The following is a 55,067-nucleotide window of genomic DNA, read 5'->3' on the forward strand; positions in this document are numbered from 1 at the left end:
GCCTCACACCCGTTTCCGGGGTGCGGCCCTCCGTCGTGCCCGGGCCCGGGACCGCCGTCCCGGGCCCCACCGCCGGGGCGGTTTACGGCTCGAACTTGTAGCCCAGGCCACGGACCGTGACCAGGTAGCGCGGGGCGCCCGGGTCCGGCTCGATCTTGGCCCGCAGGCGCTTCACGTGCACGTCCAGGGTCTTGGTGTCGCCGACGTAGTCCGCGCCCCAGACCCGGTCGATCAGCTGCATCCGGGTCAGCACCCGGCCGGCGTTGCGCAGCAGCATCTCCAGCAGGTCGAACTCCTTGAGCGGCAGGTCGACCTTGGCGCCGTCCACCGTCACCACGTGCCGGTCCACGTCCATCCGGACCGGGCCCGCCTCCAGCGCGCCGGGGCCGCTGCCGTCGGTGCCGGCCCCGCCGTCCTCACCGCGGCGGCGCAGCACCGCGCGGATCCGGGCGACCAGCTCACGGGTCGAGTAGGGCTTGGTGACGTAGTCGTCCGCGCCTATCTCCAGGCCGACCACCTTGTCGATCTCGCTGTCCTTGGCGGTCACCATGATGACCGGGACGTTGGAGCGCACCCGCAGCTGACGGCAGACCTCGGTACCGGGGAGCCCGGGCAGCATCAGGTCGAGCAGCACCAGGTCGGCGCCGTTGCGTTCGAACTGCTCCAGCGCGTCCGGGCCGGTGGCGGCGACCGCCACCTCGAAGCCCTCCTTGCGAAGCATGTACGACAGGGCGTCGCTGAACGACTCCTCGTCCTCGACCACCAGTACTCGGGTCACGATCGGGCCTCCGGGGCAGGAAGGGGGGGTGTGGTTGCGGTTTCGACGGGCGCCGGTCCGCTGCTCGGCGCCGGGTGCTGACCGGCGGGCAGCCGGACGGTGAAGGTGGAGCCCTGGCCCTCGACGCTCCAGACGGAGACGGTCCCGCCGTGCGAGGCCGCCACGTGCTTGACGATGGACAGGCCGAGGCCGGTGCCACCGGTGGCGCGGGAGCGGGCCGGGTCCACCCGGTAGAAGCGTTCGAAGATCCGCTCGCGGTCCTTCTCCGAGATACCGATGCCCTGGTCGGTCACCGAGATCTCGATCAGTTCGCCGTCCGCCTCACCGATGGCGGCGGCGCTGGCTATCCGGCGGGTGGCGATCGCCACCCGGGTCCGCGGCGGACTGTAGTTGACGGCGTTCTCGACCAGGTTGCCGAGCGCGGCGGCCAGCTGGCCGCGGTCGCCGTGGATGTAGAGGCCGGCGATGCCGCCGGCCGCGATGTGGATCTGCTTGGCCGCGGCCTGCTGGCGGCAGCGGTCCATCGCCTCGGCGATCAGCTCGTCCACCGGCACCGGCTCGGGGTCCATCAGCAGCCGGTCGTCCTGCACCCGGGAGAGGTCGATGATCTCCTGGACCAGGCTGGCCAGCCGGGTGGCCTCGATCTGCATCCGGCCGGCGAAGCGCTGCACCGCCTCCGGGTCGTCGGACGCGTCCGCGACCGCCTCGGAGAGCAGCGACAGCGCGCCGACCGGGGTCTTGAGCTCGTGGCTGACGTTGGCCACGAAGTCGCGCCGGACCGCCTCGATCCGGCGGCGCTCGGTGAGGTCCTCGACCAGCACCAGGACCAGCCGGGAACCGAGCGGGGCCACCCGGACCGAGACCGACAGCGGCTCGCCGGAGCGCTGCACGCCGGGGCGCGGCACGTCCAGCTCGACCTGGCGGATCTCGCCGTCCCGGCGGGTCGCCCGGGCCAGCGCCAGCATCGGCTCGACCGCCACCGCGCCACCGCGGACCAGGCCCATCGAGTAGGCGGCGGAGCTGGCCTTGACCACCTCGTCGCCGTCGCCGAGCACGATCGCGCAGGAGCGCAGCACCGAGAGCACGGTGTCCACGCCCGGGGGCAGTGCCGGTTCCTGGAGCGGCGAGCTGAGCACCGCCGCGTTGCCGTTCCGTCTGCTGCTGCCGCCACCGGCGGCGCGGTTCTGCTCGCGTTCGCTCCAGCGGAAGGCGATGGAGGCGGTGAGGCCGACACCGAGCCCGGCGATGGCGCAGGCGGCGGCAGCGGCCACATTCACGTCCATGCCGACCAGCGTAAGCGCATCCACCGGGCGCTTTGTAAGCGTCAGATCAAGGCATCGGCCGCGCGTTGCCGAGAATTCACCTTCAGGTAGCTGCCGGTTCACCGCGCTGGCCGGGAGCGGTCGCCCGGGCGGCCCAGTCTGGCGAGGGCAGCCCGTGTGGGTCCCGGCACGCGTACGATGCGCGCCACCAGCAGTGGCCCCTCGCCGGTCGAACACCGGCGCGGCGGCCGGTCGGCACCGCCACCGACACAGCTACTGAGGAGAAGAGAAGAGCATGCGCGACGCGTACCACGAGGAACTCGACTCGATCGGCGACAGCCTGGTCGAGATGGCCCGGCTGGTCGGCTCGGCCATGGGCCGCGCCACCACCGCACTGCTCGACGCGGACCTGGAGCTGGCCGAGTCGGTGATCGCTGCCGACGCCAAGGTCAACGACCTGCACCACGCGCTGGAGGACCGCGCGATCGCCCTGCTGGCCCGCCAGCAGCCGGTCGCCACCGACCTGCGGATCGTGGTCACCAGCCTGCGGATGAGCGCCGACCTGGAGCGCTGCGGCGACCTGGCCCGGCACGTGGCCAAGGTGGCCCGGCTGCGCTACCCGCAGTCGGCGGTGCCGGGCGACCTGCACCCGACCGTGCTGGAGATGGGACAGCTCGCCCAGCGCCTGGTGGCCAAGGCCGGCCAGGTCATCGCCACCAAGGACGTGGACGCCGCGCTGCAGCTGGAGCGCGACGACGACGCGATGGACCAGCTGCACCGCGAGCTGTTCCAGCACCTGATCGACGACCGCTGGCAGCACGGCATCGAGACCGGCGTGGACGTCACCCTGATCGGCCGCTACTACGAGCGGTTCGCCGACCACGCGGTCTCGGTCGCCAAGCGGGTCGTCTACCTGGTCACCGGCGAGCACGCGGGCGACTACGTGCCCGAGGAGCCGCTGCCGGCCGAGTGACCGGTCGGCCCGGTCGCCGCGGTAAACCCGAACAGCCCGGGGTGGGGGAGCACGGAACCACCGCTCCCCCACACCCGCGCGCCCGTTGACGCCCCGTCAGCGGGCGGGCTTCACTCGATGGGCAGGCAGCTGTCTGCCGTCTTCGAGGAGGGCACCGCACCATGACCACCACCCCCGCCCGGCCCGTCCCGGCCCCCGCCGAGTCGGCCACCTGCTGCGCCCCGGCCCGGAAGCTGGTCCTGCTCGGCGCCTGCGGCTGCGGTCCGGGCTGCGGCTGCGGCTGCCAGTCCGGAGCGCCCTGCCAGTGCGGCGGCGCCAGCGGCGGCTGCTGCGGCGGCCACTGACCCCCGGGAACGACGACGGCCCCCGACCCGCGCCATTCGCGCAGGTCGGGGGCCGTATCGGCAAGCGGGTTACTTCTTGCCCTGGTTCTTCACGGCCTCGATGGCGGCCGCGGCCGCCTCCGGGTCCAGGTAGCGGCCGCCCGGGGTGAGCGGCTTGAAGTCCGCGTCCAGCTCGTAGAGGAGCGGGATGCCGGTGGGGATGTTCAGGCCGGCGATCGCCTCGTCGGAGATCCCGTCCAGGTGCTTGACCAGCGCGCGCAGGCTGTTGCCGTGCGCGGTGACCAGCACGGTCCGGCCGGCGGCCAGGTCCGGCACGATCGCGTCGTACCAGTACGGCAGCATCCGGTCGACGACGTCCTTGAGGCACTCGGTGCGCGGACGCAGCTCGCTCGGGATCTCCCCGTAGCGGGCGTCGCCGGACTGGGAGAACTCGGTGCCGTCCTCGAGCGCCGGCGGCGGGGTGTCGTAGGAGCGGCGCCACAGCTGGAACTGCTCCTCGCCGAACTCGGCCAGGGTCTGCGCCTTGTCCTTGCCCTGCAGCGCGCCGTAGTGGCGCTCGTTCAGCCGCCAGCTGCGGTTGACCGGGATCCAGTGCCGGTCGGCCTTGTCCAGCGCGATCTGCGAGGTGCGGATGGCGCGGCGCAGCAGCGAGGTGTGCACCACGTCCGGGAACAGGCCCTCGGAGGCCAGCAGCTCGCCACCGCGCGCGGCCTCCTTCTCACCCTTCTCGTTGAGGTCGACGTCGACCCAGCCGGTGAAGAGGTTCTTCTGGTTCCACTCGCTCTCGCCGTGGCGGAGCAGGATCAGTCGGTAGGTCGTGTCAGCCATGGCGCACAGCTTAGTGCGTCGAAAATAACCGCTGGCTGGCGCACCAGCCCGATCAGTAATGTGTGCTAGTCCACTGAGCCACTTACTGACTCGGTGAGCGGTCACCCCACTCCGCTCACCGGTCCCTGCCGCCCGGGAGCCCCCATGCCCGCACCCGCCACGCTGCTGCCCGCCCGGGTGCGCAGCGCCGCCGCCGAGTCGGTGGGCGGTCTGCCCTCCGCCTTCTGGTGGCTGTGGACCTCGACCCTGGTGAACAAGCTGGGCGCCTTCGTGGTCACGTTCATGGCGCTGTACCTGACCACCGAGCGCGGCTACTCGGCCTCCTACGCGGGCCTGGTGGCCGCGCTCTTCGGTCTCGGGTCGGCGGTCTCCTCGCTGGTGGGCGGGGTGCTGGCGGACCGGATCGGGCGGCGGCCCACCCTGCTGGCCGCCCAGACGCTGACCGCGCTGTGCACCGCGGCGCTGGGCTTCGCCCACGGGCAGCTGATGATCGCCGCCGTGGCCTTCCTCACCGGCTTCAGCGGCAACGCCTCCCGGCCGGCCACCTCGGCGATCATCGCGGACGTGGTTCCGGCCAAGGACCGGGTGCGGGCCTTCTCGCTCAACTACTGGGCGATCAACATCGGCTTCGGCGTCTCCTCGGCGGTGGCCGGGCTGATCGCGGTCCACGGCTACCTGCCGCTCTTCCTCGCCGACGCGGCCACCACGCTGCTCTGCGCGCTGGTGGTCTTCGTCAAGGTGCCGGAGTCCAAGCCGCAGCCGTCCGGGGCCGGCGCGGTGCGGGCCGGGGCGGCGGGGCCGCAGGTCAGCCTGGGGACCGTCTTCCGCGACCGGCGGTTCATCGCGCTGGTCGGCATGACCTTCCTGTTCGCGGTGGTCATGCAGCAGGGCAGCACCACGCTGGCGGTGGTGATGGGCGAGGCCGGGCTGAGCGCCACCCAGTACGGCCTGGTGATCGGACTGAACGGGCTGCTGATCGTGGTGCTGCAGATCCCGGTGACCCGGCTGATCCAGGGCCGCGACCGGGCCCGGCTGCTGATGCTGGGGGCGCTGCTGGCCGGCTGGGGCGCCGCGCTGGCCGCCTTCGCGGGGCACTCCGCACTGTTCTTCGCGCTGAGCGTGGCGATCTGGACCATCGGCGAGATCGTCCAGGTGCCGACCAACATGAGCCTGGTCGCCGAGCTCTCGCCGACCCACGCCCGCGGGCGCTACCAGGGCGTCTCCTCGCTGGCCTGGTCGGCGGCCTCGTTCGCCGGACCGGCCGCCGGCGGCCTGCTGCTGGACCACGCCGGACCGGGCGCGGTCTGGGGCGGCTGCGCGGTGCTGGGCACGGTGGCCGGCGCCGGCTACCTGCTGGTCGGCCGCCGCGCCGACGCGACGGCGACCGCCCGGGCCGCGGCCCGGGCGGCGGCGTAGCGGCTCAGCCGGACCGCTCCGGGCCGGCCAGGTGGGCGAAGGCGGCCAGGTTGCGGGTGGACTCCCCGCGCTTGGTCCGCCACTCCCACTCGCGGCGGATCGCGGTGGCGAAGCCGAGTTCGAGCAGGGTGTTGAACGGCTCGTCGGCGTTCTCCAGCACGGTGCCGAGCAGCCGGTCCACCGTGTCGGCGTCGAGCGCGGAGAGCGGCAGCCGGCCGGTCAGGTAGACGTCGCCGAGCGGGTCCAGGGCGTAGGCGACCCCGTAGAGCCGGGTGTTGCGCTCCAGCAGCCAGCGGAACACGCCCTCGTGGTTCTCGTCCGGCCGGCGGATCACGAAGGCGTTCACCGACAGGGTGTGGTCGCCGACCCGCAGCGCGCAGGTGGTGCTCAGCTTGCGGGTGCCGGGCAGCGTGGCGACCAGCGTGTACGGATCGGCGACGGCGGGCTCCCAGCCGACGCCGGCCTCGTCCAGTGCGGCGGCGAGCAGCGCGAGAGCCTCGTCCTTGGTACGGATAGCCATGGGGCGACGCTACCGGCTGGTACCGCCCGACCGGTACGCCGCGCGCTCAGGCCGGTAGCACCGCAGCGCTCAGGCCGGGGTGCGGCGGCGGCCCGCCGAGCCGGCCAGGGCCCCCGCGTAGACCTCGGCGGTGGCGGCGGCCGCCGCGCCCCAGCCGAAGCCGGCCGCGTGCCGGGCCGCGGCCGCGCCCTGCCGGGCCACCAGCTCGGGCCGGGTCACGTAGGGCTCCAGCTCGCGCGCCCAGTCCGCCGGATCGTGCCCGAGGACCAGCCGGCCCGTCTCCCCGTCGCGCACCGCGACCGGCAGGCCGCCGACCGCGGCCGCCACCACCGGGGTGCCGCAGGCCTGCGCCTCCAGCGCCACCAGGCCGAAGGACTCGCTGTACGAGGGCATCACCAGCACCGTCGCCGCGCGGTACCACTCGGCCAGCTCGGTCTGGCCGACCGGCGGGTGGAACCGGACCACGTCGCCGATGCCCAGCTGGGCGGCGAGCTTCTGCAGGCTCTTCGGCTCCGCCAGCCCGCTGCCGGAGGGCCCGCCGACCACCGGGACCACCAGGTGCTCGCGCAGCTCCGGGCGGCGCGCGAGCAGCACCGAGACCGCCTTGAGCAGCACGTCCGGCGCCTTGAGCGGCTGTATCCGGCCGGCGAACAGCAGCACCGCGGCGTCGGCCGGCAGCCCGAGGCGGGCCCGGGCGGCCCGCCGGGCGGCACCGGGGTCCGGCTCACCGGGCCGGAAGACGTCCAGGTTGACGCCCGGGTGCACCACCTCCAGCTGGTCCGGCCGGGCGCCGTAGTGGCCGGCCAGCTCGCCGGCCTCGTCGGCGGTGTTGGCGATCAGCCGGTCGGCGGCCTCCACCACCTGGGTCTCGCCGATCACCCGGGCGGCCGGCTCGGGGGTGTCGCCCGCGGCCAGCGCGGCGTTCTTCACCTTCGCCATGGTGTGCATGGTGTGCACCAGCGGGACGCCCCAGCGCTCCGCGGCCAGCCAGCCGACCTGGCCGGACAGCCAGTAGTGCGAGTGGACCAGGTCGTAGTGGCCGGGGCGGTGGCCGGCCTCGGTGCGCAGCACGCCGTGGGTGAAGGCGCAGAGCTGGGCCGGCAGGTCCTCCTTGACCAGCCCCTCGTACGGGCCGGCGGTGACGTGCCGGACCAGCACGCCGGGGGCCAGCTCGACGCTGGGCGCCAGGTCGGAGGAGGTGGCCCGGGTGAAGACCTCCACCTCGATGTCGAGCGCGGCCAGCCGCTTGGCCAGCTCGACGATGTAGACGTTCATGCCGCCCGCGTCGCCGGTGCCGGGCTGGTGCAGCGGGGAGGTGTGCACGCTGAGCATCGCGATCCGGCGCGGGGAGCCGGCACGGCCACCGGTCAGCGCATGCAGGCGGGGGCGCGACGGGCTCTGCCGGTCGCGCCGAACCGTCGACACGGGGTGCTTGATCACCTGACTGGGGCCTCTCTGCTTCTGCCTCGCCTACCACTCTGCCGGGTCCAACAGCGAAACAACCGCGCGCCCACTTCGTGCATTCCCCGCAGCGGGAGTGATTCCGGCGCGACCCGGCCGCGCGCCCGGCGGCGCAGCCCCCGCACGGGCGGCGCGCAAGGGCGGCGCACGCGCCGTGCCGGGCGGCGCGGCCGTCCACGTACCCTGCCGTCATGGCTGCTTCCTTCGACCCCGGCGCGTTCGGGCACCCGGCGGGCCGCGGGGACCAGGGCCGCGGCGGGTCGCGCGGGGCGGCCCGGCCGGTCGGCACCGTGACCCGCGGCACCACCAACACCAACCGGCTGCGGCGGATGGACCGCTGGATCGTGCACGCGCTGGCGGCCCGGCTGCGGGCCGCGGCGGCCGCGCCGGTGGCGGTGGACCTGGGCTACGGCGCGGCGCCCTGGACGGCGGTGGAGCTGCACCGGCGGCTCACCGCGGTCCGCCCCGACCTGCGGGTGGTCGGGATCGAGATCGAGCCGGCCCGGGTCGCGGCGGCGCTGCCGTACGCGCGCCCGCCGGGGCTGACCTTCCGGCGCGGCGGCTTCGAGGTGCCGCTGGACGGCGCCCGGGCCCAGCTGATCCGGGCCGCCAACGTACTGCGGCAGTACGAGGAGGAGGCGGTCGAGGCGGTCTGGGCGCGGCTGTGCGACCGGCTGACGCCCGACGGCCTGCTGGTCGAGGGGACCTGCGACGAGGTCGGGCGGCGGCACGTCTGGGTGGCGCTGGGGCCCGAGGGGCCGCGCACGGTCACCTTCGCGGCCCGGCTGGCCTCGCTGGAGCGCCCGTCGGACCTGGCCGAGCGGCTGCCGAAGGCGCTGATCCACCACAACGTGCCGGGGCGGCCGGTGCACGCCTTCCTGACCGAGTTCGACCGGGCCTGGGCGGCGGCCGCGCCGTACGGGGCGTTCGGGGTGCGGCAGCGCTGGGTGGCCGCCTGCACGGCGCTGGCCGGCTCCTGGCCGCTGGTGGACGTGCGCGGGCGGTGGCGGCAGGGGGAGCTCACGCTGCCGTGGGCGGCGCTGGCGCCCTGACCGGGTGGGCGGTGCCGGTACCGGGGCCGCCGCCGGTACCTACGTCGGCGTCGGCACCGGCGCCGCTCGACCTGCCACCCATTTCACTCGAACGAGTTATCGATTTCCTCTGGCGTGTTGACGCGCCGTCAGGCCACTATGGAGCCCATCCGGTGACGCTCCTTGATTCGATCAGACTGCCGCACCTACCCCTCCCGCGACTCCCGCGGGTCGAGCCCCAACGCGTCCCTGACCTGCGCGAAGGTCTGGAACGCCGCTGCATCGAACAGCACGAACCGCACCTCCGCCAGTTCCGCCGCCGGCCCCCGGGCCAGCTCCGCCGCCACCGTCGACAGGGCGATCCGCGCCGCGTCCTCCATCGGCCAGCCGTACACCCCGGTCGACACCGCCGGGACCGCCACCACCCGATCACCCGCCTGCGCCGCCAGCCGCAGCGACTCGCGATAACAGGAGGCCAGCAACTCCGCCCCGCGCTCGTACGCGTGGCCCCCGTGGACGGGGCCGACCGTGTGCACCACGTGCCTGGCCGGCAGCTTCCCGGCCGTCGTCAGCACCGCCTGCCCGACCGGCAAGCCCTTGCCGTAGTGCGAAGCCCGCAGTTTCCGGCACTCGGCCAGGATCTCCGGCCCGCCCGCCCGATGGATCGCCCCGTCCACCCCGCCCCCGCCCAGCAGGGACGAATTGGCCGCGTTGACCACGGCATCAACCCGCTGCTTCGTGATATCACCCTGAACCAATGTGATCTGTGTCACCGTCAGCTCCTCGCCCCGGGCCGCACGCGTGCCCGACCGTCAGTCCCGCCCACCAGCCACCCGGCCCACCACCAGCGTGGCAATAACCACATCCACGCTCACCAGCCAAGGAAATCCTCGGAGATCACGTTATGGTCGCGGAAGGTTCCCTGACTCGTAGTGCCACGCGGGCACTGCGCGCGGATCGCAGCCGTTACCCCGTCAGGGAAGAGGAGGAATCGTCCGTGCCCGCAACGGGAGACGGGGCGGATACCGGCCAGAACCGGTCCGGCACCCCGGCCAAGGCTGGCCCGCGCCAGCGTGTGGCCGCCCCCTGCCCTGATCCGGCCAAGTCCCCGACCGCCGGCACCGGACTGAACGACATGAGCGGCCTGAGCTCCATGCACGGACTGGACTCCCTCGAAGGCCTCGGCCGGTTCGAGGGACTCGGCGCGGTCAGCCCCTTCGGCGACCTCGGCGGGCTGGGCGGCCTGGCCGCCGCGGCGCGTCAGCTGGCGGACCGGGCGGACGCCGCGGGCGCCGGCCCGCTGCCGCTGCCCGCACCGCGGGCCACCGGTCGGCCGGGGGGCGGCGAGCGCGCCGCCGACCCGGTGCGACTGCTGGTGATCGAGAGCGAGGCGGGCGACGCCCGGCTGATCGAGGAACTGATCGCCGCCGGCGGCGCGCCGATCGAGCTGCACCGGGCGCACGGCCTGGCCGAGGCCGCCGTACTGCTCACCCCGGTGCGCAGCGCCCCGGGCCGGCGCGCGCGGGTCGTCCCGGTCGACTACAGCTGCGTCCTGCTCGACCTGGCCACCGGCCCGGCCGGTGCCCCCGGGTCCGAGGGCGACCCGTTGGACGGGCTGCGCGAGGTGCTGCGGCTGGCCCCGAACGCCGCGGTCGTGGTGCTGACCGAGGCCGCCGACGCGCCGCTGGGCGCCGCCGCGGTGGCCGCTGGCGCCCAGGACTTCCTCACCCGGGACGAGACGGACGGTCCGCTGCTGGCCCGGGCGCTGCGGTACGCCGTGGAACGCAAGCGGGCCGACGAGTCGCAGCGCCGACTGGTCGAGGCCGAGCTGCGCGGACAGGAGAACGCCCGCCTGCAGCGCCACCTGCTGCCCACCCCGTTGCTGGACGGGGCCGAGCTGTCCTTCACCCGGCGCTACCGCCCGGGTCGGCGGCGGGCCCTGCTCGGCGGCGACTTCTACGACGCGGTCCGCACCGACGACGGCTCGGTGCACGTGGTGATCGGTGACGTCTGCGGCCACGGTCCGGACGAGGCCGCGCTCGGGGTCGCGCTGCGGATAGCGTGGCGCACCCTCGTCTTCGCGGGCCTGACCGGTCAGACCCTGCTCACCACCCTGCAGCACGTGCTGGAGCACGAGCGGCGCAGCGACGAGATCTTCGCGACCCTCTGCATGCTGGTGATCACCCCGGGCGCCCCGCCGGAGCCGGCTCCGCGCGGTCACCGCAGTGCCCGGGCTGCCGACCAGCTCGGTGCCGGGGCGGCCCAGTCGCGCCCGGCACCGGGGGTGGGCCAGCAGGCGCTGCCCTCCGAGCGACCGGGGCTGGAGTACGCCCAGCTCTACCTGGCCGGGCACCCGGCCCCGCTGCTGCTCTCCGCCGACCGGCGGCCGGTGGTGCTGCCGAGCGACCTGGCCGGTCCGGCCCTGGGGCTGCTCCCCTGCGACGACACCGAGTCGGCCTGGCCGGCCCAGCACGTCGAGCTGGAGCCGGGCTGGAGCCTGCTGCTCTACACGGACGGTCTGATCGAGGGTCGGGTCGGCGCCGGATCGCGCCGGCTGGGCCAAGACGGTCTGATCGGCCTGATCGGCGACCACCAGGCCAACGGGCTCAGCCGCGGCCGCCTGGTGGACGGTGCGCTGGCCGAGGTGGAGGAGCTCAACGGCGGCGCCCTGACCGACGACGTCGCGGTCCTGCTGCTGGAGCGCAACCAGCAGCCCGCGCTGATGGGCTGACGCCGCCGCCGCGGGGCTGACGCCCCGTTCGGCGGGGCGGACGCCCCACCCACAGGCCCCGCACGCCCGACTGACGGCAGCACCTGAGCCGCCGTCAGCCCTCCGGTCCCCTCAATAGCCGCTGACCGGTCGCCGCCGGCCGGTCGCCGGTCAGCGGTCGCTCACCAGCGCTGCCGGCCACCACCGCGCAGGCCCAGCGAGCGCAGCGCCCGGTTGATCGGGTCGTTGGCCCGGCCGCCTGTCAGCGACTGGATCGCCGGGCGGACGTCCACCATGTAGACGATCGCCGCCACCAGGCCGATCAGGGTGAGGAAGCTGCCGATGAAGTTGGCTCCGAACAGCAGGTCGAAGCCGAACGCCAGTCCCAGCACCACCAGCCAGAACGCCTTGCTCTTCTTGTCCGCCGCCCGGTACGCGTCGTCCCGTCGGAACGCCGCGTCCACCAAGGCGTACGCCTTGAAGAGCAGGATCCCGGCCGAGAGGTACCAGAAGGGGTTCAGCAGCTGGAACGACAGGAAGTACGTCACCCAGGTCTCCTCATCCGATCCTTGCCGCTGGTGTCACCCGTTGACTTCCCGCGGCACCGCCCCTCAACCCTGACACACCGGGGCCCCGTCGTGGGACGGGCGGCCGGGGCTCGCCGCCCGTGGCCTCGCGTGCGCCGTCACTGCTCCGTCGCGGCCGGGCGCTTCCGGGCCCGGGGCGACTTCTTGGCCGGCTGCTCGGCCGCGGGCGCCTCGTCCGGAACCGGCTCGGCCTCGACCTCCTCGGCGTCCACCGGCACGGTCTGGGTCCGCTCGACGGTCACGGCCGACTCCTCGACCCAGCCCGGCACGTTCTTGTCCACGACTCCCTTGCCGCGCACAGCCAGCTCGTCGTAGACCTCCTTGGCCTTGACCGCCAGGCCCGCGGCCCGGCCGACCTGCTGCAGCGCGAACTCCTGCGCCTTCTCCTGCAGGCCCTTGACGTCGGACGGCAGCGTGGTGACGGTGCCGATCACCTTGGCCTGGGCCTCCTGCAGCCGGGACACCGCGGCGTCCTGGGCGCCGCGGCGGTCGGCGGCCAGCGCCTCGACCCGGGCCGGCACCTCGCGCAGCATCTCGACCGCCAGGTCGCCCGCGCCCGCGAGCGCGTAGAGCGGCGTCGGGTCGCTCAGCGTCTTGCGGATCTCGTTCCTGATCTCCTCGGTACCGGGCATCAGCTCGTCCTTCCCTGGTTCGTGTTCTCCGCGACGAAAGCCTCGTAGACGGCCAGCAACGCGTGCTTCTGCTGTTCACTGATGGCCGCGTCCGCGAAGATCGCGGCCCGCAGGTCGGCACCGTCGGCCGGGCGTTCCTCCAGGATCCCGGCCTGCACGTAGAGCGTCTCGGCCGAGATCCGCAGCGCCTTCGCGATCTGCTGCAGGATCTCCGCACTCGGCTTGCGCAGCCCTCGCTCAATCTGGCTGAGGTACGGGTTGGACACACCCGCTGCCTCCGCCAACTGGCGCAACGAGTACTGCGCCGTGCGCCGCTGCTCGCGGATGTACTCACCCAGCGAGCTCACGTTCAGTGAAGCCATGGCCCCCATGCTAACTGGAGTGCTTGCAAATGCAAGCACAGCGGGGCGCGGGGCGGACACCTGGTCAGGTCGGGCCCGGCGGGGCCGGCGGCGATCCCGGGACCCGGGGTCAGTCCGCCTCGGACGCGGCGTGGTGGCGCCGGTAGTGGCGGGCGGCCCGGGCCCGGTTGCCGCAGGAGGCTTTGCAGAACTCCTGCCGGCCGTGCTCCTGGAGGAAGTAGCGCACGCACCGGGGCGCGGTGCAGGCGCGCAGCCGGGGCAGGTCGGGGCCGGCCAGGAAGTCGATCGCCGCCCGGGCCAGGGCCGCCGGCAAGCCGCCCGCCGCGTCGCCGACGACCCGCACCCGGACCACCGGCGCGGCACCGGCGGGCCAGTCCAGCACCGGGACCACCGGCCGGTCGGCCGCCGCCGCGTTGAGCAGCTCCAGCGCCCGCTCGGCGGGCAACAGGCGATCGGCATCGGCGGGGCTGGGCGGCGCCGGGCTGACCGCTCGGGCGAGCAGTGCGCGCAGCGCGCCGCGCACGGCCAGCACCCGCGCGTGCAGCGGTTCGGTCACCGGCCCCGCCTCCGTACAGCCGGCCGCGGCCAGCCGCTCCGCCCGGTCGCCCAGCCAGAGCGCCAGACCGGCCCGGTCCGACAGGTCGTCCGCCACCCCGCCGCTGCCGTCGTGGCGGATCGTGCCGGCCAGCTCCAGGGCCAGACAAGGGATCGGCACCAGGGTCACCTCGAGTTCTGCTCTTGATCACTGGGTCGACCGTAGTCTACCGTTCCTAACGGATAACCCGAAGTTTTCCGTTAGAGGGGGAATGCACCATGGTTCTGCTCGCCCAGATCAGCGACCTGCACCTGGACGGCAGCGATCGGGCCCGGGAGCGGGCCGAGCGCGTCATGGACTACCTGCGCGCGCTGCCCACCCCGGTCGACGCCCTGCTCGTCACCGGCGACATCGCGGACCACGGCACCGCGGCCGAGTACCGGGAGGCGGCCCGGATCCTCGCCGCCCCGTTCCCGGTCCTCACCTGTCCGGGCAACCACGACGCGCGGCGGCCGCTGCGCACGGCGCTGCTCGGCGAACCCGGCGCGGACGGACCGGTGAACCGCCTGCACCTGGTCGGCGGGGCCGCGGTGCTGATGTGCGACTCCAGCATCCCGGGCGAGGACGAGGGCCTGCTGGACCGGGAGACCCTCGCCTGGCTGGCCGACACGCTCGACGCGCTGCCCGTCGGCACGCCCGCCCTGATCGCCTGCCACCACCCGCCGGTGACGCTCCACCACCCGCTGCCCGACGCCTACACGCTGCAGAACGGCGACGCGCTCACCGCCCTGCTCGCGGCCCACCCCGAGGTCGTCGCCCTGATCACCGGCCACGCGCACACGGCGGCCGCCTCCACCTTCGCCGGCCGCCCGCTGCTGGTCGGCCCCTCGGTCACCTGGACGCTCGGGCTGCCCTGGGAGGGCCCGGAGCTGACCAACTGGGAGCAGCCGCCGGGGGTCGCCTTCCACGTGCTGGACGCGGAGCACCGGCTCACCACGCACTACCGGGTGGTCCCGCGGTGACGGCGGCGCTCGGCGCGTGGGGTCCGGTCCCCGGCTCCGCGGTGCTCGGCTTCCTCGCCGCCGTCTTCCCGCTGATCGCCACGCCGGGCGCCAGCTTCACCCTGCTGACCCAGCGGGTGACCACCGCCGGGCGCCGCGAGGGCCTGGCGGTGGTGCTGGGCACCGCCACCGGGCTCTACGTGCACGCCACCCTGGCCGGTCTGGGGCTCTCCGCGCTGGTGATGCGGTCCAGCCAGGCGTTCGCCGCGGTCCGGCTGGCCGGCGCGGCGTACCTGGTCGGGCTGGGACTGTGGACCTGGTGGCAGGCCGGCGGCCGGCGGCGGGCAGCCGACGCCGGCGGCGACCGTCCGCCCCGCCGGAGCCGGCTGCCCTGGACCGGCCGGTCCACCTACCTGCAGGCGCTGTTGGGGAACGTGCTCAACCCCAAGGCCGCCTCGGTCTTCTTGACCCTGGCCCCGCAGTTCCTCACGCCCCGTCAGCCGGTGCTCCCCCAGCTGCTCGCCCTGGCCACCGCCCAGGTGGTGCTGGTGGCGGTGTGGCTGCTCGGCTGGGCAGTGGTGATCGGCCGGGCCGCGGCCCTCGCCAGGTCCCACCGGTTCCGGACCGTGCTGACCCGGCTGACCAGCGGGGTCCTGATCACCCTCGGCCTGCGGACGGCCGTCGGCTGACCGGGACGGCGGCCGGGCCGGGCGGCGCTACGAGAGGCGCACCGGCATCAGCACCGAGTAGCTGCCCGCCGCCCCGTCGGCCGAGCGGATCGCCAGCGGGCTGATCGGCCCGCCCAGCTCCAGCAGCAGCTGGCCGTCGCCGCCGCCCGCGGTGAGCGCCTCCAGCAGGAACTCCCGGTTCACCGCCACCCGCAGCTCCTGCTCGGCGGCCGCCGCACCGTCCCCGCCGCCCGCCGCACCGTCGTCGGCGACCACCCGCAGCTCGCCGTCGGCGCCGAGCGCGAGCACGGTGAGGCTGACCGGTCCGCCGGCCGGCTCGCCCTGCTCCGGGACGTACGGACGGGTCGGCCCCTCGACCACCGCACGGCGGAGCACCTCGGCGCCGATCCGCGCCCGGTGAGTGGTCTCCAGCCGGAGCAGCCGCTGGTAGTCGGGGAAGTCCAGGTCCAGCCGCTCGCCCGCCACCGGCGGCTGCCCCGCCGCCTCGGCCAGCACCCGACCGCCCTCGACGGTCAGCGTGAGCTCGCCCTCCCCCGCCCCGGCCAGCGCCCCGATCTCGTCCGCCAGCGCCGCCGGGAGCAGGGCGGTGCACCGCTCGCCGTCAACGCGCCGCACCGCGGCCTGCCCCACCGCCATCCGGTACCGGTCGGTGGCGACCAGGCGCAGCGCCTCGCCGTCCAGGTCGAACAGGATCCCGCCGAGCACCGGCAGTCCGGGGTCGGCGCTCACCGCGAAGCGGACGGCGGACAGCGCCGCCGCGAGTTCGGCGCGGTCCACGGTGGTCTTGGTCATCGACAACTCCCTCAGGTCGATCAGGTCATGGACGAGGGAGAGCTCGCGACGGGCATCGGCCAGGCCGTCCTCCAGGCGCCGCAGGTGCCCGTCGAGCACCCGGTGCGCGGTGTCCGAGCCGGCCGGCGCGTCCAGCACCAGGCGGATCTCGGCCAGCGGCAGCCCGACCCGGCGCAGCCGGCAGAGCAGCCGGGCCCGGCCCAGCTGCTCCGGTGCGTACCAGCGGTAACCGGTCTGCGGGTCCACCCAGGCCGGTCCGAACACCCCGGCGCCGTCGTAGAACCGCAGCGCGCTGATGGTCAGTCCGCTGTCCCGGGCCAGTCGGCCGATGCTGCGCATCTCGCTCTCCACGTCCTGGACTCTGCGGCCTCGACCAGGTCGAGGGTCAAGCATCGAAGCCCTCCACGAGCAGCCGGTAGGTCGGAGCCAGCACGACGGCCAGCTCGCGGCCGCCGATCGTGATCCCCGACGCGGCCAGCCGCTCGACCGGCAGCGGCGCCGCCCCGTCCGACCGCACCGCACCCGGCCGCCCGCCCTCGCGCCAGCGCCGCTCGTCGTCGGTGCCCCCAGCGTCGTCGGTGCCCCCAGCGTCGTCCGCGTCCCGGTGGAGCGTGAACGCGCCCTGCCAGTAGTCGTCCAGCTCGCCCATCAGCGGGCCTCCTCCTGCTCCGACAACGCCTCCTGAGTGAGGCTCAGCAGCTCGCGCAGCTCCCCGGTGGACAGCTCGGTGAGCCACCGTTCGCCCGGGTCCACGGCGGTCTCGGCCAGGGCTCGCTTGCTCTCGATCATCTCCGCGATCCGCTCCTCCACGGTGCCGGCGCAGACGAACCGGCGGACCTGGACGGTGCGCCGCTGGCCGATCCGGTGCGCCCGGTCGGTGGCCTGCTCCTCGACCGCCGCGTTCCACCATCGGTCCAGGTGCACCACCTGGTTGGCGGCCGTGAGGTTGAGTCCGGTGCCGCCCGCCTTGAGCGACAGCAGGAAGACCCCGGGCCCGTCCGGCCGCTGGAACCGGCCGATCAGTTCGTCCCGCCGCCGGGCGGACAGTCCGCCGTGCAGGAAGAGCACCTCGGTGCCGAGCCGCTCGGCCAGGTGGTGCTGGAGCATCGCGCCGAACTCGGTGTACTGGGTGAAGACCAGGGTGCGGTCGCCTTCGGCGAGCGCCTCGGCCAGCAGTTCCTCCAGCCGGGCCACCTTGCCGGACCGGTCGGCCACCGGCGAGCCGTCGTGCAGCAGCTGGGCCGGGTGGTTGCAGACCTGCTTGAGCCGCCCGATGGCGCCCAGCACCGCCCCCTTGCGCTCCACCCCCTTGGCGCCGCGCAACCGGTGCAGCAGGTCGGCGACCACGGCCTGGTAGAGGCCGACCTGCTCCGCGGTCAGGGTGCACCAGACGGTCATCTCCTGCTTGGCCGGCAGGTCGGCCAGCACCCCGGGGTCGTCCTTGCGCCGCCGCAGCACGAACGGGCCGGTCCGACGGCGCAGTTCGGCCGCCCGCCGGAGACTGCCCCGCTGCTCCACCGGCGCTGCGTAGCGCTCCTTGAAGGCGGCGGCCGAGCCCAGCAGCCCGGGGTTGGCGAAGTCGAGCAGCGCGTGCAGCTCGGCGAGGCGGTTCTCCACCGGGGTACCGGTCAGCGCGATCCGGTGCTCGGCCGGGATCGAACGCAGCGCCCGGGACTGCGCGGTGGCGCTGTTCTTCACGGTCTGCGCCTCGTCGGCGATCACCCGGCGCCAGGGCAGCGCGCGCAGTTGCGGCGCGTCCCGCTGCAGCACCCCGTAGCTGGTGATCACCAGGTCGGCTCCGGCCACCGCGGCGCGCAGCTCCCGCTGCTGCGGGCGGTCGGCGCCGTGCTGCACGTGGACCCGCAGCATCGGGGCGAACCGGGCCGCCTCCCGGTGCCAGTTGGCGATCAGCGACATCGGGCAGACCAGCAGGGTCGGCCGGGCGTCCGGCCCGCCGGCCCGGCCCCGCCCGGTGCCGGCCCCGCCCGCGGCGCCCTGCTGCCGGGCGTGCTCGACCGCCAGCAGGGCCAGCGTCTGCACGGTCTTGCCCAGCCCCATGTCGTCGGCCAGCACCGCGCCCAGGCCGAGCCGGCTGAGCGCGTCCAACCAGGCCACCCCGCGCTGCTGGTAGGGGCGGAGCACCGCGCCGAAGCCGGCGGGCACCCGCACCTCGGGCACCGCGCCCGCCGCGCCGCCCTCACCGCCCGCGCCTCCAGAGCCGCCCGCGCCGCCCGACAGCAGGTCGCCGAGCACCCCGGTGGCCCGGACCGCGCCGACCGGCAGCCCGGCCACCAGGGCACCCGGGTCCAGCGCCAGCCGCAGCAGCGGCCCGGGCGGACTCTCGCCGCTGCCCAGCCGGTTCAGGAAGTCCACCGCCACACCCAGCTGACGGGCGTCCACCTCGATCCACTGGCCGCGGATCCGGACCAGTCCCCGCTTGGCGGCGGCCAGTTCGGCCAGCTCCTGCTCGGTGAGCGGCGCACCGTCCAGGGCCAGCTGCCAGCGGAAGGCGAGCAGCGCGTCCCGGTCCAGCCGCTCGTCCCGCCGGACGGCGGCGGTCGCCCCCGGCCGCACCGACAGCGCCATCCCCAGCCGTGGCCGGCGCTGCCACCAGGTGGGCAGCAGCACGCCGAAGCCGGCCCCGGCGAGCACCGGCGCACTCTCGCGCAGGAAGTCGAGCACGCCGTCGCGGTCCGGCATCAGCGCCTTGGGGCGCGGCGCGCGCAGGTCGGCGAGCAGGCCGGGACGGCAGCGGGCGGCCCGGTCCAGTTCGGCCAGGAGGCTCGCCCGTGGATCGGGGGTGTGCCGCTCGAAGGCGGCCACGGCCGCACCGCCGGCCCACAGCTCGGCGGCGGTGACCAGCAGCGAGGGCTCGTCGACCGCCTGGAGCAGGAAGTCGATGCGCCAGTGCTCGCCGACCGCCCGGCCCTCCGGGTCGGCCGGATCGGGTCCGAGCGGTTCGACCACCCGGAAGCAGAGCCGCACCGCTGGGTCGGCGGGGCCGCCGGAGGCGTGCCAGCGGGCGAGGCGTTCGGCGAGCCCGTCCAGCTCACCGGGAGCGGCGGTGAACCGCCCGTCCCCCGTGCCCAGCGCCGCGTACCAGTCCCCGGCCACCGCGGGTACCGCAGGCACCGCGGCTACTGCAGGCACCGCGGGCGCCCCGACGGCGGCGGCCGCCCCCGGCGCCGCCGACCGCTCCGCCAGCCGGGCCCTGACCTCGCGGTCGGTCAGCACCTCCAGCGCCTCCGCCAGCAGCTCGGCCCCGGTGCGCTCCGCCCGGAGCACCCCCGGGCACCCGGCCGCCAGCGCATCCGCCTCACGGCGCTGCGCCGCGTCCGGCACCGGCAGCCAGCGGGCCGCCCCGGCGCCGTCGCCGGTCCGCCGCAGCCCGGGCAGCACCCGGCCGGTGCCCGCCAGCCGCCAGGCCAGGTCGTGCACCCCGGTCAACCAGCGCAGCGAGGCCCCGTACGAGACGTCGACCCGGCCGGCGTCCGGCAGTTCGGAGCTGCTGAGCGCCCACCGCGGGTCGAAGAGCTCACCCAGCAGCTGCGCGCTCTCGGCCGGTCCGAACACCAGCACCGGCACCCGCCAGGGCCGCAGCACCAGGCCGCCCGGGGAGTGCCCGCCGAGCAGGTCGGGCGAGGCGGCCGGCGCGCCGGAGAGCGAGGGGAGGGCGAGCGTGGCCCAGCGTTCGGATGCCTGACCGGCCAGCCATTCGAGGCCGGGGCCGATCCCGGCGAGGACCTGCGCGAGCGTCCCGGCCGAGCAGGCGAACGGATGCGATCCCGTGCCTGCGCTGCCCACCGTCCCGCGGGCGCGCGCGTCCTCGGCCCAGAGCGCGACCCGGTCCCCGTTCCGCCACAGCGCGTGCACCGCGAACACCCTGGGCCACCTCCTCCCCAGCACCCTAACCAGCACGGGAGACACACCCACGCTTGGTGGTTGAACTTTGAACCATTCGGGGCTATGGTGGAGCCAAGAAGTTGAAGCCTAAACAATCACGTCCGAGGAGTTCGTCATGGGTCTGTTCAACCGCAAGGGCACCGAGACCGCGTCCGTCGCCACCCTGCCCGCCGCCGCACCGCTCGCCGACCTGGCGCACCTGAGCGGTGACTACAACGTCGACACCACGCACAGCCGGATCGGCTTCAGCGTCCGGCACGCCATGGTCACCAACGTGCGCGGCGAGTTCGCCGAGTGGGAGGGCAAGCTGCACCTGGACGGCAGCAACCCGGCCAACTCCACCGCCGAACTCACCATCCAGGTGGCCAGCGTCGACACCGGCAACGACCAGCGCGACGGCCACCTGCGCACCGGCGACTTCTTCGAGGTCGAGACCCACCCGCTGATCAGCTTCCGCAGCACCGGCACGGAGCAGTTGGACGCCGAGACCTACCGGATGACCGGCGACCTCACCATCAAGGGCACCACCCGCCCGGTCACCCTGGAGCTGGAGTTCACCGGCACCGCGACCGACCCGTACGGCCTGCAGCGCCTGGGCTTCGAGGGCCGCACCACGGTCGACCGCACCGACTTCGGCCTGACCTACAACGCGGCCCTGGAGACCGGCGGCGTGCTGATCGGCGAGAAGGTCAAGCTGAACTTCGACATCTCCGCCGTCCGCGCCTGACCGCGCACCCGTCCGACCTCCGTGTTCGACCAGCCGCGCCCGACCACCGCGCGCGGCCGACCCCGCACCGTCCCTCCGCGGCCCCCGGACCTGCCGGTACGGCAGGATGACCGGGGGTCAGGAGAGGGACGGGGAGGACCGGCGGGTGGAGCTACGCCAACTGCGCTACTTCGTGACGGTGGCCGAGGAACTGCACTTCGGCCGCGCCGCCGACCGCCTGCTCATCGGCCAACCCGCGGTCAGCCAGCAGATCCGGCGCCTGGAGCGGGAGCTGAAGGTCGAGCTGTTCGACCGCTCGCCCCGCACGGTGCGCCTGACCGCAGCCGGGGAGGCCTTCCTGCCCGCCGCCCGCACGGTGCTCGACGCCGCGGACTCGGCACGGGCGCTGGCCGGGGACCTGGCCGCCGGCCGGGTCGGCACCTTCCGCCTGGGCACCGTCACCGGCCTCGGCGACCGGCTGGACCGCATCCTCGACACCTTCGAACGCCGCGCCCCGGGCATCCGCGTGGAGTTGACCGCCCTTCCGGTGCGCGAGCGGCTGGCCCGCCTGACCGACGGCCGCCTCGACGCCGTCTTCGTCCGCGGCGCCCTGCCCGCGCACACCCCCGACCTGCGCCAGCTCCCGCTCTGGCAGGACGAGCTGGTGGCCGCTCTGCCGGCCCGCCACCCCTTGGCCGGGCGCCCCGCCGTGCGGCTGGCCGACCTCGCCGCGCTCCCCCTGCGACTGACCGAACGGCGCAACCACCCGGCCCTGGTCGACCTGGTCCTGAACGGCTGCCAGGCGGCCGGCTTCGAGCCGGTCCCCGGCCCGACCTCCAGCAACCTGCAGGACACCCTGGCCACCATCGGCACCGGCGCACCGATGTGGACCGTGGTCTACGCGGCCAACGCCCGGATCATGCGGGTCCCCCGGGTCGCCTTCGTCCCGTTCGCCGAACCGGGCCTGGCGCTGGACACCTCGCTGATGCTGCGCCGCGGACCGCGCTCGGCCGCCCTCGACCTGCTGCTCGCGGCCTGCCGCCCGACGGACGGCCCGACCCCGCCGACCGGTGCCCCCACCGGCCCACCGGCGACCGGCTCCTGACCGGCCACGGGCCACGAGCGACCGGCCCCCGGCCCACGACCGACGCAGGCCACACCCGACCGACCGCCGGCCACAACCGACCGACCACCGGCCACGGGCGACCGACCGCGGGCCACAACCGACCGGCCCACGAGCGACCGACCGCTCGCCCGGCCGTGCCCCACCTCCGACCAGCAACGATCAGGATCCGTGATCGCTGTCGGTGCGATTCGGGTCTGGGTCGGCGCGGCCCCGGCTGGTGGACTTGGTCCATCGGCGAAGCGCCCCGGAACCCCGGGGCGACGCCGCGAACCGAGGAGCAGACATGCCGATCGTCACCGTGCAGCAGGGCCCCCGCGACATCGCGCTCAAGCGCGAGCTGGTCGCCCGGATCACCGACGCCTTCGTCGACGCGTACCAGATCCCGGCCGAGACCGTGCAGGTCTGGATCCACGAGGTGCCCACCGACAGCTGGGGCGCCGCCGGCAAGCTGATCGCCGACAAGTAGCCGGCCGGTCGAGCGCCCGGGCGGTCACGCAGCGGCCGGGGCGAGCAGCCGCCCGGTCGGCCGGCCGTCCCGAGCAGCAGGCGCCCGGTCGACCGGTCACCCCGTCAAGCAGTGGGCCGGGCGGCCCCGTTGACCGCCGCCGCGTCCTCCGGCGCCAGCCAGGCGGCCGGTGGCGGGGTCAACCACCCCTCGCGCCGGCCCAGTTCGGCGGCCTCGGCGAGCAGCAGCGGGACCCCGTCCGGCGGCGGACCGGGTCGGCGGACCAGGCTCACCAGGGTGACCGGCACCGGCTCGACCAGCGGCCGGGTGACCACCCCGGGGATCTGCGGACCGCCCAGCGTGGTCAGCATCGGCGCCCCGTGCCGCGCCAGGTAGCGCCCGGTCTCCACCACCCCCACCGGCGGCGGCAGCGGCGGCGCGGCCGTCAACCCGTGGGCGGCCAGGAGCCGTTCGCCGAACGCCGTCCACTCCGAGGTGGCCGGATTGCCCGCGCACACGTCGACCGGGTGCCCGGCCAAGTCCGCCAGCCGGATCGCGGCCCGCCCGGCCAGCAGGTGCCGCTCGGGCAGCAGCAGGGCGACCGGCTCCAGCCGGATCGGGTGCCGCACCAACTGCTCCCGCAGCGCGGCCGGCAACCCGTCGAACCAGCCGAACGAGACGTCCACCCGCTCGGCCAACACCTCCCGGGCGCCGGCCGCCAGACCACCGTGGTAACGGGCCATCAGCTGCAGCTCCGGGTCGGCCGCCCGGACCGCCGCCAGCAGCCGTTCCACTGTCAGGTCCTCGCCGGTCACCGCGCTGTTCAGGTCCAGCAGCAGGGTGCGGTCGGTCACCGGGGCCAGCATCTCGGCCTGCAGCGCCAGCAGCCGGCGGGCCTGCGGCACCAGCCGCTCCCCCGCCGCGGTGAGCACCACGCTGCGGGTGGTGCGGGCGAACAGCTCGCGCCCGAGCAGCCGCTCCAGGGTGCGGATGTCCCGGCTCAGCGCCTGCTGGGCCTGGTGCAGGGCGGCCGCCGCCTGGCCGAAGTGCAGCGTCTCGGCCACCGCGACGAAGCCGCGCAGCAGGCGGGGGTGCAGGTCGACGGGCATGCGGGCCACGGTACCAGCGATTGACAACCAGAATGCGTCAATCCGGCCGAACAGGTGTTGGACCGGAGCCGGCGTCGGCCGCCAGGCTGGGGGCAATCCCGCAACCCTTCTCCGGTCTGGAGCTCCGTGACCGCGCCCACCCCTGCCCTGCCGCCGTTCGCCGCCTACCGCCGGGTGTTCGCCCCGCCCGGCGCCCTCGCCTTCACCCTGGCCGGCCTGACCGGCCGGCTCTCCTACTCGATGCTCGGCGTGGCGATGCTCACCGCGATCGTCAGCAGCGGCCACTCCTACGCGCTGGCGGGCGCGGTCTCGGCGGCCGGGCTCGCCGGCGTGGCCCTCGGCCTGCCGCTGCTCGGGCGGCTGGTCGACCGGTACGGGCAGCGCCGGGTCGCCGTGCCGGCCGCGCTCTGCTCCGCCGTGCCGCGCACCGCCGCACCGTTCCTGATCCACTGGTCGGCCCCGGGCTGGCTGCTCTGCCTGACCGCCTTCGCCGCCTCCGGCGCCCCCAACCTGGGCGGCATGGCCCGGGCCCGCTGGGCCCACCTGCACGGCACCGACCCGGGCCTGCTGCACAGCGCCAACTCGCTGGAGCAGGCGCTGGACGAGCTCTGCTTCACGGCCGGGCCGATCCTGGGCGCGCTCTGCTGCACCACCGGCCACCCGGCCGCCGGACTGCTGCTGATCTCGGTGCTCTCCACCGGGGGTGGACTGCTCTTCGCCGCCCAGCGCCGCACCGAGCCGCCGATCGCCCCGGCCCCGCCCGGCGGCTCCGGCTCCCCGCTGCGCACCCGCGGCACCGTGCTGCTGCTGGCGGTCTTCCTGGCCACCGGGGTCGTCTTCGGCGCCATGGAGATCACCACCCTCGCCTGGTCCCGCGCACACGGCGCACAGGCGGTCGGCGGTCTGCTGCTGGGCCTGCAGGCGGCCGGGTCCGGGCTCTCGGGCGTGCTGCTCGGCCTGCGCCCCGCCCGCAGCGCACCCGCCCGGCGGCTGCTGTTCGGGCTGTCCACGATGGCGGCCTGCCTGCTGCTCCCGCTCGCCGCCGCGCTGCTCGACGGCGGCCCGGTCCTGCTGGGCGTGGCGCTCTTCCTGGCCGGCACCGGTACGGCGCCCACCATGGTGACGGGGATGACGCTGCTCCAGCGGGTCCTGCCGACCGCCGCACTGAACGAGGGGATGGCGATCGCGGTCTGCGGCATCGTGGTCGGCATCTCGGCCGGCTCGGCGCTGGGCGGACTGGTCACCCAGCGCACCACGAGCGGCGCCGGGTTCGCCCTGCCGGCCGCGGCCGCCGCGCTGGCCCTGCTGCTCGCCGTGGCCGGCCGCCGACGGTTCGGGCGCTGAGCCCGGCGGCCACCCCACGCGCCGTCAGGAGGCCGCCCGCGGAAGCCGCCCGTGCACGGCGCCCGTGCACGGCACGCACGGGTCTCCCGCCCGCCGGAGGGCCCCGTACGGACCGTCAGTACCGGTCCGTACGGTGGTCGGCATGGGGAACGGGAGCGGGGACGGGAACGGGATCAGGTACGTGCGCGGCGACGCCAGCAGTCCGCAGGCCAAGGGTCCCAAGGTGATCGCGCACGTCTGCAACGACCTCGGGGGCTGGGGCAAGGGCTTCGTGCTGGCGCTGTCGCGCCGCTGGCCGGAGCCGGAGGCGGCGTACCGGCGCTGGCACCGCGAGCGGGCCGGCAACGACTTCGGACTGGGCGCCGTGCAGGTGGTCCAGGTGGCTCCGGACACCTGGGTGGCCAACCTGGTCGGCCAGCGGGGCATCCGCACCGGCCGGTCCACCGGCGTCCCGGTCCGCTACGAGGCGATCGACACCGCGCTGGCCCGACTGGCCGAGGTGGTGCAGCCGCTGCACGCCTCAGTCCACCTGCCCCGGATCGGCTGCGGCCTGGCCGGCGGCCGGTGGGAGAAGGTGGAACCGCTGATCACCGCCCGGCTCACGGACCGGGGGATCCCGGTCACGGTCTACGACCACGACTAGCGGCGGGGCGCACCGGACCGGCCCGGTGGTCGCCTACGGCCGGGCCCAGGTGTACTCGTACTCCGGGAGCTCGCCGCCGCCGGGGAAGTGGGCGGTGCGGGTGTCGGTGCGCACGCCGCCGGCACGCTCGTAGAACGCGATGGCCCGGTGGTTGTCGGCCAGCACCTCCAGGTAGAGCGGCGCGCCGGGGTGCCGGCGGGCGGTCTCGACGCGCAGCGCGTCGAGCAGCGCGGTGCCCAGCCCGGCGCCGGTGCGGCCGGGGCGCACGTGCAGGTTGTCCAGCAGCACCCGGCCGTCCGGCTGCGGCACCAGGTAGCCGAAGCCCAGCAGTTCGCCCGCACCGGACTCGGCCAGCAGCAGCACCGGTGCCTTCACCGGGTCGCCGTAGTCCGCGCTCAGCCGCAGCTCCCAGATCTCCTCGCGCTGTTCGGCCAGCCCGTCGCCCAGCGCCTCGGCCGGCACGATCCCGGCGTAGGCCGTGCGCCAGCTCAGCGCGTGCAGCCGGGCCACGGCGACCGCGTCGGCCCCGCCCCCGGTCCGTATCGACAGTTCGTTCCCGACCATGGCGCCCATCCTGGCACGCGGGGGCCGCGGGCCGGCCGGGCCGACGACGCGCAGTACGACTTGAACACGTTCAAGATCACCGCTACTGTCATCCCGCGAGGGGATTTGAACACGTTCGAAGAGGGGGAAGCCATGCCGTCCGGCAGCAGCACCGACAGCAGTTGGATCCGGTCCGTCCCCGCTCCGAACCGTTGACCACTCCCCGGGAGGTGGTCGGCACCGGATGCGGAGGGGGCTTCCGGTGCCACCGCCCCACCCGGGGCCGTCGCCCCACAGGCGCGCACCGCCCCAGCTGTACGCACCGCCCGACCTGTACGCACCGCCCGACCTGTACGCACCGCCCGACCTGTACGCACCGCCCGACCTGTACGCACCGCCCCACCTGCGCGCACCGCCCCGCCCGGGGCCGCCGCAACGGCCGTCGCCCGCCGCTCGGCTAGGCTCGGCACCCGTGGACGACCAGACCGGGATGGACGAGCAGACGGGCACCGGCCCGACGGGGACCGGCGCGCCCGACACCGACCGGCCGCCGCTGCCGCAGGCGGCCGAACTGCCCGGCGGGCGGGCCCGGCCGAAGACCGGCAAGAGCGAGCAGACCCGCGCCCTGATCATGGCCACCGCCATGCGGCTGTTCCAGGAGCGCGGCTACGAGAAGACCACGATGCGGGCGATCGCCACCGAGGCGGGCATCTCGGTCGGCAACGCGTACTACTACTTCGCGGCCAAGGAGTTCCTGATCCAGGGCTTCTACGACCAGATGACCCACGAGCACGCCGCCGACGCCCGGCAGCGGATGGCGCACACCCGGGACTTCGCCGAGCGGCTGCAGATCGCGCTGGAGTCCTGGCTCGACACCGCTGCGCCGTACCACGAGTTCGCGGCCCAGTTCTTCCGCACCGCGGCCGACCCGTCGAGTTCGCTGAGCCCGTTCTCGAACGAGTCGCACCCGGCCCGGGCCACCGCCGTGGCCCTGTTCCACGAGGTGCTCACCGGCTCCGAGCTGGCCCCGAAGCTGGACGCCGAACTGGCCGACCTGCTGCCCGAGGTGCTCTGGCTGCACCTGATGGTGGTGGTGCTCTACTGGGTGTTCGACCGCACCCCGGACACCGAGCGCACCCGCGAGTTCGTCCGCCGCTCCACCCCGATGGCCGCCCGGGTGATCAACCTCTCCCGGTACCGGGTGTTCCGCCCGATCGTGCGGGACGCGAAGGGCCTGATCCAGGACTTCATCCTGCCGACCATCGGCCGCACCGCGACCCCGCGGACCGACCCCGCGAAGTGACCCCGGCGCGCCGGCACCGGAAACCGGCTCCGGGAACCGACGCCCGACACCCGGCACCGCCACCGGGGACACCCGGCACCGCCACCGGAACGTGACGCCCCGTCGGGCCGCCCCTCCCGCGGTCGGCCCGACGACCACCCCTGCGACCACCCCTGCGACCGGCCCCGCGGCCGCCCGCGCGCCGTCAGAACACGTCCGGGTTCCAGGCCTTGAGCGCGGTGCCGAGCAACCGGTCCAGTGCGAAGGCCGCGCCCGGCCGCAGTTCCCGGACCAGTGCGGCGCCGGCGAGCCGGGCGGCCGACTCCGCACCCAGGTAGAGGGTCCCGAGCGCGCTCGCCGACAGCGCCAGGTCCGGCTCGTCCAGCGTCCGCTCCGCCCGCCCGGTACCGTCCGCGGCGACCTCCAGCGCCCAGCGCCCGGCCGCGTACCCGTCCGGGTCGGCCACCTCCAGCACCACCCGGCCCGGACCGGCGTAGCCGCGCGCCGCGAAGGCGGCCGGCACGTCCAGCACCCGCAGCCAGGTGAAGTCACCGGTCTCGGTGACGGTCGCGGCCCGCGGGTCGGTCAGCAGCAGCGGCAGCGGGTCGTCGGGCCCCACGTTCCCCACCACCACCTTGGTCGTCCAGTCCACCTCGGTCAGGTAGCGCCACAGGGTCACCGCCGTGGGCAGGTCCAGCGCCAGGAAGTCCTTCACCTGCACCGTGCAGTCCGGCAGCACCCCGTCCCAGTGGGCCTTGACCTGGTACACCGCCAGCCCGGTGACCTGCCCGGCCGCGTCCCGGTGCACCAGCGCGAACGGCTCGTTCCACCCGTCGCTCACCGGCGGCACCAGCGCGCCGGTGACCGCGTTCCAGTACTGCTCGTCACGGTTGATCGCCCCGGGCTGCTGCCGCCGCCAGCGCTCGTGCAGGTCGGGGCCGAGCGTGCCCAGCTCGGCCATCGACACCAGGTCCAGCCGGCCGCCGACCGCTCCGGCCAGGTCCGCCCGGATCCCGCCGGCCCGCTTCAGGTCGACCTCCAGACCCACCGCCCTGGTGGCCGGGCCGAAGCCGAACCGGCCGTAGATCGCGTACTCGGCGGCGATCAGGATGGACACCGCCTCGCCGCGCTCCTTGGCCGCGGCCAGGTCCTGACGCATCATCCGGGACAGCAGCCCGCGCCGCCGGTGGGTCTGCGTGGTGGTCACCGCGCTGACCCCGCTGACCGGCAGCAGCGCGCCGCCGGGCAGCGTCAGCTGCAGCGGGAAGCTGCGCAGCGTGGCCACCACCCGGTCGCCCTCGAAGGCCCCCAGGGTCCGCCCGGGGAAGAGCCGCTGACGGCGCACCTCCTCCCCCAGCGCGGCACCGGCTCGCAGGAACCCCACGTTGACCGCGTGGCACCAGGCGCCCAGCGTCTCCTCGGTGACCGCCCGGACCTCGATCGCAGCGTCTTCGCTCATCCGGCCAGCCTAGGGAGGCGCCCCACCCGGAGGCATCCGGTTATTCGAGCCGCGCCGCGAGCTCCGCGGTCGGCACCTCCAGCCAGTTCATGGTCCGTGCGGTCCGGTAGCCGAGCGCGAGGTTGATCCGGATCATGTGGGTGTTGGTGGTGTCCGTCGAGGTGGCGATCCGCTGCAGGTCCGGCCGCCGCTCGGCGAGCCGGCGCATCAGGGCGGCCTTGATCGCCCGGCCCAGGCCGTGGCCGCGGTGCGCGGCCAGCACCGAGGTCTCGTGCACGTAGCCGTACTCCCGGCGGTGCGAGAAGCAGTACAGGCCGTGCACGCCGACCACCTCCCCGGTGGCCTGGGCGACGGCGATCGACGCCCACTGCTCGGTGCCGGCCTGCGCCAGCTCGCGGTCGGCGGCGCGGACCAGCTCGGGGGTCCAGGGCGTCTGCTGGAAACTGGAGTCGCCCCACGGCGCGTCCTGGATCGCCCGCCGGGCCGTGGCGTAGGACTCGACCAGGTCCTCGGGGGTCGCCCCGGCCCACTGGACCAGCCGGTAGCCGGCCGGATCGGGCAGTTGCCACAGCTGCGCCGGCGTCGCCGCGGGGGCCAGGGTCTGGATCGCCACGCTGTGCGTCACCTCGAAGCCGAAGCCGGCCGCCCACGGGGCGCCGGGCGCCTCGGGCTTCACCGGCAGGCCGATGACGGTGCCGCGCCCGGCGGCCCGGACCGCGGGCAGCACCGTGCGCAGCAGCGCGCTGCCGACCCCGCGTCGCCGCAGCTCGGGATGGACCCAGACCTCGACGCTCGCGATCCCGCTGTTCGCCCCGTCGGGCAGCCCGAGCTTGACCGACCCGGCGAGCCGACCGTCCAGGTGGCCGGTCCAGAACGTGCAGGCACCGTCCTCGGGCAGCGGGACGAGCAGGCGGCCGACCGCGCCGTCGCGGGTCAGCGGCGGGTCCTCGGCGAAGTCGACGGCGGCCGCGGCCGCCCGCATCAGGTGGTACTCGTCCAGCAGCGCTTCGGTCGCGCGCTGCGGGACGAGCGGGCGTATCTCCAGGGTCACCGGGTCTCCGTCCTCCGTAGACTGACGACCCATCATCGCCGCTACGGTCTGGCGTAGAAGTCCGGGGTCCCCAGGAACCAGAGGCTGGACCGGGTGATGGTGGCGCCGGTGTGCGGGGCCTGGATGATCTGGTCGTCGCCGACGTACAGCGCGACGTGGTGGATGTCCGCGGGGCGGCCGGTGGTGGACCAGAAGACCAGGTCGCCCGGACGGAGCTGGCGGTAGCTCACGGGGGTGGACTCGGCGTACTGGTCGGCGGCGAAGTGGGTGATCCGCTTGCCGCCCGCGCGCCAGGCGAGCATGGTCAGCCCGGAGCAGTCGTAGCCGGTCGGCCCCTCGCCGCCCCAGATGTAGGGCAGGCCGAGCTGGTCCCGGGCGAAGGCGAGCGCCTGCTCGGCGCCGCCCGCGGCCCCCGGAGCCGGCGGCGGGGCGGCGTCGACCCGCGGAGGGGACTGCTGCGCGGCCTGCTGGGCGGCGGTCCGCGCCGCGGCCGCGGCCTGCTCGGCGGCGATCGCGTCCAGCGCCTGCTGCCGCCGGCGCTCCAGGTCGACGGTGGTCCGCCGCGCCGCCGCCAGCTCGCCGAGCAGCTGCTCCCGGCGCTCGGCCAGCTGCCCCACCAGGGTCTGCTGCGCCGCCACCCGCTGCTGGGCCTCGGCCTTGGCCCGGTCGACCGCCAGCACCGCCCGCTCGGCCGCGTCGGAGCAGTCCCGGGCGGTCCGGGCCGTGTCGGCCGCCTCGCGCGCGGTCCCGGTGGCGGTGTCCAGGATCTGCCGGGTGGTCCGGCCGGCCTCGCCGACCGCCACCGCCTGCTCGGTGGCGGCGCGCGGACCGCGTGCGCCCAGCAGTGCGTCGACGGCGGAGAGTTCGGGGGTGGTGCCGGCCCGGTAGGTGGCCGCGGCCAGGCCGGCCGCCTGCTCCGCGGCGTCCGCCCGCGCCGTCTCGGCCCGCGCCGCCCGGTCGTCGGCCGCGACCGAGGCCGCCCGGGCCGCGGCCAGTCGGACCCGCGCGCCGTCGTACGCCTCGACCGCCTGTTCGGCCAGCAGTGCGGCCCGGTCCAGCTCCGACCTGGCGCCCGCCAACTGCGCCTCGATGGCGCTCTCCGCGCCGGCCTGCCGGTCCGCCTCCGCCTTGGCCCGGGCCACCTCGTCGGCCGACGGGTAGGGCTGCCCGTCCGGAGCCGGACCGTCCGGCACGGGGTCGTCCGCCCGCACCAGCACGGGACGGCCCGGTGCCGGTCCCAGCGCGGCGGCGGTCGGCGCGCCGGGACCGGCGAGCAGTCCGGCCAGCGCCACCAGCGCGAGCAGCGGCGCCAGCCGGAGCCGGACCGCCCGGAGCCGGACCGCCCGCGCCCGGCCCTGGTCCGCCGCCCACCGGTCACGCCGATCATGCCGATCACGCTGCCGCCGGACCCCGGGTGCCACCCGCCCGCCTCGTGCCAAGGCAACCTCGCCTCCGTCGCGCGTCCCCGGCGCGGCGAGAAACCGTCCAAGGATCAACGAAATATCCCATCACGTGACTATTCAGTCACTCGACGCAATAGTCTCAAACCTGACGGCACGTCAGTGCCAGTCCGGTGCCGCCATGTGAGTGAGATCGTGAGCGAACAGCCCTGACGGCCCAGCGGTCGCCGACGACCCGTCAGCCCGGCACCTCGGTTTCGCGCCCGGTACCGCCGTCTCGCGCCCGACACTGCGGTGCCGCGCCCGGCGGTCGGCACGGAGCCGCACGGGGCCACGGGCGCCGCGCCCGGTGTCAGCCCCGGCGCCGCCCCGCCCGGGTGCGGTAGGAGCGCGCCCGGCCGGCCTGCACGGTCCGCCGGCGCTGGTCGGCCGCCCGCTCCGCGGGCTGGGCCGCGCGGTGCGCCGAGCGGGCCGGGTCCAGGTGCGCCGCGGCCCGCGCGGCCACCGCCTCGGCCATCCGGTGGGTCGCGGTGTGGTGCGCCGGGACCTTGTCCGGCGCCCCGGCGATCAGGTCGAAGAGCCAGGTGCGGGCCCGGTCCAGCCGGGCGTGCAGCAGCCGCTCGCGGCGCAGCGCCCGGGCCCGGCGGCGCGGCCGCTCGGCGTACCGCCAGCGCGCCCACGGGCTGGACGGGCGGGCCAGCCGGATCGCCCCGATCCAGGACAGGCCGGGCACCATGATCCCCAGCAGCCCGGTCCACAGCTTGCCCTTGAGCAGCGCGACCACCGACATCACCGCGTTGACCGAGATCACCGCGACCGGCCCCCACCGCCCGCCGCCGTCACTGCCCTGCCCCGGCACCACCCCGAGCGGCGCGTACCCGGTCAGCAGCAGCGCGGTGACCAGGATCCCGAGGATCACCGCGTCCACCGACTTGCGGCCCTGTTCGCTCCAGTACACGTCCTCCAGGTGCAGGATCAGCGCGAACTCGTCCAGCACCAGCCCGCAGCCGATCCCGAAGAGCAGCCCGAACCAGTCGAGCCACGGGTGGCCGCCGTCGGTGGCGAACACCCCGATGCCGGCCACCAGCAGGCAGCCCACCCCGAACACCATGTGGTGGATGTGCAGCCCGCCGGGCGTGATGTTCCCCGGCCACCAGCGCACCCGGGCCCGGATCATCCGCACGCTGAACCGGATGGAGAGGAAGGAGACGATGAAGCCGACCAGCAGCAGGAACAGCGGCTGCTTGTGCGCGGCCACGATGTGCGCGTGGTACGTGTCCACCAGCCCGGCCAGCAGCACGGTGCCCTCCTCCTTCCCGGTCTCCAACGACGGATCAGAAGCCGCGGGTACGCTTCGCCGCGCGCCGCGGACCGGTCAGGTAGGGCACCAGCCCGCCCAGCGCCTCCGGCCCGGGCACCTTCATGAAGAGCCGGGCCACCTCGCCGCCGAGGTTCACCCCGATCGCCAGCGCCATCGCGATCGCCGCCGCCCGGCTGACCGAGACCAGGCCGGCCGAGGGGTGGCCCTGGGCGAACGAGAGCATCCCGAGGTAGAGCGCGGAGCCGGGCATCAGCGGCCCCAGCGCGGCGGTCACGTAGGGCAGCGCCGAGGCGTACCGGTAACGCGCCATCAGCTGGCCGAACAGGCCGACCACCCCGGCGGCCAGGCCGGTGGCCACGATCGCGGAGATCTTCGCGTTGTAGGCCAGCACCCCGTAGACCGCCCAGCCGATCCCGCTGTTCAGCGTCACCATCGCCAGGGTCCGCCGGCTGGTCTGCAGCAGCATCGCGAAGGCCAGCGTGAGCAGCATCGCGGCCAGCAGCTGGACCGGTGGGTTGCGCACCCCGATCAGCGACTCGTCCGGTTTCAGCTGGGCGTCGAAGTTGACCCCGAGGTAGAGGATCAGCATCACCCCGATGACGATGCCCGCCACCAGGTAGACCACCTCCAGCAGGCGGGCGGCGGCGGTGATGTAGAAGCCGGTCAGGCCGTCCTGCACCGCGGCCACCAGGGCCCGCCCGGGCAGCAGCGCGAACAGCCCGCCGGTGATCACCACCGAGCCGCGCAGGCCCAGGTGGTTGAAGGAGAGCAGGATCCCGGAGAAGGCGGCCGGCATCGCCGCCACCACGAACTGGTAGAACTCCGGCAGCCCGCGCTTGGCCACCGCGGAGGCCAGCCGGTCCCCGATCACGGCCGCCACCAGCGCGTTGACGAAGACCAGCCAGGCCGTGCCGTCGATCCGGCCGCCGACCAGGAAGGTGGCCGCGCCGGCCAGCAGCCCGGCGGTCAGCGCGAGCAGCCAGGCCGGGTACGGGTGCCGGTTGCGCCGGATCACCGCGAGCCGGCGGTAGGCGTCGTTGATCGAGACCTGCTCCGCCGCGATGTCCGCCACCAGCCGGTAGACGGCCGCCAGCCGGGTGTAGTCCGAGGTGCGGCGGCGCACCACCCGGGCCGCGGTGACCGGGGCCTCCACCAGCGAGGGCTGGTAGGAGATGGAGATCAGCGTGAAGGTCACCTGCGGCTCGCAGCGGTCCAGCGCGTAGGCGTGCGCGACCCCGAGCATCGCCGCCTCCACGTCCTCGGCGCTCTCACCGCTGGCCAGCAGCAGCTCGCCGATCCGCAGCGTCAGGTCGAGCACCCGGGGGACGCTGCGGGTGCTGGCCTCCGACTTGGGCTCGTGCGGGATCCGCTCGAAGGCCGGGCGCTCCGACATCGGGGTGCGCAGCAGGGTGCGCATCCGGTCCGGCCAGGGCGCCTCGCCGAACGCCCCGGGCGACAGCAGCGGCTGCGCGCCGGTCGGCGGGTTGTAGCCGACGGCCCGCCAGACCTCGGGGGTCAGGGTGTCCTCGGAGCCGCCGCCCAGCTCGGTGAAGACGGCGAACTCCTCGGTGTGCTCCGGATCCGGGTCGGCGCCGGGCAGCGGGAACTCGGCCGCCTCCTGGTCCAGCGGCGCCGCGGCCGCGGGCACCACCGGCCCGGCCGGCCGGTCCGGCCCGAGCAACCCCTCGGTCGGCGGCGCCGCGCCGGGGGCGACCGGCGTGCCGGGCGCGCCGCCGTCCCCGGCGCCCGGTCGCCGCTTCCTGCCGCCGCCCGCTCGGCCCCGCTTTGGCACTGCCACTCCTCGTCCGCTCCGCCGCTCCGGCTGGTGATCTTCGGCTCCACCTTGCCGGACCGCACCCCGTGCCGCATATGTACGGAAAGGCGCAGTCGAGCCGACGATACGACTTGCGGGTGTCCGGCGGGCAGCGGCGGGCTGTCCAACGCCCGCCGCCGCGGACTCAGAGTCCGTACCGCTCGATGATCCCCTCGTGCCGCTCGGTCCCGGCGCCGGCGGCCTTGGCCAGGTCCGGCCAGGCCAGCGGGTGGGTCCAACCGGCCGTCAGCCCGGCGACCAGCGCGTCCGCCTCGGCCGCCGAGGCGGTCGGCGGGACGCCGAGCGCGGCGTAGATGCCGGCCAGGCCCGGGCCGTCCTCCGGAGCGGCCGGGTCCAGCACCCGGTACTGCTCACCGCTGTACGCCCAGATCCCGTAGCCGCGGTCGCGCAGCGCCCCGCGCAACTCGTCCCAGCGCTGCGGGCCGGGCCAGGCACCGTCCACGAAGTAGGTGGTGTACCCGGCCGGGTCGAGCAGGGTGAGCAGCTCGAAGGTGGGTCGCCAGCGCTGCTTCTCGGCCTCGGTGGCGTCCTCGGCCGGCGCCGGCTCCAGCAGCGCCGGGCTGAACACCACCAGGTCGTGGTGGTTGAGCGGCACGTCCTCGCCGAGCACCGGGACGATCCGGGCGGTGGCCGGGCCGGTGCGCAGCGCCGGCAGGTCGCTCTGGCCGCCGTCGGCCCGCCGGGCCCGGACGGTGACGTACTGCCAGTCCTCCTCGACCGGCCCGTCCGCCCGGTCGAACTCGATGCCCAGGCGGGCACCGGTGGACCGCACCACGGCCCAGTCCCGGTTGGCGCTGGCCACCGTGATCAGGTGCCACAGGTCCGGGGTCTGCACGGTGCGGTACTGCTCCTCGGGCGCCCCCGGGTCGGCGGGCAGCGCGTGCTCCAGCAGCTCCTGGTAGAGCCGCTGCGCGGTGGCGTAGTCGCCCAGCTCGGTGGCTGCCGCGGCGGCCAGCCGGCGCGGGTTGATCCGGGTGGGGTCCACCGCCAGCAGCGCCTCGACCTGCTCGACGGCCTCGGCCCAGCGGCTCTCGGCCAGCGCCCAGCGGGCCCGGATCCAGTGCGCGCCGCCCGGGTCGGCCGCGGCCACCCGGTCGGCCAGTCGGCGCAGCTGCTCGCCGTCCCGGGCCTCGATCAGCACCGTGGTGAGCATGCCGACCAGGTCCCGGTGGCCCGGGTCCCGGTCCAGCTGCTCCCAGAGCAGCTCGGCCGCGGCCCGCTCGTGCCCGAGCGAGGCGAACAGTCCGGCCAGCACGAGCAGCAGGTCGGTGGCCTGCGCCGCGTCACCGCCGGTGCCCAGCTCGCGCCGGCCGGCCGCCAGCAGCTCCAGGTCGCCCTCCGGGTCGGTCGGCTCGCCGGGCCGCCCGGCCAGGTGGGTCAGCAGCCCGGCCGCCGGGACCGGCAGCGCGGCCACCGGCAGCGCCCGGGCGGCCGCGGCCAGTTCGGCCAGCGGACCGGCCACCGCGTCGGTCCGGCGCAGCAGCGCGAGCTTGCGCTCGGCGGTGGCCACCAGGGCCAGCGCCACCTCGCGGGCCCCGCGCGCCACCGCCAGCCGGCCGGCGGCCAGCGCCAGGTCCAGGCAGGGGCGGTGCGAGCCGGCCGCGTCCAGGTAGGAGACCCAGTGCGCCAGCCGGATCCCCAGCCGGGCGTCGTTCGGGTAGTGGCCGGCTGCCACCAGCAGCGCGACCGCCTCGGTCCAGCGGTGCCGGACGTCGGCGAAGCCGTCCGCCTCGGCGCCGTCCGGCAGCACCGCCAGCGCCTCCTCGTACCGGCCCAGGGCGGCCAGCAGCCGGGCCCGGATCACCCCGCCCTTGCGCAGGTCGTCCTCGTCCAGCCGGTTCCCGGCCTTGGTGTACGCCTGCTCGGCGGCGGCCAGCGCCGCCAGCGCCTCCTCGTACCGGCCGAGCCGGTAGAGCGCGGAGCAGCGGGCGTGGCCGAAGGAGAGCGAGACGCTCTCGCCGGCCGACTGGATCCGGGTCTTGGCCAGGTCCAGGTGGGCCAGCGCCTCGCCGGCCCGGCCGTCGTCCTCCAGGGTGTCCGCGTACTCCCGGGAGAGGCAGTCGAAGCAGGCCCGGGCCGGCTCGACCCGCTGCAGCGCCTCCTCCAGCACGGCGAGCCGCTCCGGGACGTAGCCCGGGCCGTCGATGTTGGCGTGGCAGATGGTGAAGTCCTGCACCGCGCAGACCGACTGCGGGCAGCCCTCGGTCTCCTCGCGGTGCGCGAACTCCAGCAGCGAGACCGCCTCGGTCATCGCCTGCTCGCCCTGGTGACGCTTGTTCAGCAGGTTCTGCAGCCGCCAGTGCCGCAGGAAGACCTCCACCCACGGCAGCCCGAGCGCCCGGGAGGAGGCGAGCGCCTCCGGGAAGAGCGCGTCCAGTTGCTCGTTGCGGCCGTCCACCGCGTGTCCGGCGATCTCCACCAGGGCGGTGGCCAGCCGGTGCTGGCCGGCCTGCTCCAGCTGGTGGTGGGTGTCGTAGACCCAGCCCCAGATGTCGTTGCTCATCGGCGGTCCTCCCCCGGTTCGTCCTGGTCGAACAGCATGCCGAGCTCCACCGACAGCTGGTCGGCCGGGGCGGTCAGCGCCGCCACCGCGGTGCCCACCCCGGCCAGTGCGGCGGTCAGGTCGCCGGCCGCCCGTCCCTCGGTGCCGGCCGCCGCCATGATCACCTTCAGTGCGCGCAGCAGCCCGGCCGCGGTGGCCGCGCCGGTGTGCCCGGCCCGGTAGGCGCGCAGCAGGTCCTGCACCGCGGGCGAGGCGGTGTTCAGGTAGAGCCGGGCCTTGACCGAGCCGTCGGTGCGGGCGGTGAAGGCCCGGGCCAGCCGCAGCGCGGCGGACGGGATCCGGGCGTCCGCCTGGTCGTCCTCGATCCGCGCCTTGAGCTCGGCCTCCCGGTCCGGCACCAGCACCAGCGGCAGTCCGGGCGGGTCGAACCGGGCCGGCACCAACTGCTCGCCCGGCTCGGCCAGCGCGGCGGCCAGCCAGCCGCTCTCCTCGGCCGGCAGCGGCTGCTCCGGCTCGCGGAACAGCTCGCGGTTGCCGCTCTCGCTGCCCAGCTCGACGATCCGGCAGCCGCGCAGCTGGGCGTAGCGGCGCAGGAACGGCAGCACCGCGTACCGGTCGCCGCGGGCGATCGGCACCCGCATCGCGCGGTAGAGCATCTCCTCGAAGCCGCCGCCCGAGCCGAGCGCGACGTGCACCGCGCCGTTGCCGGCCGCGCGCAGCGCACCGGCCGTCAGCTCGCCCTGCGAGCTGGGCACCGGCACGTCGTCGGCGAGCAGGGTGAACAGCCGGTCGTCGCAGAGCGCGGCGCCCAGCAGGTCCTGGCCGTGCCGGGCCAGGATCCGGCGCCAGGCGGCGGGGTGCAGCCGGGCGGTCTCGTACAGGCCGTCCACCACCGCCTCGGCCAGCGCCCGCTGCAGCGCCCGGTAGTGCTCGTCGCGCTGCAGGTCCTCGCGGCTGGCGGTGGGGGTGAGCCGGTTGGACTCGATCACCCCGCCGACGAACCCGGCCCAGCTGGGCAGCAGGTCGCGGGCGTCGTCGCTGAGCAGCATGCCGCGCAGGTAGACCGCCAGGTCGCGGTTGTCGGAGCTGCCGTAGGTGCCGCCGTCCTGCACCCAGAGCAGGCCGACGGCGTCGACGGCCGGATCCTCGCTGCGGAACGGAAAGGCCGTCAGCGGCTCGAAGCGGCGCCCGAAGGCGGTGGCGAAGGCCATCCGGGCCTCGTGCCGGCCGGCCTGCGGGACGTTCTCGCGCCAGGGCACCGCGATGTCGTTGACCGGGCGCTCGTCGTCGCCCACGTACACCGGTACCGGGAGCAGCACGCAGTACCGGGCCAGCACCTCGCGCAGCGCCGCCTCGTCGGCCAGGTGCGCGTGCTCGGGCTTGAGCGCCAGCCGGACCTCGGTGCCCGGCTCGGGGCGGGCCGGCACCGGGTCGACGGTGTACTGCTCGCCGCCGCGGCTGCGGTAGCGGTGGCCGAGGGCGGGTTCGCGGTGCGAGGTGGTGGTGACGGTGACCTCGTCGGCCACCGAGAAGGCGGACAGGAAGCCGAGGCCGAAGGCGCCGATCAGCTCCTCGTTGCCGGTCAGGTCGCGCAGCAGCCGGGTGTAGCCGGTGCCCACGGTGGCCAGGTAGGCGTGGATCTCCGGCTCGGTCAGGCCGGCGCCGGTGTCCTCGATCGAGACCGTCCGAGCGGCCGGGTCGGCGCGGACCGTGATCCGGGCCCGGGCGGCGGACGCCGGGCCCTCGAAGCCGGGGTCCTCCAGGCGGCGCCGGGTGTGCGAGTCGTGGGCGTTCTGCACGAGTTCGCGCAGGGCGACCAGCGGGGTGGAGTACAGGTGGGTGGCGAGGACGCTGACCAGGCCGCCCAGGTCGACCTCGGTGCTGCGCAGGTTCTCCTGACCTTCAGACATGGTGCCCCAGTCTGCCAGTCTGACAATCGACGGACCACCACTTATCGGATCCGTCCCGGCCGGTGGACGAAACCTATTCCAGCGCATTTCCTGCGGTAATAACCCCATTGAGCTAATCGGGGACGAATTGCTGGCTCCGGCGCGGCCGGACGGGTGATCCTGACGGGGCGACGTCAGTCACCGACGCGGCTCGGGGCGGCCACCCCGGCGGCGCCAACTCGCAGCTTCACCAGCACTTCCAGGAGTCATCGTGTCCCGTACCCGTGCCCTCACCGCGATCACCGCGCTCGGCGCCTTCCTCGTCCTCGGCATCGGCAGCGCCCAGGCCGACAACGGCTCCGGCGCCGCCAACAACTCCAACGCCGGCGTGGTCAGCAACTGGGGCTCCGGAAACGTGGTCGGCAGCGTCACCGGCAACAACAACGGGGCGCAGCAGGTGGCCACCGGCTCCGGCGGCAGCAACCAGAACAACTCCGCCCTGGTGGCGGGCAACTCGGGCACCGTCGGCGCACTGCAGGGCAACCTCGACTACCTCCACGCGGTGCACGGGGTGCCCGCCGCCGGGTGACCGGTCGGCGCAGCGGCGGGGCGGGTCCGTGCGGGCCCGCCCCGCGGCGTCAGCCCAGCCCCAGCGCGGCGCGGGCCAACCGGTCGAGCCCCGGCTCCGGCGGCCCGCCGCGCCGGGCGTCGGGGCCGCGGTGGTCCGGCCGGCGCACCCCGTCGTTGACCACGGCGAACATCGCGTGCACCCGCACCCGCGCCTCGGGCTTGTCGTACCCGGGGTGCACCCGCTGCAGCAGCACCACCCAGATCCGCAGGAAGTCGCGGCGGAAGTCGACCGCGGCCTTGCGGTCCGGCTCGGCCAGCCGCTCCGTCTCGCTCACCATCGCGCCCAGGTAGTGGTGGTGCCGGCGGGCGAAGTCCAGGTAGGCGGCGATCCCGTGCCGCAGTGCCCCGTCCGGGTCGCCCGGCGCCGCCAGCACCCCGGCCACCTCGTGCCACAGCCGCTCCCGGCAGCGGACCAGGGCGGCGGCCAACAGGTCGGCCTTGGTGGGGAAGTGCTTGTAGAGACTGGGCCCGGCGATGCCGACCGCCGCGCCCAGCCGGTCGGTGCTGACGTTGTCGAAGCCGCGCTCGTCGAACAGCCGGACCGCCGCGGCGAGCAATTCCTCGCGCCGCCCGGCCGGGGGCACGGGTGCGGCGGCGGGCCACCGGCCGTCGGCGTCCGGCTCCGCGTCGACTCCGGTCTCCAGCAGCTCCAGCAGCACCTGGGCGAGCAGTCGGCGCGGCGGCGCGAAGGTGTGGTACGAGAGGCTGCCGGCCGCCGAGAGCGCCGCCCAGACCAGCGACTCGGCCTGCTCCGCGGCCAGTTCGGGCCGGGCCCCGCGCAGCAGCGCGGCCCCCGCGCGGACCGTGGCGCGCAGCGTCCGGCGCAGCGCGGCCCGCTGCGGGGCGGGCAGCAACCGCGCGTCGCGCTGCCACAGGGTGCCGAGCGCCCGCCGGTCGAGGGCCACTTGGGCCAGTGCCTCGGCCAGCAGCCGGGCGCCGTCCGCCGGTTGCCCCGCCGCGCCGGCCGCGGCCCGGTCGACCGCCGCCGCCAGTTCGTCCAGTCCCTCGCGCACCGCCTGCCGCAGCAGCTCGGGCTTGCCCCGGAAGTGCCGGTAGAGCGCGGGCGCGGTGATCCCGACCGCCGCGGCCACCTCGGCCATCGCCACCTGGTGGTAGCCGCGCCGGTGGAACTGCTCGGCGGCGGCCAGCAGGATCTGCCCCCGCCGCCCGCGCGGCCGGCGCGCCGTCACGACCGCCGTGCGCACCATCGGGCCACCTCCTCGCGCCAGCTCGGCCCACGGCTAGCAATCATTCACATAAAGCCGCCGCAGGTCCACCGCCGCAGGCCCCCGCTCCGTCGCGATCCGTGACCCGGCGGCTGCGCGTCGGCTCTGGACAGCGAAGCTACTCGGGATTAACTTAGCCAGCGATCACCCCCTGCCCGAAGGGAGCGCCGCCGTGCGCCGGACTGTCTACAACGAGGACCACGAGGCGTTCCGCGCCACCATCCGCGACTTCATCACCAAGGAGGTCGTCCCGGTCTACGAGAGCTGGGAGGCCGAGGGCCACCCGCCCCGCGCCTTCTACAACAAGCTCGGCGAGCTGGGCGTCTACGGCATCGAGGTGCCGGAGGAGTACGGCGGCGCGGGCGAGACCGGCTTCAAGTACCAGGCCGTGATCACCGAGGAGGTGGCCCGGGCCGGCGTCAGCTTCGGCTCCTCGGGCGTGCACACCGGCCTGGTGCTGCCCTACCTGATGGAGTACGCCAACGAGGAGCAGAAGCAGCGCTGGCTGCCGAAGTTCGTCACCGGCGAGATGATGACCGCGATCGCCATGACCGAGCCGGGCACCGGCTCCGACCTGGCCGGCATCACCAGCACCGCCAAGCTCTCGGCGGACGGCACCCACTACGTCCTCAACGGCGCCAAGACCTTCATCACCGGCGGCGCGCTGGCCGACATGGTGCTGGTGGTCTGCCGCACCAGCCCGTACGACCCGGCCAACCGCCGCGCGGGCCTGTCCATCCTGTGCGTGGACACCACCTCGGAGGGCTACTCGGTCGGCCGCAAGCTGCACAAGATCGGCCTGCGCACCTCGGACACCGCCGAGCTCTCCTTCGTGGACGTCAAGGTCCCGGTCGAGGACCTGCTCGGCGAGGAGGGCAAGGCGTTCAGCTACCTGACCCACAACCTGGTGCAGGAGCGCCTGGCGATCGCGGTCGGCGGCTACGCGGCGGCCGCGGCGGCGGTCAACTTCGCCCTCCAGTACGTCAAGGACCGCAAGGTCTTCGGCCAGGCGGTGGCCGACTTCCAGAACACCAAGTTCGTGCTGGCCGACTGCAAGTCCCAGGTCACCGCGATGCAGGCGTTCGTGGACCAGGCCCTGGAGCTGTACCAGAACGGCGAGCTGACGGTGGCCGACGCCGCCGAGGCGAAGCTCTTCTGCACCGAGGCCGCCTCCGTCGTGATCGACAAGTGCCTCCAGCTGCACGGCGGTTACGGCTACATCCTGGAGTACCCGATCGCCCGCCTCTACACCGACAACCGGGTCTTCCGGATCTACGGCGGCACCAGCGAGGTCATGAAGACCATCATCGCCAAGTCGATGGGCATGTAACCGGATTCACCCCTCCCGCGGGGCCCTCCCCCACTGCTGCACCGGGTCCCCGCCGGCGGCGGGCCGCCGACACCAACGGCCCGCCGCCGTCTCCCGTTTCGGGCAGGGCCCGGCCACGGGCCCTCCGGCACCGAGGACGCGCCGATGACCACCCCGCCCAGCAGTTCGCTCGCCGTCGTCGCCCGGGTGCAGGCCGCCCTGGCGGCCCCCGGCACCCCGTTCCACGCCGTCGACACCCCGCAGGGCCGGCGCTACACCAACGGCCCCGCGGTGCTGCGCGACTTCCTGGCCACCACCCTCGCCCACGGCGACCGCCCGTTCCTGCTGCTGGACGGCGCCGGCTGCAGCTACGCCGAGCACCACGCGGCGGCGGCGGCGCTGGCCCACCGCTTCCTCACGCGGTACGGGCTGCGCCCGGGCGACCGGGTGGCGATCGCGATGCGCAACCTGCCGCAGTGGCAGGTGGCGTTCTGGGCCACCCAGCTGGCCGGGCTGATCGCGGTCCCGCTGAACGGCTGGTGGCAGGCCGAGGAGCTGGCCCACGCGCTGGACGACTGCACGCCCGCGCTGCTGGTCACCGACGCGGAGCGGGCCGAGCGGGTGGCGCCCTGGCGGGCGGCGCGCGCCGCCCGCGGCGAGCGGCCGTGGCTGCTCACCGTCGGCGTGCCCGGGCCCGTGACCGACGGGCGGACCGAGCGGTTCGAGGAGCTGCCGCCGGCGGCGCCCGGCACCCCCGCCCCCGAGGTCGCGATCCGGCCCGAGGACGACGCCACCATCCTCTACACCTCCGGCACCACCGGCCGGCCCAAGGGCGTGGTGGCCACCCAGGCCGCCTGGTGCGCGGCGACCGTCGCACCGCGCTTCTTCGCCGCCACCTCGGCGCTCGCCGCCGGCCGCGACCTGGCCGGGGTGACGCCGCAGACGGTGCTGCTGACCTTCCCCTTCTTCCACGTCGCCGCCTTCACCACGCTCTTCCCGCTGATGGCCAACGGCGGCACCGCGGTGCTGATGCGCAAGTGGGACCCCGCCCGCGCGCTGGAGCTGATCGCCGAGCACCGGATCACCACCTACAGCGGGGTGCCCGCCACCGCGCTCGGCCTGCTGGACGCGGCCGACGCCGCGGGGGCCGAGCTGGCCGGCCTGGCGATGGTGAACACCGGCGGCGCGGCCGCCCCGCCGGAGCTGGCCCGCCGGATCCGGCGCCGCTTCGACGGCCGGGTGGAGGCGCGCAACGGCTACGGCCTGACCGAGACCTGCGGCGGGGTGATCGCCAACGTCGGCGCCCGCTACCTGGAGCACCCCGACAGCATCGGCCGCCCCTCCCCGGGGATCGCGCTGCGGATCGTCGACCCGGCCGGCGAGCCGCTGCCCGAGGGCGAGGTGGGCGAGCTGTGGCTGCGCGGCCAAGCCGTCTTCCGCGGCTACTGGCACCAGCCGGAGGCCACCGCGGCCGCCTTCGCCCGCGGGAGCGCCGCCCGGCCGGAGACCGGCGGGCCCTGGTTCCGCACCGGCGACCTGGCCTGCGTGCGCGACGGCGAGGTCTACGTGGTCGACCGGCTCAAGGACCTGGTGATCCGCGGCGGCGAGAACGTGTTCTGCGTCGAGGTGGAGGGCGTGCTGCACGACCACCCGGCCGTGCTGGACGCCGCCGTGCTGGGCGTGCCGCACCCGCAGCTGGGCGAGGAGGTGGCCGCCGTGGTCCGGCTGCGCCCCGGTGCGGCGGCCGACGCCGAGCAGCTGCGCGCCCACGTGGCGGCCCGCCTGGCGGCCTTCAAGGTCCCGGCCCACGTGGTCTTCCGCGAGGCCGAGCTGCCGCGCAACCCGACCGGCAAGATCCTCAAGCGCGAGCTGCGCGCCGCCGTGCAGGCCGAACTGGGCTGAGCGCTCCACCGCCCAACCCAGTCCGCCTCGGGATCACGACCGGTCAGTTGGCCGGGGCGGCGCTGCGCCAGGCGTCCAGACCGGCCTGCGAGGCCGCCCTGGCCTGGGCCAGCGTCCGGGCGGCCCGCTCGCTCGGCGGGACCTCCAGCTGGCGCGCCCAGGTGCGTCCGGCGTTGGCCAGCGCCACGCCCACCATGACCGTGCCCAGCAGCCCCGCCGCCGCGCCGCAGCCGCCGAGCATCAGCCCGGCAGCGACCATCTTCCGATTGACCTGGAACCCGCTGAAGACCTTCGCATCAGTAGCCATGCCGCCACCCTGCGCCCCGGGCCGCGGGCGCGCACCCGGGACAGGGCCGACCGGGTGCCGCCCCCGGCGCGCGGGCCACCGGTGGCTCGCCTAGGGTCGGCGGGAGCAACGAGCAGCCGAGGGGACCTGGTCCGATGCCCGAGCCCGCGTGGCGCCAGCAGGACGAAGAGCCGGACTACCGGTTCTCGCTTGCCAACGAGCGCACCTTCCTGGCCTGGATCCGCACCGCGCTGGCCCTGCTGGCCGGCGCGATCGCGATCGACCAGCTGACGCCCAAGCTGGCACCGGCCCCGGTGCGCGCCGCGCTCGCGGTGGTACTGGCGCTCGGCGGCGCCGGCCTCGGCGCGGCCGCCTACCGGCGCTGGGCCCGGGTCGAGCAGGCGATGCGGGCCGGCCGGCCGCTGCCGCACACCCGCGTGCTGCTGGTGCTGACCGTCTGCGTGGCGGTGGCCGCGGTGGTCTTCTGCGCGCTGATCGTCGGGTACTCCCGGTGAGCGCCCGGCCGGCCGCGGACCGCGACCCCGGACTGCAGCCCGAGCGCACCCTGCTGGCCTGGAGCCGCACCGCGCTGGTGCTGGTGGTGAACGCCGCCCTGGTGCTGCGCACCGGCCTGGCGCACGCCCAGCCCGGACTGGTCGCGCTGGGCGGGCTGCTGGGCGCGGCCGCCTGCGGGCTGTACGCCTTCGGGGTGCGCCGCCGGCGGGAGCTGGAGCCGGTCCCCCGCGCGGTGCGGGCCGCTCCGCTGCGGGCGGTCGCGGCCACCGTGGCGCTGGTCGCGGCGGCCACCGTGTGGGCGGTTCTCATTTCGCAATGAACATCCCGAATCGGTCTCAGTGGTCCAGACCACATCTGGACGAAACCCCATGAAAGCTGCGACGTCGCCACGACTTTGACCACCGTTTCCAAACCGGTGTATACGATCCCCGACGGAGCCAGGCATACTGGCGGTGTCGGGCAGCCCGCCCGGCTCTCACACGGCTAGAAATCCGAAGGGACCGGTGGTCAGGGATGTTCCGCAACGGTCTGGAGCCCTGGCACCTCCTGGTGGTGCTGGCTGTCCTCATCCTGCTGTTCGGCTCGAAGAAGCTCCCGGAGATGGCGCGCGGCCTCGGCAAGTCGATGCGCATCCTGAAGGCCGAGACCAAGGCGATGCGCGAGGACGACGCGCCCGCCGCCGACACCACGGCGCAGTCCACCGCCGCCGACCAGCCGCGTCCGGCCGTCGCCCCGGTCACCGTGGCCAAGGCCGAGGACGTCACCAAGACCAACGCCGGCTGAGCCGCCGGTCGGCACCGTTCGAAGCCCCTGACGCACCGTCTCTACACGGTGCGTCAGGGGCTTCGTCGTGCCCGGGCACCCGGTGGTACCGGGGTCCGGGCGGGCTGGCTATCATCCGGCGCCGGGAGAACCGCCCCGCCCCCGCCCGCGTCGTACCGCAGGGGCCACCACACCACACCAGCCTGGGGGGTTTCAGCCGTGAGCGGCGAGATCTACTTCACCAACAACTACAGAGACATGTGCCAGGAGTACGGCACCGGCGCGGGGTTCCAGTTCGAGTTCGACTGCACCCGCTGCCGCGACGCCTGGCGCTCGCCGTTCGAGCCGTTCCTGACCGGGCGGGCGGCCGGCTGGATCGGCAAGGGCGTCAACGCCGCCTGGAACCTGTTCGGCGGCAACGCCAACACCATCAGCAACGCGGCCGACGGACTGGCCGGGGCCGGCTGGGGCAGCGCCAAGGACGCCGCCTTCCAGCGCGCCGTCAGCAACGCCGAGCACCACTTCCACCGCTGCGCCCGGGACGCCCGGCACGTCTGCGACAAGTGCTGGAACCCGGCCCAGGGCCTCTGCTTCGACTGCGCCCCGGACACCGCCGCCGAGGCCGAGGCGGCCCGCCGGCGCGGGCTCAACGACCAGGTCACCCAGGCCGCCTACACCGCCGGGCAGCAGGCCGGCCACGACTGGGACGTCAACACGCCGCGCCAGCTGGTCTGCCCGCAGTGCAAGGCCGAGACCCACGGCGGCACGTTCTGCGCCGCCTGCGGCCACCGGCTGTCCGCCCCGCCCGCCTGCCGCTCCTGCGAGGCGCCGGTGCCGGACGGCGCGGCCTTCTGCCCGGGCTGCGGCTCCCGCCAGTAGCACCCCCGCCGACGCGTCCTCACCGGTACCGGTGAGGACGCGTCAGTTGCCGTTGTCCCCCGCGTCGCCGGCGTCGGCGTTCAGCGAGGTGATCACCGTGCTGAGCTGGTGCTGCCAGGAGTTGGCCAGTTGCTGGTCGACCGCGTGCTTCTTCGCGGCGTCGCGGACCTGGCGCTGCGCCGACTTCAGCGCCTGCACCGCGTCCTGCGGCTGCTGGGCGTTGAGCCCGCCGATCGCCACGTCCAGCGTCTTGGCCAGCGCCACCTGCCGGTCCCGGGGCAGCGCCGACTGGTTCACCTCGGCGCGCAGCGCGGCGACCGCGGCGGCCGGGGTGCCGGGCGTGGGCCGGGCGGAGTTCGGCGGCACGGCCGTGCCGGGCGGGTTGGCCGCGTCGCTCGGCGCCGCCGCCGGCTGGGCGGCGGCGGACTGGCCGGCCTGCGGGTGCCGGGCGCCGGTGCCGGTGCCCGAGCCGCTGTTGAACGCCAGCACCCCGACCAGCGCGGCCGCGGCCAGCCCGACCCCGCCCAGCACCAGCCCGAGCCCGCGCCGGGACCTGCGCGGCGCCTGCTGCTCGTCGTCCTCCTCGCCCGGCAGTGCGGCCAGCAGCGAGGTGGCCGCCGGGGCCGAGGGGGGCAGCACCGTGGTGCGGTGCGGATCGGCGGACATCGCCAGCAACTCCGAGGTGCGGTCCACCGCCCCGCGCACCGGCACCGCGGCCAGCAGTTCGGCCCGGGCCGCGGCGGCCGACTCCGGCCGGTCCTGCGGCCGCTTGGCCAGCAGCCGGGCCACCGCCGCGTCGAGCGCCGGGGACACCTCCGGGCGGCGCAGGCTGACCGGCGGCGCCTCCTCGGTGACCTGCATGAAGGCGATCGCGACCGGGGTCTCGGCGGTGAACGGCGGCTCGCCGGTGAGCATCTCGGTCAGCACGCAGCCGAGCGCGTAGAGGTCGGCCCGGCCGTCCACGTCGGCGGCGGTGGCCTGCTCGGGCGACAGGTAGGCGGCGGTGCCGAGCACGGTGGCGGTCTGGGTCAGCTGCTGCCCGGAGGCCGAGGCCCGGGCGATGCCGAAGTCCACCACCTTCACGCCGCCGTCATCGGTGATCATGACGTTGCCCGGCTTGATGTCCCGGTGCACCAGCCCGTTCGCGTGCGCCACTTCGAGCGCCTCGCACATCGCGGCGGCGATGCCGACCGCGCGCTCCACCGGCAGCGGGCCGCTCCGGCCCAGCAGCGAGCTGAGCGAGTGGCCGCGGATCAGCTCCATCACGATGTACGGGGAGCCCTCGTCCATGCCGGAGTCGAAGACCATGGCGATCCGCGGGTGCACCAGCATCGCCGCGTGCTGCGCCTCCCGTCCGAACCGCTCGGCGAACCGCGGGTCCTCGGCCAGGCCGCCGTTGAGGATCTTGACCGCGACCTCGCGCCCGAGCACCCGGTCGACCCCGTGGTACACGGTGGCCATGCCGCCCGTGCCGAGGATGCCGACCAGCTCGTAGCGGCCGTTCAGCGCTCTTCCGATCACCTGGTCCCGCTCCTCACCTTGTCGGCCCGCACCACTGTGGGGCCCGCGCACCCGCGCCATGATCCGGCATCCCGCCGCCCGTGGCGCAGCCGGGTGCCTGCTAGCGTGCCAGAATCCGCCCGGTCCGCCTTCAATGGAGCGTGACGATGAACTCCGCCGAACCGGTTCCGTCCGGGCCGCTGCTGGCGGCCGAGTCGGTGGACGTGGTCCGGGACGGACGGTACCTGCTGCGCGGGGTCTCGCTGCGGATCGAGCCCGGCGAGCACTGGGCGGTGCTGGGGGCCAACGGGGCCGGCAAGAGCACGCTGCTGGCGCTGCTCGGCGCGGTCTCGCACCCCACCCACGGCACGGTCCGGGTGCTCGGGCGGCAACTGGGCCGGGTGGACGTGCGCGAGCTGCGCGCGCACCTGGGCCACGTGAACCCCCGGCACCCGCTGCACTCCCCGCTGACGGTGCGCCAGGTGGTGCTCACCGGCCTGACCAACAGCATCGAGCCGGATCCGTTCCGCCGCCCGACCCCCGCGCAGCTGGCGCACGCCGAGCAGCTGATCGACACGCTCGGCATCACCCGCCGGATCGACGCCCCCTGGCCGACCCTGTCCCAGGGCGAGCGCGGCCGCACCCTGATCGCCCGGGCCCTGATGCCGCGCCCGCGCCTGCTGCTGCTCGACGAGCCGGCCACCGGCCTGGACCTGACCGCCCGCGAGCAGCTGCTGGCCAGCCTGGACGAGCTGCGCGGGCAGCACCCCGACCTGGCCAGCGTGCTGGTCACCCACCACCTGGAGGAGTTGCCCAGCAGCACCACGCACGCGCTGCTGCTGCGCGACGGCGAGTGCGTGGCGAGCGGGCCGGTGGCCGGGACGCTGACCACCGAGCTGATCAGCGCGTGCTTCGCGCACCCGGTCCGGATCAGCCGCGAGGACGGGCGCTGGGCCGCCCGGGCGGCGGCACCGCGCTGACACCTGCGGGTGGTCCGGGTGCCAGTTGCCGCGCGGCGTCTGGGCAAGGCCCCGACCCAGCAGTAACTTACCGGCCAGTCCACGGCGCACCCCCACCGCGCCGTCCGCGTTCCCGTGCACCTCCCACCCCCACCCGGAGGACAGCCATGCCCGGAACCACCGCCCGCGTCCCCGCGTCCACCCGTCCCCGCCGCCGCCTCGCCGCCCTCGCGGCCGGCTGCGCGCTGCTGGCCACCGCCCTGACCACGGCCGCCGCCGCCCCCGCCGCCGCGACCACCGCCGACCCGATCGCCGCCGCCCAGGCGCTGGCCGCCCCGCTGGTGCCCGGCGCCAACGACTGGAACTGTCGGCCGGGCGCGGCGCACCCGCGCCCGGTGGTGCTGGTGCACGGCACCTTCGCCAACGGCTCGGTCAACTGGCTCACCACCGCCCCCGTGCTGGCCGCCGAGGGGTACTGCGTCTTCGTGCTGACCTACGGCGAGCAGCCCGGCGTGCCGGTGCTGCGCGCGATCGCCCCGGTCGCCCGGTCCGCCCAGCAGCTCTCCGTCTTCGTGGACGGGGTGCTGGCCGCCACCGGCGCGCGCCAGGTGGACATCGTGGGCCACAGCCAGGGCGGCATGATGCCGCGCTGGTACCTGAAGTTCGACGGCGGCGCCGCCAAGGTGCACACCCTGGTCGGGCTGGCCCCGAGCAACCACGGCACCACGCTGGACGGCCTGACCGCGCTGGCCGGGTCCTACCCCGGCGCGCTCGACCTGGTGGCCTCGGCCTGCCCCGCCTGCGCCGACCAGGTGGCCGGCTCGGACACCATGAACCTGCTCAACGCGGGCGGCGACACCGTGCCCGGGGTCTCGTACACGGTGATCGCCACCCGCTACGACGAGGTGGTCACCCCGTACCGGACCCAGTTCCTCTCCGGACCCGACGTGCACGACGTGCTGGTCCAGGACCTGTGCCCCGCCAACGTGCCGGACCACGTGCTGATGGCCGTGGACCCGGTGGTGCGGCACGAGATCCGGCACGCGCTGGACCCGGCGCACGTCGGGGAGGCGGACTGCTGGGCGAACCTGACGGGGTGACGGCCCCGGCCGGTGGCCGCCCCGCGCGGCCACCGGTCCCCGTGCTCAGCCGAACAGCCGGCCGAACTCCTGGTGGAAGTCCGGGAAGGTCTTGCCGACGCAGGCCGGGTCGTCCAGCTCGATCCCCGGCACCCGCAGGCCCAGCACCGAGAACGCCATCGCGATCCGGTGGTCCCGGTGGCAGGCCACCAGGCCCGGTCGCACCCCGCCGGGCGTGACGGTCAGCCGGTCCGGCCCGTCCGCCACCTCGACGCCGAGCCGGCGCAGGTTGTCGGCCATGGCGGCGATCCGGTCCGACTCCTTGAGCCGGGCGTGCCCGATCCCGCGCACCGTGATCGGGCCGTCGGCCAGCGGGGCGATCGCGGCCAGCGTCATGAAGGTGTCCGAGATGTCGCCCATGTCCACCTCGAAGCCGCCGCGCAGCCGGCCCGTCCCGGTGACCGTGGTCGCCTCCGCCCCGATCTCCACCTCGGCGCCGGCCGTCCGCAGCACCTCGACGAAGCGCAGGTCGCCCTGCAGGCTGTCGGTGCCGAGCCCGGGCACGGTGACCGACCGGCCGGTCACCGCGGCGGCGGCGAAGACGTAGGACGCGGTCGAGGCGTCCGGCTCGATCCGCAGGTCGTGCGCCCGGTAGCCGCCGGGCCCGGCCTGGATCCGCCCGTCCGGGCCGACCGCGACCTGGCCGCCGAAGCGGCGCATCAGCGCCACCGTCATGTCGACGTACGGCTTGGAGACCAGCCCCTGCGCGTGCACGCTCAGCCGGCGCTGCATCAGCGGCGCGGCCAGCAGCAGGCCGGTCAGGTACTGGCTGCTGGTCGAGGAGTCGAGCACCAACGGGCCGCCGCGCAGCCCGCGGGAGCGGACCTTCAGCGGCAGCCCGCCGCCGTCGGCCGTCAGCACCTGGGCGCCGAGCTGCTCCAGCGCGGCGCTGAGCGGGCCGAGCGGGCGGGCCCGCAGCTGCGCGGAGCCGTCGAAGGAGAACTCGCCGACGCCGGTCGCGGCCAGCGCCGGCAGGAAGCGCGCGGCGGTCCCCGCGTCGGCGCACCAGACCTCGGCCCGCCCGCTCGGCCCGCGCCCGAGGCCGTGCACCTCCCAGCCCTCGGGGTGCTCGACGATCCGGACGCCGAACGCCCGCAGGCCGTCCCGGAAGGCCACGGTGTCCTCGCTGACCAGTGGCCGGGTGAGCAGGCTGGTGCCTTCGGCGGCCGCTGCGAGCAGCAGCGCGCGGTTGGTGATGCTCTTCGACCCGGGGATCTCGGCGAGCAGCGGCTGGGCGGTGGTGGTCATGGCGGCTCCTTGCTGGGGTGGGGCACGGAGAGCCGGGTGCGGCAGCCGGCGACAGTCACGCTAGCCGGTGCGAACACGAAGCGACGTCGGATATTCGCATGGTGGAACGACGCCCTGGTGACCCTCCGTCAGTACGACGGTCGTTCCCCGTCCTGGCACACTGCGAACCATGCACCTCCTGGTCACCGGTGGAGCCGGTTTCATCGGCAGCGCTTACGTACGGCGACTGCTCGGCGGCGCGGACCCGGCCGGCGCCCGGGTCACCGCGCTCACCGTGCTGGACGCGCTGACCTACGCCGGCGCCCGGGCCAACCTCGGACCGGTCGCGGGCGACCCGCGGCTGCGCTTCGTGCACGGCTCGGTCACCGACGGGCCGCTGCTGGCCGAACTCCTGCCCGGGGTCGACGCGGTCGTCCACCTGGCCGCCGAGACCCACGTGGACCGCTCGATCACCGGCGCCGCCCCGTTCGTCACCACCAACGTGCTGGGCACCCAGACCCTGCTCCAGGCCGCCCTGGAGGCGGGCGTGCCGCGCTTCCTGCAGGTCTCCACCGACGAGGTCTACGGTTCGATCGAGCACGGCAGCTGGCGCGAGGACGCCCCGCTGGACCCGAACTCCCCCTACGCCGCCAGCAAGGCCGCCGCCGACCTGCTCGCCCTGGCCTACGCCCGCACCCACGGCCTGAACGTCACCGTCACCCGCTGCGGCAACAACTACGGGCCGTACCAGTACCCCGAGAAGATCGTCCCGCGGTTCGTCACCGCCCTGCTGCGCGGACAGCAGGTCCCGCTCTACGGGGACGGCCTGAACGTCCGGGACTGGATCCACGTGGACGACCACTGCCGGGGCCTGCAGACGGCGCTGGAGCACGGCGCACCCGGCGAGGTCTACCACATCGCCGGCACCGCCGAACTGACCAACCGCCAGCTCACCTCCCTGCTGCTGGCGCACTGCGGCGCCGACTGGTCGAGCGTGCGCCCGGTCGCCGACCGCAAGGGGCACGACCGGCGCTACGCCCTGGACGACGGCAAGCTGCGCGCCCTCGGCTACCGCCCCGAGGTGCCCTTCGAGGCCGGGCTGGCGGCCACCGTGGCGTGGTACCGCGATCACCTGGAGTGGTGGCACGCCGCGGTGGACTAAAATCCCGCCCATGACCAGCGCCCCGTTCGACGTGATCAGCTCGAAGTCCGACCCGGCCATCCAGCGCATCGCCGACGTCACCAAGCACTCGCGGGCCGTCGTCAAGACCGCTCTGATCGAGGACGCGGAGCCGCTGGAGCAGTGCATCCGCGCCGGCCTGGAGTTCGCCGAGGTGTACGGCATCGACACCGCCGAGTTCCCGCCCTCGCTGCTGGCCGCCTGCCGCGAGCGCGGCATCGCGGTGCGCCTGATCGAGACCACCCTGGTCAACCAGCTCTTCAAGACCGACAAGCGCCCCAAGCAGTTCGGCATCGCCAAGGTGCCGCGCCCGCGCACCTTCGCCGACCTGGCCGGCAGCACCGCCGACCTGATCGTGCTGGACGGCGTGAAGATCGTCGGCAACATCGGCGCCATCGTGCGCACCGCCTTCGCGCTCGGCGCGGCCGGCATCGTGCTGATCGACAGCGACCTCACCACGATCGCCGACCGCCGCCTGGTCCGGGCCAGCCGTGGCTACGTCTTCTCGCTCCCGATCGTGCTGGCCACCCGCGAGCAGGCGCTGGACCACTTCCGCACCGCCGACCTCCGCCTGGTCGCCTTCGACGCCCACGGCTCCCTCACCACCGCCGACCTGCGCACCCTGGACCAGCGCCTGGCCCTCCTCTTCGGCAGCGAGAAGACCGGCGCCTCCACCCCCTTCGAGTCCCTGGCCACCGACACCGTCGCCATCCCCATCAACCCCGCCGCCGAGTCCCTCAACGTCTCGGTCTCCGCAGGCATCGCCCTCCACGAGCGCCTCTCCCGCAACCTCCCCCCGCGCTGAGCACCCCCGCCCCCGCCCCGCCGACACCCCCTCAGCGGGGCGGCGCGGAACGGGGGCGGAACACGACGAAGGCCCGGTCAGATTCCCCTGACCGGGCCTTCGGTGTGGAGCCGCCTATGGGATTCGAACCCATGACCTACGCATTACGAGTGCGTTGCTCTGGCCAACTGAGCTAAGGCGGCACCGCTGCCCACGCAGGGCAACGCGGGCAAGTCTACACAGGTTCGGGGGGTGGGTCGTGCCGGGGTCAGGCGGAGGAGACGGCGAGTTTGGCGGCGAAGCCGGCGAAGAGGAGGGCGACGCTGCTGGTGAGGGTGGCGGAGAGGCGCTTGCGGCGGCGGAAGGCGGTGGCGAGGGAGGTGCCGGCGAAGATCAGGACCGAGAGGTAGAGGACGCTCATCGCCTGCAGGATGCCGCCCAGGACGGCGAAGGAGACGGCGGGGGTGCCGTAGTGGGGGTCGACGAACTGGGTGAAGAAGGAGAGCAGGAAGAGGATCGCCTTCGGGTTCAGCAGGCTTATCACCAGGGCCCGGCGGAACGGGCGCTCCACCGACTGCGGGTGGGCCTCGGCCTCGGCGGTGGCGGCGGCCGGCTGCTCGGCGGCGGGGGTGCGGTGCTCGCGCCAGAGCTGGCGGGCCGAGCGGAGCATGTTGAAGCCGATCCAGAGCAGGTAGGCGGCGCCGCCGAACTTCACCACGGCGAAGGCGGCCGGGTTGGCCTTGAGCAGCGAGGCCGCGCCCAGCGAGGTGAGGCTGATCAGGGTGAAGTCGCCGACGAAGACGCCGCACGCCGCGCGGTAGCCGGTGCGGATGCCCTTGCGGGCGGCGACCGAGAGCACGTAGAGCGAGTTCGGCCCGGGGAGCAGCACGATCACCAGGGCTCCCAGGGTGTAGGTGGCGAGGTCGGTGACTCCGAACACGGCGGTCCTTCCGGGGCGGCGGGGGCGGGACCGGCAGCTTAACCCGCGGGTACCATCACCCCCATGCCCCCCGCCCGCGGAGACCACGACGCCCGCCGCCGCGACGTCTCCGAGGCGGTCTGGCGGGTGCTGGTCGCGCGCGGCTTCGGGGGTCTGACGCTGCGCGCGGTGGCAGCCGAGATGAACGCCTCCACCGGCCTGCTCACCCACTACTTCCCGAACAAGCAGGCGCTGCTGCGCACCGCCCTGGAGGTGCTGGACCAGCGCAACCAGGACCGGCCGCGCCGCCCCGCGCCCGCCCCGGGGCTGGCCGCGCTGCGCGCCAGCCTGCTGGACGTGCTGCCGCTCACCCCGCAGGGCGCCGCCGACAACCGGATCTGGGTCAGCTCCTGGGACGTGGCACTGGCCGACCCCGAGCTGGCCGCCGCGCACGCCGAGCGCTACCGCCGGTCCCGGGTGCGGCTGACCGAGCACGTGGCAGCCGCGGTCGAGCGCGGCGAGCTGCCCGCCGCCACCTCGGTCGAGGACCTGGCGGCCGCCGCCCAGGGCTTCGTGCTGGGCCTGGTGGTGCAGGCGCTGTTCGCCCCGGCGGAGTTCCCGCCGGAGCGTCAGGTCGGGCTGGTGGACGACTGGCTGGCCGGCGCCGCGGCCCCCGGCGTCACTTGGGGCAGCTGAGCCCGGCCGCCGGGGTGGTCCCCTCCACCAGGTAGTGGTTGACCGCCGAGTCGACGCAGTCGTTGTCCCGCCCGTACGCGGTGTGCCCGTCCCCCTGGTAGGTGATCAGCTGACCCGACGCCAGCTGGCCGGCCAGCGAGCGCGCCCAGGCGTAGGGGGTGGCCGGGTCCCGCACCGTGCCCACCACCACGATCGGCCCGGCGCCGGCGGCCCGGATGGTGTGCGGTGCCCCGGTCGCCCGGACCGGCCAGTACCCGCAGGTCAGGGCCATCCAGGCCATGTCCCGGCCGAAGTGCGGGGAGGCCTGCTGGAAGGCCGGCAGGGCCGCCGCCACCTGGGCCGGCGAGCTGAACGGGGCGGGCAGGTCCAGGCAGTTGACGGCCATGTTGGCGAACATCAGGTTGGGGTAGCTGCCGTCGGCCGAGCGCTCGTAGTAGGCGTCGGACAGGTGCAGCAGCGGAGCGCCGTCGCCGCCCTTGGCGGCGGACAGCGCACTACGCAGCTGCGGCCAGAGGAACTCGGCGTAGAGCGCCTCGATCACCCCGGTGACGGCCTGGGCGCGGGACAGGCTGCGCCCGCTACCGCCCGGCAGCGGCCGGCCCTCCAGCGAGGCCAGCAGCGCGTCCAGTTCCTGCCCGGCCTGCTGCTCGGTGCTGCCGAGCGGGCAGTCGGAG

53 protein-coding genes and 1 tRNA gene (1 of these 54 running past the window's edge) are annotated in these 55,067 nt (G+C 75.0%); 25 read left to right on the forward strand and 29 right to left on the reverse strand.

The window, feature by feature from the left end:
- Positions 1–82: 82 nt before the first annotated feature.
- Together ACFW1A_RS02055 and ACFW1A_RS02060 are read right to left on the reverse strand one after the other, a co-directional pair.
- The gene (locus tag ACFW1A_RS02055) at positions 83–778 is read right to left on the reverse strand and encodes a response regulator transcription factor (RefSeq protein WP_110665116.1); all 696 of its coding nucleotides are present in this window, start codon (positions 776–778) and stop codon (positions 83–85) included.
- A complete protein-coding gene (locus ACFW1A_RS02060) occupies positions 775–2,061 on the reverse strand; it encodes a sensor histidine kinase (RefSeq protein WP_380402512.1) in 1,287 nt (428 codons plus the stop codon). The genes ACFW1A_RS02055 and ACFW1A_RS02060 overlap by 4 nt, the downstream gene beginning before the upstream one ends.
- A 274-nt stretch (positions 2,062–2,335) precedes the next feature.
- On the opposite strand from ACFW1A_RS02060, the gene phoU reads away from it, so the two are divergent.
- A complete protein-coding gene (gene phoU, locus ACFW1A_RS02065; protein WP_380402516.1) occupies positions 2,336–3,013 on the forward strand; it encodes a phosphate signaling complex protein PhoU in 678 nt (225 codons plus the stop codon).
- 161 nt (positions 3,014–3,174) lie between these two features.
- Complete coding sequence (locus ACFW1A_RS02070; RefSeq protein ID WP_380402519.1) at positions 3,175–3,357, forward strand: hypothetical protein; 183 nt, start codon at positions 3,175–3,177, stop codon at positions 3,355–3,357.
- Between the two features lie 69 nt (positions 3,358–3,426).
- Here ACFW1A_RS02070 and ACFW1A_RS02075 read toward each other — a convergent pair whose 3' ends face one another.
- On the reverse strand, positions 3,427–4,185 hold the full coding sequence (locus tag ACFW1A_RS02075; protein WP_380402522.1) for a phosphoglyceromutase: 759 nt from the start codon (positions 4,183–4,185) through the stop codon (positions 3,427–3,429).
- Between the two features lie 144 nt (positions 4,186–4,329).
- On the opposite strand from ACFW1A_RS02075, the gene ACFW1A_RS02080 reads away from it, so the two are divergent.
- Positions 4,330–5,601 (forward strand): MDR family MFS transporter, encoded by a 1,272-nt coding sequence (locus tag ACFW1A_RS02080; RefSeq protein ID WP_380402525.1) that lies wholly within the window; start codon positions 4,330–4,332, stop codon positions 5,599–5,601.
- A gap of 4 nt (positions 5,602–5,605) precedes the next feature.
- Here ACFW1A_RS02080 and ACFW1A_RS02085 read toward each other — a convergent pair whose 3' ends face one another.
- Positions 5,606–6,121 (reverse strand): YbjN domain-containing protein, encoded by a 516-nt coding sequence (locus ACFW1A_RS02085; RefSeq protein WP_380402528.1) that lies wholly within the window; start codon positions 6,119–6,121, stop codon positions 5,606–5,608.
- A 69-nt stretch (positions 6,122–6,190) separates the two neighbouring features.
- Positions 6,191–7,558 (reverse strand): D-inositol-3-phosphate glycosyltransferase, encoded by a 1,368-nt coding sequence (gene mshA / locus ACFW1A_RS02090; protein ID WP_380402703.1) that lies wholly within the window; start codon positions 7,556–7,558, stop codon positions 6,191–6,193.
- A 353-nt stretch (positions 7,559–7,911) separates the two neighbouring features.
- On the opposite strand from mshA, the gene ACFW1A_RS02095 reads away from it, so the two are divergent.
- Positions 7,912–8,634, forward strand: coding sequence for a class I SAM-dependent methyltransferase (locus tag ACFW1A_RS02095; protein ID WP_380402706.1), 723 nt, complete (start codon positions 7,912–7,914; stop codon positions 8,632–8,634).
- A gap of 185 nt (positions 8,635–8,819) precedes the next feature.
- Here ACFW1A_RS02095 and ACFW1A_RS02100 read toward each other — a convergent pair whose 3' ends face one another.
- Entirely contained in the window at positions 8,820–9,386 is a 567-nt protein-coding gene (locus ACFW1A_RS02100) for an O-acetyl-ADP-ribose deacetylase (protein WP_380402533.1), read from the reverse strand.
- A gap of 362 nt (positions 9,387–9,748) precedes the next feature.
- Here ACFW1A_RS02100 and ACFW1A_RS02105 point away from each other — a divergent pair, with 362 nt between their 5' ends.
- A complete protein-coding gene (locus ACFW1A_RS02105; RefSeq protein WP_380402539.1) occupies positions 9,749–11,344 on the forward strand; it encodes a PP2C family protein-serine/threonine phosphatase in 1,596 nt (531 codons plus the stop codon).
- A 161-nt stretch (positions 11,345–11,505) separates the two neighbouring features.
- Here ACFW1A_RS02105 and ACFW1A_RS02110 read toward each other — a convergent pair whose 3' ends face one another.
- The 4 genes from ACFW1A_RS02110 to ACFW1A_RS02125 form a co-directional block, all read right to left on the reverse strand.
- Entirely contained in the window at positions 11,506–11,871 is a 366-nt protein-coding gene (locus tag ACFW1A_RS02110; protein ID WP_380402542.1) for a DUF2516 family protein, read from the reverse strand.
- Between the two features lie 137 nt (positions 11,872–12,008).
- Positions 12,009–12,542 (reverse strand): hypothetical protein, encoded by a 534-nt coding sequence (locus ACFW1A_RS02115; protein ID WP_380402545.1) that lies wholly within the window; start codon positions 12,540–12,542, stop codon positions 12,009–12,011.
- A complete protein-coding gene (locus ACFW1A_RS02120; RefSeq protein ID WP_380402548.1) occupies positions 12,542–12,904 on the reverse strand; it encodes a helix-turn-helix domain-containing protein in 363 nt (120 codons plus the stop codon). Before ACFW1A_RS02120 ends, ACFW1A_RS02115 begins: the two co-directional genes overlap by 1 nt.
- A gap of 109 nt (positions 12,905–13,013) precedes the next feature.
- Positions 13,014–13,619 (reverse strand): ABATE domain-containing protein, encoded by a 606-nt coding sequence (locus ACFW1A_RS02125; protein WP_380402551.1) that lies wholly within the window; start codon positions 13,617–13,619, stop codon positions 13,014–13,016.
- Positions 13,620–13,717: 98 nt separating this feature from the next.
- Here ACFW1A_RS02125 and ACFW1A_RS02130 point away from each other — a divergent pair, with 98 nt between their 5' ends.
- Both ACFW1A_RS02130 and ACFW1A_RS02135 read left to right on the forward strand, forming a co-directional pair.
- Positions 13,718–14,461, forward strand: a complete 744-nt coding sequence (locus ACFW1A_RS02130; protein WP_380402554.1) for a metallophosphoesterase — start codon at positions 13,718–13,720, stop codon at positions 14,459–14,461.
- Positions 14,458–15,129: a LysE family translocator gene (locus ACFW1A_RS02135; RefSeq protein ID WP_380402557.1), complete on the forward strand. Its 672-nt coding sequence runs from the start codon at positions 14,458–14,460 to the stop codon at positions 15,127–15,129. The genes ACFW1A_RS02130 and ACFW1A_RS02135 overlap by 4 nt, the downstream gene beginning before the upstream one ends.
- A 27-nt stretch (positions 15,130–15,156) precedes the next feature.
- Here ACFW1A_RS02135 and ACFW1A_RS02140 read toward each other — a convergent pair whose 3' ends face one another.
- The 3 genes from ACFW1A_RS02140 to ACFW1A_RS02150 are packed head-to-tail and all read right to left on the reverse strand — an operon-like array spanning position 15,157 to position 19,803.
- The gene (locus tag ACFW1A_RS02140) at positions 15,157–16,272 is read right to left on the reverse strand and encodes a MerR family transcriptional regulator (protein WP_380402560.1); all 1,116 of its coding nucleotides are present in this window, start codon (positions 16,270–16,272) and stop codon (positions 15,157–15,159) included.
- A gap of 34 nt (positions 16,273–16,306) precedes the next feature.
- The gene (locus tag ACFW1A_RS02145; protein WP_380402563.1) at positions 16,307–16,570 is read right to left on the reverse strand and encodes a hypothetical protein; all 264 of its coding nucleotides are present in this window, start codon (positions 16,568–16,570) and stop codon (positions 16,307–16,309) included.
- Complete coding sequence (locus ACFW1A_RS02150) at positions 16,570–19,803, reverse strand: DEAD/DEAH box helicase (RefSeq protein ID WP_380402565.1); 3,234 nt, start codon at positions 19,801–19,803, stop codon at positions 16,570–16,572. The genes ACFW1A_RS02145 and ACFW1A_RS02150 overlap by 1 nt, the downstream gene beginning before the upstream one ends.
- 136 nt (positions 19,804–19,939) lie before the next feature.
- On the opposite strand from ACFW1A_RS02150, the gene ACFW1A_RS02155 reads away from it, so the two are divergent.
- The 3 genes from ACFW1A_RS02155 (at position 19,940) to dmpI (ending at position 22,122) form a co-directional block, all read left to right on the forward strand.
- Positions 19,940–20,551, forward strand: coding sequence for a YceI family protein (locus ACFW1A_RS02155; protein ID WP_380402568.1), 612 nt, complete (start codon positions 19,940–19,942; stop codon positions 20,549–20,551).
- Between the two features lie 145 nt (positions 20,552–20,696).
- A complete protein-coding gene (locus tag ACFW1A_RS02160; RefSeq protein ID WP_380402571.1) occupies positions 20,697–21,635 on the forward strand; it encodes a LysR substrate-binding domain-containing protein in 939 nt (312 codons plus the stop codon).
- Between the two features lie 304 nt (positions 21,636–21,939).
- Complete coding sequence (dmpI, locus tag ACFW1A_RS02165; protein ID WP_380402575.1) at positions 21,940–22,122, forward strand: 4-oxalocrotonate tautomerase DmpI; 183 nt, start codon at positions 21,940–21,942, stop codon at positions 22,120–22,122.
- 104 nt (positions 22,123–22,226) lie between these two features.
- Here the strand turns inward: dmpI and ACFW1A_RS02170 are convergent, their stop codons facing one another.
- Entirely contained in the window at positions 22,227–23,210 is a 984-nt protein-coding gene (locus tag ACFW1A_RS02170; protein ID WP_380402578.1) for a LysR family transcriptional regulator, read from the reverse strand.
- Positions 23,211–23,336: 126 nt separating this feature from the next.
- On the opposite strand from ACFW1A_RS02170, the gene ACFW1A_RS02175 reads away from it, so the two are divergent.
- Positions 23,337–24,554, forward strand: a complete 1,218-nt coding sequence (locus ACFW1A_RS02175; RefSeq protein ID WP_380402581.1) for an MFS transporter — start codon at positions 23,337–23,339, stop codon at positions 24,552–24,554.
- 142 nt (positions 24,555–24,696) lie between these two features.
- Entirely contained in the window at positions 24,697–25,197 is a 501-nt protein-coding gene (locus ACFW1A_RS02180) for a macro domain-containing protein (protein WP_380402584.1), read from the forward strand.
- Positions 25,198–25,230: 33 nt separating this feature from the next.
- Here the strand turns inward: ACFW1A_RS02180 and ACFW1A_RS02185 are convergent, their stop codons facing one another.
- A complete protein-coding gene (locus ACFW1A_RS02185; RefSeq protein ID WP_380402587.1) occupies positions 25,231–25,761 on the reverse strand; it encodes a GNAT family N-acetyltransferase in 531 nt (176 codons plus the stop codon).
- Between the two features lie 451 nt (positions 25,762–26,212).
- Here ACFW1A_RS02185 and ACFW1A_RS02190 point away from each other — a divergent pair, with 451 nt between their 5' ends.
- Entirely contained in the window at positions 26,213–27,043 is an 831-nt protein-coding gene (locus tag ACFW1A_RS02190; RefSeq protein ID WP_380402590.1) for a TetR family transcriptional regulator, read from the forward strand.
- A gap of 184 nt (positions 27,044–27,227) precedes the next feature.
- Here the strand turns inward: ACFW1A_RS02190 and ACFW1A_RS02195 are convergent, their stop codons facing one another.
- From ACFW1A_RS02195 to ACFW1A_RS02225, 7 genes are all read right to left on the reverse strand, one after another.
- Entirely contained in the window at positions 27,228–28,481 is a 1,254-nt protein-coding gene (locus tag ACFW1A_RS02195) for a GNAT family N-acetyltransferase (protein ID WP_380402594.1), read from the reverse strand.
- Positions 28,482–28,521: 40 nt separating this feature from the next.
- Positions 28,522–29,532, reverse strand: a complete 1,011-nt coding sequence (locus ACFW1A_RS02200) for a GNAT family N-acetyltransferase (protein WP_380402598.1) — start codon at positions 29,530–29,532, stop codon at positions 28,522–28,524.
- 41 nt (positions 29,533–29,573) lie between these two features.
- Positions 29,574–30,953: a C40 family peptidase gene (locus ACFW1A_RS02205; RefSeq protein ID WP_380402601.1), complete on the reverse strand. Its 1,380-nt coding sequence runs from the start codon at positions 30,951–30,953 to the stop codon at positions 29,574–29,576.
- Between the two features lie 331 nt (positions 30,954–31,284).
- A complete protein-coding gene (locus ACFW1A_RS02210) occupies positions 31,285–32,259 on the reverse strand; it encodes a hypothetical protein (protein ID WP_380402604.1) in 975 nt (324 codons plus the stop codon).
- 7 nt (positions 32,260–32,266) lie between these two features.
- Entirely contained in the window at positions 32,267–34,045 is a 1,779-nt protein-coding gene (locus ACFW1A_RS02215) for a threonine/serine exporter ThrE family protein (protein ID WP_380402607.1), read from the reverse strand.
- Between the two features lie 166 nt (positions 34,046–34,211).
- The gene (locus tag ACFW1A_RS02220) at positions 34,212–36,590 is read right to left on the reverse strand and encodes a hypothetical protein (protein ID WP_380402610.1); all 2,379 of its coding nucleotides are present in this window, start codon (positions 36,588–36,590) and stop codon (positions 34,212–34,214) included.
- Positions 36,587–38,500 carry an ATP-binding protein gene (locus ACFW1A_RS02225; protein WP_380402613.1) on the reverse strand — a complete coding sequence of 638 codons (1,914 nt, stop codon included), beginning with the start codon at positions 38,498–38,500 and terminating at the stop codon, positions 36,587–36,589. Before ACFW1A_RS02225 ends, ACFW1A_RS02220 begins: the two co-directional genes overlap by 4 nt.
- Before the next feature lie 250 nt (positions 38,501–38,750).
- Between ACFW1A_RS02225 and ACFW1A_RS02230 the strand changes: the two genes are divergently transcribed.
- Positions 38,751–39,068 carry a hypothetical protein gene (locus ACFW1A_RS02230; RefSeq protein ID WP_380402616.1) on the forward strand — a complete coding sequence of 106 codons (318 nt, stop codon included), beginning with the start codon at positions 38,751–38,753 and terminating at the stop codon, positions 39,066–39,068.
- A gap of 49 nt (positions 39,069–39,117) precedes the next feature.
- Here ACFW1A_RS02230 and ACFW1A_RS02235 read toward each other — a convergent pair whose 3' ends face one another.
- Positions 39,118–40,317, reverse strand: a complete 1,200-nt coding sequence (locus ACFW1A_RS02235; protein WP_380402619.1) for a TetR/AcrR family transcriptional regulator — start codon at positions 40,315–40,317, stop codon at positions 39,118–39,120.
- A 190-nt stretch (positions 40,318–40,507) separates the two neighbouring features.
- Between ACFW1A_RS02235 and ACFW1A_RS02240 the strand changes: the two genes are divergently transcribed.
- Both ACFW1A_RS02240 and ACFW1A_RS02245 read left to right on the forward strand, forming a co-directional pair.
- Positions 40,508–41,665 carry an acyl-CoA dehydrogenase family protein gene (locus ACFW1A_RS02240; protein ID WP_380402623.1) on the forward strand — a complete coding sequence of 386 codons (1,158 nt, stop codon included), beginning with the start codon at positions 40,508–40,510 and terminating at the stop codon, positions 41,663–41,665.
- A 144-nt stretch (positions 41,666–41,809) separates the two neighbouring features.
- On the forward strand, positions 41,810–43,546 hold the full coding sequence (locus tag ACFW1A_RS02245) for a class I adenylate-forming enzyme family protein (RefSeq protein WP_380402626.1): 1,737 nt from the start codon (positions 41,810–41,812) through the stop codon (positions 43,544–43,546).
- Between the two features lie 43 nt (positions 43,547–43,589).
- On the opposite strand, the gene ACFW1A_RS02250 is transcribed toward ACFW1A_RS02245, so the two are convergent.
- Positions 43,590–43,853, reverse strand: coding sequence for a hypothetical protein (locus ACFW1A_RS02250; protein ID WP_380402629.1), 264 nt, complete (start codon positions 43,851–43,853; stop codon positions 43,590–43,592).
- Between the two features lie 134 nt (positions 43,854–43,987).
- Here ACFW1A_RS02250 and ACFW1A_RS02255 point away from each other — a divergent pair, with 134 nt between their 5' ends.
- From ACFW1A_RS02255 to ACFW1A_RS02270, 4 genes are all read left to right on the forward strand, one after another.
- The gene (locus ACFW1A_RS02255) at positions 43,988–44,347 is read left to right on the forward strand and encodes a YidH family protein (protein ID WP_380402632.1); all 360 of its coding nucleotides are present in this window, start codon (positions 43,988–43,990) and stop codon (positions 44,345–44,347) included.
- Positions 44,344–44,667: a DUF202 domain-containing protein gene (locus ACFW1A_RS02260; RefSeq protein WP_380402635.1), complete on the forward strand. Its 324-nt coding sequence runs from the start codon at positions 44,344–44,346 to the stop codon at positions 44,665–44,667. Before ACFW1A_RS02255 ends, ACFW1A_RS02260 begins: the two co-directional genes overlap by 4 nt.
- 194 nt (positions 44,668–44,861) lie before the next feature.
- Positions 44,862–45,131 carry a Sec-independent protein translocase subunit TatA gene (gene tatA / locus ACFW1A_RS02265; RefSeq protein WP_380402638.1) on the forward strand — a complete coding sequence of 90 codons (270 nt, stop codon included), beginning with the start codon at positions 44,862–44,864 and terminating at the stop codon, positions 45,129–45,131.
- Positions 45,132–45,329: 198 nt separating this feature from the next.
- Positions 45,330–45,989 (forward strand): zinc ribbon domain-containing protein, encoded by a 660-nt coding sequence (locus ACFW1A_RS02270; RefSeq protein ID WP_380402641.1) that lies wholly within the window; start codon positions 45,330–45,332, stop codon positions 45,987–45,989.
- Positions 45,990–46,031: 42 nt separating this feature from the next.
- Here the strand turns inward: ACFW1A_RS02270 and ACFW1A_RS02275 are convergent, their stop codons facing one another.
- On the reverse strand, positions 46,032–47,510 hold the full coding sequence (locus ACFW1A_RS02275; RefSeq protein WP_380402643.1) for a protein kinase: 1,479 nt from the start codon (positions 47,508–47,510) through the stop codon (positions 46,032–46,034).
- Between the two features lie 146 nt (positions 47,511–47,656).
- Between ACFW1A_RS02275 and ACFW1A_RS02280 the strand changes: the two genes are divergently transcribed.
- Positions 47,657–48,469 (forward strand): ABC transporter ATP-binding protein, encoded by an 813-nt coding sequence (locus ACFW1A_RS02280; protein WP_380402645.1) that lies wholly within the window; start codon positions 47,657–47,659, stop codon positions 48,467–48,469.
- 146 nt (positions 48,470–48,615) lie between these two features.
- The gene (locus ACFW1A_RS02285; protein WP_380402649.1) at positions 48,616–49,548 is read left to right on the forward strand and encodes an esterase/lipase family protein; all 933 of its coding nucleotides are present in this window, start codon (positions 48,616–48,618) and stop codon (positions 49,546–49,548) included.
- Positions 49,549–49,593: 45 nt separating this feature from the next.
- Here the strand turns inward: ACFW1A_RS02285 and aroA are convergent, their stop codons facing one another.
- Entirely contained in the window at positions 49,594–50,835 is a 1,242-nt protein-coding gene (aroA, locus tag ACFW1A_RS02290) for a 3-phosphoshikimate 1-carboxyvinyltransferase (RefSeq protein WP_380402652.1), read from the reverse strand.
- A 169-nt stretch (positions 50,836–51,004) separates the two neighbouring features.
- Here aroA and rfbB point away from each other — a divergent pair, with 169 nt between their 5' ends.
- Both rfbB and nshR read left to right on the forward strand, forming a co-directional pair.
- A complete protein-coding gene (gene rfbB / locus ACFW1A_RS02295) occupies positions 51,005–51,976 on the forward strand; it encodes a dTDP-glucose 4,6-dehydratase (protein ID WP_380402655.1) in 972 nt (323 codons plus the stop codon).
- Between the two features lie 10 nt (positions 51,977–51,986).
- Complete coding sequence (nshR, locus tag ACFW1A_RS02300; protein ID WP_380402658.1) at positions 51,987–52,799, forward strand: NshR/TsnR family 23S rRNA methyltransferase; 813 nt, start codon at positions 51,987–51,989, stop codon at positions 52,797–52,799.
- A gap of 105 nt (positions 52,800–52,904) precedes the next feature.
- Here nshR and ACFW1A_RS02305 read toward each other — a convergent pair.
- Positions 52,905–52,981: transfer RNA gene (locus ACFW1A_RS02305), tRNA-Thr, on the reverse strand.
- 65 nt (positions 52,982–53,046) lie between these two features.
- On the reverse strand, positions 53,047–53,718 hold the full coding sequence (leuE, locus tag ACFW1A_RS02310; protein ID WP_380402661.1) for a leucine efflux protein LeuE: 672 nt from the start codon (positions 53,716–53,718) through the stop codon (positions 53,047–53,049).
- Between the two features lie 63 nt (positions 53,719–53,781).
- Here leuE and ACFW1A_RS02315 point away from each other — a divergent pair, with 63 nt between their 5' ends.
- Positions 53,782–54,393, forward strand: a complete 612-nt coding sequence (locus ACFW1A_RS02315; protein ID WP_380402664.1) for a TetR/AcrR family transcriptional regulator — start codon at positions 53,782–53,784, stop codon at positions 54,391–54,393.
- Here ACFW1A_RS02315 and ACFW1A_RS02320 read toward each other — a convergent pair.
- Positions 54,377–55,067, reverse strand: partial view of an alpha/beta hydrolase gene (locus tag ACFW1A_RS02320; RefSeq protein ID WP_380402667.1) — the final stretch only. The gene runs 902 nt beyond the window's last position; only the last 691 of its 1,593 coding nucleotides appear in the window; its start codon lies off the right edge, out of view; it ends in the stop codon at positions 54,377–54,379. The genes ACFW1A_RS02315 and ACFW1A_RS02320 overlap by 17 nt on opposite strands.

This window comes from Kitasatospora sp. NPDC058965, from assembly GCF_042741245.1.
Lineage (GTDB): Bacteria > Actinomycetota > Actinomycetes > Streptomycetales > Streptomycetaceae > Kitasatospora.

Bases quoted from the DNA above. Each gene is read 5' to 3' on its own strand.
- ACFW1A_RS02280 (WP_380402645.1), top strand. From the start codon at position 47,657: ATGAACTCCGCCGAACCGGTTCCGTCCGGGCCGCTGCTGGCGGCCGAG.
- ACFW1A_RS02105 (WP_380402539.1), top strand. From the start codon at position 9,749: ATGAGCGGCCTGAGCTCCATGCACGGACTGGACTCCCTCGAAGGCCTC.
- nshR (WP_380402658.1), top strand. From the start codon at position 51,987: ATGACCAGCGCCCCGTTCGACGTGATCAGCTCGAAGTCCGACCCGGCC.
- ACFW1A_RS02220 (WP_380402610.1), bottom strand. From the start codon at position 36,590: ATGAGCAACGACATCTGGGGCTGGGTCTACGACACCCACCACCAGCTG.
- ACFW1A_RS02255 (WP_380402632.1), top strand. From the start codon at position 43,988: ATGCCCGAGCCCGCGTGGCGCCAGCAGGACGAAGAGCCGGACTACCGG.
- ACFW1A_RS02070 (WP_380402519.1), top strand. From the start codon at position 3,175: ATGACCACCACCCCCGCCCGGCCCGTCCCGGCCCCCGCCGAGTCGGCC.
- ACFW1A_RS02145 (WP_380402563.1), bottom strand. From the start codon at position 16,570: ATGGGCGAGCTGGACGACTACTGGCAGGGCGCGTTCACGCTCCACCGG.
- tatA (WP_380402638.1), top strand. From the start codon at position 44,862: ATGTTCCGCAACGGTCTGGAGCCCTGGCACCTCCTGGTGGTGCTGGCT.
- ACFW1A_RS02315 (WP_380402664.1), top strand. From the start codon at position 53,782: ATGCCCCCCGCCCGCGGAGACCACGACGCCCGCCGCCGCGACGTCTCC.
- ACFW1A_RS02225 (WP_380402613.1), bottom strand. From the start codon at position 38,500: ATGTCTGAAGGTCAGGAGAACCTGCGCAGCACCGAGGTCGACCTGGGC.
- ACFW1A_RS02185 (WP_380402587.1), bottom strand. From the start codon at position 25,761: ATGGTCGGGAACGAACTGTCGATACGGACCGGGGGCGGGGCCGACGCG.
- dmpI (WP_380402575.1), top strand. From the start codon at position 21,940: ATGCCGATCGTCACCGTGCAGCAGGGCCCCCGCGACATCGCGCTCAAG.
- ACFW1A_RS02170 (WP_380402578.1), bottom strand. From the start codon at position 23,210: ATGCCCGTCGACCTGCACCCCCGCCTGCTGCGCGGCTTCGTCGCGGTG.
- ACFW1A_RS02180 (WP_380402584.1), top strand. From the start codon at position 24,697: ATGGGGAACGGGAGCGGGGACGGGAACGGGATCAGGTACGTGCGCGGC.
- ACFW1A_RS02095 (WP_380402706.1), top strand. From the start codon at position 7,912: ATGGACCGCTGGATCGTGCACGCGCTGGCGGCCCGGCTGCGGGCCGCG.
- aroA (WP_380402652.1), bottom strand. From the start codon at position 50,835: ATGACCACCACCGCCCAGCCGCTGCTCGCCGAGATCCCCGGGTCGAAG.
- ACFW1A_RS02155 (WP_380402568.1), top strand. From the start codon at position 19,940: ATGGGTCTGTTCAACCGCAAGGGCACCGAGACCGCGTCCGTCGCCACC.
- ACFW1A_RS02120 (WP_380402548.1), bottom strand. From the start codon at position 12,904: ATGGCTTCACTGAACGTGAGCTCGCTGGGTGAGTACATCCGCGAGCAG.
- phoU (WP_380402516.1), top strand. From the start codon at position 2,336: ATGCGCGACGCGTACCACGAGGAACTCGACTCGATCGGCGACAGCCTG.
- ACFW1A_RS02195 (WP_380402594.1), bottom strand. From the start codon at position 28,481: ATGAGCGAAGACGCTGCGATCGAGGTCCGGGCGGTCACCGAGGAGACG.
- ACFW1A_RS02130 (WP_380402554.1), top strand. From the start codon at position 13,718: ATGGTTCTGCTCGCCCAGATCAGCGACCTGCACCTGGACGGCAGCGAT.
- ACFW1A_RS02075 (WP_380402522.1), bottom strand. From the start codon at position 4,185: ATGGCTGACACGACCTACCGACTGATCCTGCTCCGCCACGGCGAGAGC.
- rfbB (WP_380402655.1), top strand. From the start codon at position 51,005: ATGCACCTCCTGGTCACCGGTGGAGCCGGTTTCATCGGCAGCGCTTAC.
- ACFW1A_RS02085 (WP_380402528.1), bottom strand. From the start codon at position 6,121: ATGGCTATCCGTACCAAGGACGAGGCTCTCGCGCTGCTCGCCGCCGCA.
- ACFW1A_RS02080 (WP_380402525.1), top strand. From the start codon at position 4,330: ATGCCCGCACCCGCCACGCTGCTGCCCGCCCGGGTGCGCAGCGCCGCC.
- ACFW1A_RS02250 (WP_380402629.1), bottom strand. From the start codon at position 43,853: ATGGCTACTGATGCGAAGGTCTTCAGCGGGTTCCAGGTCAATCGGAAG.
- ACFW1A_RS02285 (WP_380402649.1), top strand. From the start codon at position 48,616: ATGCCCGGAACCACCGCCCGCGTCCCCGCGTCCACCCGTCCCCGCCGC.
- ACFW1A_RS02235 (WP_380402619.1), bottom strand. From the start codon at position 40,317: ATGGTGCGCACGGCGGTCGTGACGGCGCGCCGGCCGCGCGGGCGGCGG.
- ACFW1A_RS02115 (WP_380402545.1), bottom strand. From the start codon at position 12,542: ATGCCCGGTACCGAGGAGATCAGGAACGAGATCCGCAAGACGCTGAGC.
- ACFW1A_RS02060 (WP_380402512.1), bottom strand. From the start codon at position 2,061: ATGGACGTGAATGTGGCCGCTGCCGCCGCCTGCGCCATCGCCGGGCTC.
- ACFW1A_RS02245 (WP_380402626.1), top strand. From the start codon at position 41,810: ATGACCACCCCGCCCAGCAGTTCGCTCGCCGTCGTCGCCCGGGTGCAG.